Raw genomic sequence first — 56,581 nt, 5'->3', positions numbered from 1 at the left:
CAGTGCGGCAACGATCAATGTCAGCAGGGCAGGCAGGCGCAGAAACAGAAGGCCGAGCAGGCTGGCCAGCGCGATCTGGTGCAGAATGCCGAAGAAGATGAAGCTCTCCCGTGTGGCAAAATAGGTGACCAGCGAGATCGCAGCCGCAGCCACCGCCACCATGGCGAAGCGTTTCCAGAAGCCCGGCCAGCGGATGCGTTCGCCATGCGCGAGCACCAGCGAGACGCCGACCAGGAAAAGGAAGCTGGATGCGATGCAGCGCGCATAGAGCTTCCAGGGTCCATGCGCGGTCAGCCCCGGGCTCGCATAACCGAAGAATTCGAGGTCCCAGGTGAAGTGGTAGCTGGCCATCGCCAGAAGCGCGACACCGCGCAGGACATCGATCAGCGCAATGCGCCGGGAGGAGGAGTTTTGCTGTTCAAGGCTCATGCGGCAGGATTCGGAATTACGACTGTGCAATGCCTAGCATGGATACCTCCGGGGCGAGAATGGGCGGCAAGGCGGCCGCTCGTCTTCGAGGCCAACGGTTCACCGCTGCAACATTGACCGGATTGCAATGACCATCTAGCAATGAGCGCATGAAGGTCGAAATGATCGCCATCATGGTAGGAAGGCGCATGGGCAGGATGGTGTAACCATCCGGCGAAAGCACCCATGCGCGGCAAACAGGCTCCTGAAGGGGCCTTTTTTATTGCCTTAGGGTCCGGTCGGTCAGTCCGATCTGCCGAGTTCCAAAAACCAAGGATGTGATCATGACGAGAGATCGTCACCCTCGCCACTCGGCAACGGCCTGCGCAAAGACAGGCGCGGCAGATGACGCCTCGCAGTCCAGGTTTGTCATCCTTGTTCTGCTGTCAGCGCTGTCTGTGCTGCCCGTCAACGTCATTGCGCCGTCGTTGCCCAAAATCGCGAGCGAGTTTCAAGTCGACGTCAAACTCATCAGCCTTGCCGTCGCGGGCTATGCGATCGTGACCGCGCTGGTGGGGCTGGTCGCCGGCGGTATGTCGGACCGGTATGGCCGCAGGCCCGTTGCGCTTGTTTCGCTCTCGATCTTCATTCTTGCTTCGATAGGTTGTGCGGTTGCCCCCAACATTCTGGTGTTCCTCGTATTTCGCGCGATGCAAGCCTCCGTCGCCGCCTGTTTCTCGGTGGCACTTGTCGCAATCAAGGAAACATCGAGCGAGCGCGAGGGGACGAGCAGGATGGGTTATGCCGCAATGGCTTGGGCCTTGGCGCCGATGCTCGGTCCCACCTTTGGAGGGACATTGGATGAATTCTTCGGGTGGCGGACGATCTTCCTGGTTCTCGCGGCCTTCGGCGCGACTATCTTGTTTCTGTCGAAACGGGAGCTGAGGGAGACAGCCTCTCCGGTCGGAAAAGCCCGGCCGTTTCTTGGCTCATATGCGCAACTGCTGAGATCCATCAGGTTCTGGGCATATACGGCCGCAATGGCCTGGTCATCCGGGATACTTTACATCTTCCTGGCCGGTGCACCTCTGGTGGTGGGCGGATCGAGCGCAATGCTCGGCCTTTTCATGGGAATGGTCCCTGCCGGCTTTATCTGCGGCAGTTTTTTGAGCGGCCGCTACGGGGCGAGAGTGCCTCGTGCCACGTTGCTCGTCATCGCTCGCCTGCTGACCTGTGTCGGGCTTGCATTCGGCCTGGTCCTCTCTGTCATGGGTATGGCGCATCCGCTGGCGTTCTTTGGTCCTTGCATGTTCATCGGCATCGGCAACGGCTTGACCCTACCCGCTGCCAATATGGGTGCGATGGCTGTACGCGATGGCACGGCAGGCACCGCCGCAGGGCTGGCTGCGGCCATGTCAATCAGCGGCGGAGCGTTGATTGTTACGGTTGCCGGATGGTTTCTTGCCGAGACGGCAACGATTCATACCCTTTTGAGCATTCTGTTGGTCGCAGCGGGCAATGGTTTGATTGCGGCGATCCTTGTGGCTGTTGTCGATCCGCAATCTCGCCGAAGGGACTGATGGCGATCGTTTCAAGGGCGACAAAGGCACTGTCGTTGTACCAGCCTTGCAAACTCGTTGGCCGGCTTCGCATTCCGGCCCGAGCGCGTCGGTTTCCTGCTACCGATCCGGCTCTCGGCGACGCAAATTTCGTCTGCAAGTCGCGAATCCTGGGAATTCATGTCCACGCATGTCCGCCATCCGATCTGGCTACCGGCCGTCCCGCCGGCGGATGCGCGTACCTTTGCTTCGCTCTACGCCATCGAATCTGCCGCGCGTGCCACGGTCGCTTCGGTTATCCCGATCCAGGCCTATGAGATCCTGAAGAACGAGCAGACGGTCTCGATCCTCTATACGATCGTCTCGCTGCTCGGCCTCTCGGTCACGTTGTTCATGCCGATGCTAATCCATCGTTTTGCACGCAGATGGGTTTATACGGCCGGCGCGTTGTTGCTTGCGATCGGATCGCTGTTCTTCGTCACCCATTCGCTGCCGGGCCAGATCATCGGCATGCTCTGCCGCGTGATGGGTGCCAGCGCGTTGTCGATCACGCTCAACCTCTACATCATGGATCATATCCGCAAGACAGACCTCATGCAGGCAGAGTCGCTGCGCATGGCGTGGTCGATGATCGCCTGGACCAGCGGCCCGACGCTCGGCATCTTCCTGTACACGCGCTATGGCATTTATGCTGCGCACGGAGCGGTGGCTGTGTTCGCGCTCTGCCTGCTCGCTTTGTTCTGGTACTACCGTCTCGGCGACAATCCGATGATCGTGCCGGGAAAGAGCCGTCCCATCAATCCGTTTGCCAATATCGGACGCTTCGTCAGGCAGCCGAGATTGCGGCTCGCCTGGCTTATCGCCTTCGGCCGTTCCTGCTACTGGACGACGTTCTTCGTCTACGGTCCGCTGTTCATGGTCATCACCGACCAGGGTGAACTCGCCGGCGGCTTGCTGGTTTCGGCCGGCAACGCCCTCCTGTTCTCAGCCATTTTCTGGGGCAGGGCAGGCAGGCGTTACGGCGCGCGCAACGTGATGACGCTCGCCTTTGTCGGGATGGCGGTGTCACTGTGGCTTGCCGGCGCCATCGGCGAACTGATTCCGCTTGCCACCGCCGGCCTGCTCTTGGTCGGCGCCCTGTTCACCATCGCACTCGACGCCATCGGCTCCACCGCCTTCATGCGCTCGGTGCGCGCCTATGAGCGGCCGCAAATGGCAGCCGTCTACCGCACCTATCTCGATTTCTCGGAGCTGACCCCACCCCTGGTCTACTCGCTTGTGCTGGCCTTTTTCGGCCTGGGCTCGGTTTTTGCCACGCTTGGCTGCCTTGCAGCTGCCTGTGCCGTTGTTACCTGGCGGTATCTGCCGAAATCGATGTAGGGACGACAGCCGGGCGCCAATGACGCTGATGCGTCTGGCAATGGCGGAATTTGGTTTGCCGGGCGCTGCGATTCTTCCTATAGTCTCCACCGTCGTCGGTCCCTTCGGGACCAAGAGGGAATACGGTGGGGAGGGGGGAAAACCATCCGAAGCCGTGGCTGCCCCCGCAACTGTGAGCGGTAGTCCTCTCCAATGCCACTGAGGTTCGCCTCGGGAAGGTGGAGAAGGGCGCTGATCCGCAAGCCAGGAGACCTGCCGGCGACAGCAATGACGGCAATGCCCTCGGGTGGAGGGCGAAAGGACAGACAATGAATACTGCTTCCGTTTCCCTCGGCGCCTCGACCTCATCGCAGTCGCGCTTTCTGCAACTGGCAATGGCCGGCCTGCTCGGCATCTTCGTTATCGGCTTCACCGGCTTCTCCCACATCGAGGCCGTGCACAACGCCGCTCACGACGCACGCCACTCGATGGCATTCCCCTGCCACTAACCAGGGGGGAACCCACCATGTCTGTTTTTCGCAACGTCGTGTTCGTCGCGGCGATCGCGGGCCTGTTGGCCGGCATCGTCCTCGCCTGCCTGCAGGCTTACGCAACCGTACCGCTGATCCTGAAGGCGGAAGTTTATGAACAGGCCGCCGGCGGCCACGAACATGCGGCCGCACCTGCCGCACCCGCTGCCGATGCCGGCACCAGCGCGATGAGTTCCGCTGCGCCGGCTCCGGCCGCCGCTCCGGCTGAGGAAGTGGAAGGCTGGGCACCTGCCGACGGTGTCGAGCGGTTCTCGTTCAATGTGCTTTCCAATGTCGTCACCGGCATCGGTTTCGCGCTGATCCTCGTCGCCTTCTCGGAATTTGCAGGCGGCATCGGCAATTGGCGCCAGGGCGTGTTCTGGGGGCTTGCCGGTTTTGCGGTCTTCACATTGGCGCCCGGCCTTGGATTGCCGCCTGAACTGCCTGCAATGCCAGCGGCCGATCTGATCCCCAGGCAGATCTGGTGGATTTCCACGGTCGTCGCTACGGCCATCGGCCTTGCGCTGATCGCTTTCCGCCGGTCACTGCCGCTCACAGTGCTCGCCATCGCGCTGATCGTCGCGCCGCACATCGTCGGCGCGCCGCAGCCGGCAAGCTACGACACGCCGATTCCGGAAGGCCTGCATCACCAGTTCGTGGTCGCAGTGACGCTGACCAATCTGGTGTTCTGGGTCGTGCTGGGGGCGGTCGTGGGCGTTGTGCGCGGTCGTTTCACCGGGCAGGCTTCGAGCCTTCGCGACAGCTTTGCCTGATCGCCTGACCTTCATTATCGGCGGTGCGCGCTCCGGCAAGAGCGCGCATGCCGAAACGCTGATTACCGCGCTGCCGGCGCCGTGGACCTATATCGCGACCGCTCAGGCTTACGACGATGAAATGCGCGAACGCATCGCCCATCATCGCGCTCGTCGGGGCGAAGGTTGGGAAACGCTCGACGCGCCGCTCGACCTTGTCGGAACCCTGGAGCGCCTGCCTGCCGGGCGTCCGGTGCTGCTCGATTGCCTTACGCTATGGCTTACCAACCACATGCTGGCTGAGCATGACGTCGAGGCTGAGTGCGCGAGCCTGGCTGCCATGCTTTCGAAACCACGCGGCCCGTGGTTTGTGGTGTCCAACGAGGTCGGCCTTGGCATCGTGCCGGACAACGCGCTGGCGCGCCGCTTCCGTGACGCGGGCGGTCGTCTCAACCAGCAGGTCGCAGCGGTCGCCAACGAGGTGGTGCTGACTGTTGCGGGCCTGCCGCTCAAGGTTAAATGACATGATCGAGGACAAGGAAGCCGAGCGTCACCGGGCCAAAATGGCCAAGCGCAAGGCGGTGCAGGATGCCGAAGTAGCGCAAAAGACGATCGAGAAGGGCCTGCTGATCGTCAATACCGGCCCCGGCAAGGGCAAGACCACGGCAGCCTTCGGGCTGGCCCTGCGCATGCTGGGCTATGGCCGGCGGGTCGGCGTCGTTCAGTTCATCAAGGGCAAATGGCACACCGGCGAAAAGGACGCTTTCAAGGCCTTCGGCGATCAATTGGTATGGCATTCGATGGGTGAGGGCTTCACCTGGGAAACGCAGGATCTGAAGCGGGATGTTGCCGCGGCGCAGGCTGCCTGGGTGAAGGTGGAGGAATTGATGGCGGATCCCTCCATCAGCCTGCTGGTGCTGGACGAACTCAACATCGCGCTGCGCTACGACTATCTGGATGTCGATCGTGTCGTGGCTGCACTGAAGGGGCGGCGCGAGGACCTTCATGTCGTCGTCACCGGGCGCAACGCCAAGCCAGCACTGATCGAAGCTGCCGATCTCGTTACCGAGATGGGGGCGACCAAGCACCATTTTTCAGCCGGCGTGAAAGCGCAGCAGGGCATCGAGTTCTAATGCCGAGAGACCCCTACATTGACATCGTAGGGATCACACATTCAATCCATCACTACGAAAACTGATGGGCTCCCGTCTTTCGCGATAGCGCCGCTTGTCTCGCTAAGGCCGCACGTTGCCCAGACGTAAGGCCTAGGTCACTAATCAGGATATCTACAAGTTCCTTCGGTTCCGGTAGTGGATCAAAGATGCGCTTGTTTCCCCACGCGAGCATCTCACTAGGAGCAATTGCCTGAACCGCAAGTTCCAATTGAGAGAGCTTGGTCCAAAGTATAGGGGGGACCGATACATACGTTGCGCGGCAATAGCGCCTGACAAAAGCGGTCCGTAGTTGCTTTGCAATTACGGCATCGGAGCCGGCGTCACGCTTCTCTCGCCACATGCGTCCTGTATTGTATGCGTGGGAAAATTTGTGGCTCCGGCCCTCCGATCCGGTTACGTGTCGACTGTAGATGCGTCCGTAGAAGCCGTTCTTATCGCCCTTCGTGATACCAATGTATCGGATGTTTCCGATATGATCGCGTAGCGCATAGATGCCATGATCACGCGGAACTGTGTTCAGGAGCGACGGCTCTTGATTTATTAGCTTCTTCAGCACTTCCCTCGCATCCAATGCGTGTCTTCCCCTAAATTACATACTATTCGTCCGAGAATTTACTGCCTTCATGGATCGGAATCGGCCACATCTGGTCACATAGCCATCATCATCGACGCGATGACGCCAAACAGCGCGATGAGCAGCATGTCGGCGGTCCAGTAAAGCCTGAGCGCCTGGCGGATGTCAGCGCTGGTGACGGCGGTGCGGCCGCCTTCTCCCATATGACGGCCTTCCACCAGAACACCGCCGTAGGAGCGCGGACCGGCCAGCGCCAGGCCGAGGGCGCCGGCCATCGCGGCTTCCGGCCAGCCGGCATTGGGCGAACGGTGATGGCGAGCGTCGCGGCGCATGGCGCGCCATGCTCCGGCCGGGTCAGCGCCCTTGATGAAAAACGCGGCGGCGACGATCAGCAAACCGGTCAGGCGCGAGGCGGGTAGGTTGATGAGATCGTCGAAGCGTGCCGCTGCCCAGCCGAAAGCCTCATGCCGCTCGGTGCGGTGACCGATCATGGAATCAGCGGTGTTGGCGGCCTTGTAGGCAACGCCGCCAGCTAGGCCGCCGACGCCAAGCCAGAAGGCGGGAGCAACGATGCCATCGGAAAAATTCTCGGCAAGGCTCTCGATGGCGGCCCGCCCAACTGCAGCTTCGTCGAGCTTTTCCGGATCTCGGCCAACGATCATCGAGACCGCTCTTCGTCCGGCAACGAGACCGCCGCTGTCGAGCGCATCGGCGACCGCTTCGACATGGCTGGCGAGGCTTTTCTGTGACAGCAGCGAGCTTGCCAGCAGCGCGACGGCGACAATGCCGAATGGCAGGGCAAGCAGGGCAGATTCGGCGATCCGAGCGATCGTCGCCGGCACGACAATGAGGACCAGGAGCGCGAACAGGCCGGCCATGCGACGCGCCGCGTCGCCGTCGGCGGCGCTGTTGAGCCTACGATCGAGACAGGATATCAGGGCGCCAATCCACGTCACCGGATGGCCGATGGCGCGAAACAGCTGGTCCGGATAGCCGAGCCGAGCTTCGATCAGCAGCGACAGAAAGGCGGTCAGGGCGGACATGCAGCTTCCAGGCGAGGCAATTGCGGCAGTTGATCACGGCGGAAGCCTTGGCCGGGCGCGGGCGCTGTTTCCTGACGCACCGGAGCCGTTCGTCGATCTCTCGACCGGGATCAATCCGCACTCCTATCCGCTTTTCAATCCGCCCGCCACCGCCTTTACCCGGTTGCCCGAGGCGGCGCGGCTGTCCGAATTGCTGGTGGTTGCCGCGGCGGCTTATGGCGCGCCATCCGCTGCGCATATCGTTGCAGGCCCTGGCACGCAGATCCTGCTGCCGCGCGTTGCTGCGCTGTTGAAAGCAGGCCGCGCGCTGGTGCTGTCGCCGACTTATGCCGAGCACGCACGGGCGGCCACGATCGCTGGCCATGCCGTTGCCAAGACCTCGGATTTTGACGCGCTGGCCGAGGCGGACCTCGCTATTGTGGTCAACCCCAACAACCCGGACGGTCGTGTTGTTTCGCGCGAACGTTTGCTCAAGCTCGCCGATGCCATGAAAACCAAGGGTGGCCTGCTCGTGGTCGATGAGGCCTTCATGGATGTCGGCCCGCGTGAAGCAAGTCTTGCCACAGATACAGGGCGAGGCGGATTGGTGGTTCTACGCTCCTTCGGCAAGTTTTTCGGACTGGCCGGTGTGCGGCTCGGGTTCGCTCTGACGGACCAGGCAACGGCTGCACGACTGGACAGTCAACTTGGTCCCTGGGCTGTTGCCGGCCCGACACTGGAATACGGCATCCGCGCGCTTGGCGACGTCGTGTGGCAGGAGCAGATGCGGCGGCAATTGAACGATGACGCTGCCCGACTAGACGCGTTGTTCTTACGCCATGGCGTGCCGGTCGCCGGCGGAACGACGTTGTTCCGTTATCTCGATTTCGGCGATGCGCCGGCGCTGTTCAAGACGCTGGGCCAAGCGGGCATCCTGCTACGCCATTTCGCGGAGCGACCGCATACACTGCGTTCCGGATTGCCAGGTTCGGAAGATGAATGGCAACGGCTGGATGCAGCGCTTGGCCGTTGGGCCTCAAAGGGGGACGGCTTGCAACACAGGATACGCGCATGATCATCGTCTGCCCGCTTTCCAAGGTAGAAGTTACCGTTAACCGTGTAGGCGCTGAGCGGCTGTTATCGCTGTTGGCGGCTGGCACGGATATGGTGCGTCCGTCGGCAATCCTGCCTGAAAATCACCTGCATCTGGTCATGCACGACATCGCTGAGGCGCAGGAAGGTATGACACTGCCCGGCGAAGAGCATGTGCGCGCGCTGCTTGGTTTCGCGCAGAACTGGAATCGGGCGCGGCCGCTGGTAATCAACTGCTACGCCGGCATCAGCCGCTCGACAGCTTCGGCCTACATCATCGCGGCCGCTCTCGCCCCAAAGCGTGACGAGATGGAACTGGCCCGGACATTGCGCTGGCTCTCGCCTTCGGCGACGCCCAACCCGCGCCTCGTCGCCGTGGCCGACAACATCCTCGGCCGCGAGGGTCGGATGGTCGCGGCCATTGCTTCGATCGGCCGTGGGGCCGAGGCTTATGAAGGCGTGCCGTTCGAGCTTGAGATCGAGTAAGGGACGCTTTCCATCAAGAGTGGAAGCAGCTTACAGCACCCAATCGCTCAGCTTCGCCGCGCGCACGTCTTTCAGCAAGGTGATGAAACCATCGGCCTGGTGCTCGGCAGTCAGCCGGCCTTTTTCCGCGGTGGCAATCGAAGCGTCACCCACCACGCCGTGCGGGTTCAGGTCGCGGGCTATCCAGGCATAAGCGTGGGTGCCGGTCTGGCGCAGCAGCGAAAACGCCTTCTCAGCCTTGGCGACGTTGGAGACGAAGTTCTCCGCCTTTGCCATGTCGACCAGGTCAGGGCGGAAATGCAGCATCAGTGACGTCTCGACATCGCCGCCGTGGATGCCATGGCGATCTTCGAGGTCCGTATACATGCCGGCGGGGCGACCGAAGCGCTGCCAGCTCGTCTTCACCGCAAGCATGTTTTCGCGCACGCGCAACTCGCGCGTGACGATGCCCATGATCTCCTCATTGCCGCCATGCGAGTTGACGACGATGAGTTTCTTCACGCCAGCGCGTGCGATGGAGAGGCCAAGCTCTGTCCATGCATCGATCAGCGTTGCAGGCGGCAAGGTGAGTGTTCCCGGCGCATGCACGTGTTCATTGGACTTGCCGACTGCCTGAACGGGCAGGATGCGGATGTCGAAATCTGATGGCAGGCGCGCGATCACTGTTTCCAGCATACCGTTCATGATGCTTGTGTCGGTGGACACCGGCAGATGCGGGCCATGCTGCTCGATCGCCGCCACCGGCAGAACCGCGATCGTTGCTTCGGGGTTTATCGAAGCATATTCGGTGGTGCGGAAGTCACCCCACCACACGCGTCTTTTCGTCGTCACATCAGTCTCCGGATCGTGTGCATTCCATTCGGGCTTCATACTGCAGCACAAGTGTGTGGAGCGCTCAACCGGCAGCGATCACTTCCACCTCGACCTTGAATTCCGGCCGGGCGAAGCCGCCGACGATCATCAGCGTGGAGGCCGGCGCCGGGTCGCTGAAGGTGCGGTCGCGCACAGCCATGTATGGCTTGAGATAGGCACGGTCGGTGACATAGGCGTTGATGCGCACGACATCCTTCAAGCCGAGGCCGGCCTCGGCCAGGACCGCCGCGATGTTCCTAAAGCAGAGCTCGGCCTGTTCCTCGGCCCCTTCGGGGATGTGGTCCTCGGCGGTGATTGCGACCTGGCCAGCGCACAGGATAAGCCGTTTGCCGGCAGGAACCTCGACGCCGTGGCTGTACCGGGCAAAGGGTGGCTTGATCGATTTCGGCATCAGGTATCGGAACATCGCGGTCTCCATTCACGGCTGCGAAACTAGGCCGGCATGCAGTTACGATTCAAGCGCTGCATAAGCGATGACAGTATTACTTTCATCATGAACTATTCATGGACAGTTGCCCGGAAAGTGGGCACGATGATGCCTGAAGCTGCAGGGCAGGGAACACCCAACACAATGCTCTTCCGGAATTGCGCGGCGGGCGTTGTGGCACGGCCTTTGCTTTGTCGATCGGCATGACGCGGTGTTGCGTGCGAGCGAAGGGGAGAGAAAATCGATGAAGAAGATCCTGGTTACCGCCACCGTGGCGGCTGCGGCGCTGCTTGGTGGCTGGACATCTGCTGCGACAGCGAATGAAAAGGTGACGTTCGCCACCAACTGGCTCGCCCAGGCGGAGCATGGCGGTTACTATCAGGCCGTCGCCGACGGCTCCTACGCGGCCTGCGGTCTCGACGTCACCATCCAGCAAGGCGGCCCTCAGGGCAGCGGACGGCCGCTGCTGATGGCCGGCAAGATCGATTTCTACATGGGCGGCAACATGCTGCAGGCATTCGATGCGGTGCATCAGGGCATTCCGCTGCGCGTCGTCGCGGCCACTTTCCAGAAAGAGCCGCAGGTCATCATGGCGCATCCCGGCGAAGGCCTGGACAAATGGGAGGACCTGCCGAAGGCCGAGCAATACATCATCGGTGACGAGGGGGCGCAAAGCTTCTTCCTCTGGATGGTGTCGGAGTTCGGCTTCGATGCTGCCAAGCGCGTGCCTTACACCTTCAATCCGGCCGCCTTCATCGCCAACAAGAAGTCTATTCAACAGGGCTATGTCACTTCCGAGCCGCATGCCGTGGCCAAGGAGGGCGGTTTCCAGCCCAACCTTTTCCTGCTCGCAGACTATGGCTTCAACACCTACGCCACCACGATCGAGGCCATGCAGACGACGATCGACAAGCGGCCGGAAGTTGTTCAGTGCTTCGTCGATGGTTCGGCCAAGGGTTGGTACAATTACCTCTACGGTGACAACAAGGCTGCCAACGAAGCGATCAAGAAAGACAACCCCGACATTACAGACGAGCAGATCGCGTTCTCCATCGAGATGATGAAGAAGTACGGCATCGTCGATTCTGGCGACACCGAAAAGCTTGGCATCGGCGCCATGACCGACGAGCGCATGCAGAGCTTCTACGACAAGATGGTCAAGGCGAAGGTGCTGCCGGCCGGCATCGACATCAAGAAAGGCTACACGCTGCAGTTCGTGAACAAGGGCGTCGGTCTCGATCTGAAGAAGTGAGCGCAGTTCCGGCAAGTCGCGCGGCAAGCGCAGGTCCGTCCTTTTCTCGCGAGGAAAGCGGAAGAAACAGCTGCTTATCCGCGGAAAGGCATTGATGTTGCAGAAGGTCGCCGACAGGGATGATAGCTGGCAGCGCGGTGACGTGCCGCTGCTTTCCTTCAAAGGCGTGGGCAAGGTGTTCTCCAACGGCGTAATGGCCCTGGACGACGTCAATCTGGCCATTCGTGAGGGCGATTTCGTCAGCCTGCTTGGTCCTTCGGGCTGCGGCAAGTCGACTGCGCTCAGGCTGATTGCCAGGCTTTCCACGCCGACCTCCGGCCATCTTGAGTGGCGCAAGGCTCTGGGGGACGACTGTGTCGGCTTCGTTTTCCAGGAGCCGACACTGCTGCCCTGGGCAAGCGTGTTCGACAATGTCTGGCTGCCGCTGCGCCTGCGCGGCGTGTCGCGCCTGAAAGCCACGCCGGCGGTGATGGAGATGCTGGCGCGCGTGCATCTGGAAAACTTCGCCGATGCCGTGCCGAGGGAACTCTCCGGCGGCATGAAGATGCGTGTCTCCATCGCGCGCGCCATGGTCACCAAGCCGCGCGTTCTGCTGATGGACGAGCCGTTTGCGGCACTGGACGAGATCACGCGTTTCAAGCTCAACAACGACCTGCTGGAATTGTGGCAACAGGAGCGATTCACTGCCGTCTTCGTCACCCACAGCGTGTTCGAAAGCGTCTTCCTGTCCAGCCGCATCGTCGTGATGGCGGCCAAGCCAGGACGGGTGTTCCGTGACATGGTCGTCGATGCGCCTTATCCGCGTGACGAAGCATTCCGCACCTCATCAACCTATGCGGAGCTGTGCCGGCGGACGTCGGACGAGCTGAGCGCGGCCATGGACGCCAAGGCGGAGGCGCGACCATGACCGCGATCGAGAACCGGTCGGTCGTGCTCGATCCGGAAGAAGCGCGGCGTGTTCGCCAGCAGCGGCTGGAGAAGGTCGGCTCCTGGGTGCTGCCGCTTGCCATCATGGTGCTGGCGGTCTGGTTCTGGGACCGCATCTGCGTGTGGAACGACATCCCGAAATACATCCTGCCCAGACCAGGCGTGGTCTTGCAGACCCTTCAGGACGACGCGCCGCTGCTGTTTTCCTCGCTGCTCGTCACCCTCAAGATCACGTTCCTCAGCCTCGCGCTGGCGATTGTCGGCGGGGTCGGGCTGGCAGTGCTGTTTGCCCAATCGAAATGGGTGGAGATGTCGTTCTTCCCCTTCGCCGTCATCCTGCAGGTGACGCCGATCGTGGCGATCTTTCCGCTGATCAACATCTATGTCGACAACCAGACCGCCAAGCTTCTGCTGTGCGCCTGGATCGTCGCCTTCTTTCCGATCCTCTCCAATACGACGCTTGGGCTGAATTCCGTCGATCGCAACCTGCGTGACCTGTTTCGTCTGAACGGCGCCACACGCTGGCAGGAACTCTGGCACCTGCGCCTGCCGGCGGCCATGCCTTACTTCCTTGGCGGTCTGAAGATCGCCGGCGGCCTGTCGTTGATCGGTGCGGTTGTGGCGGAGTTCGTCGCTGGTACGTCCGGCCAGGCTTCTGGGCTCGCATCGCGCATCATCGAGGCGGGTTATCGTTTGAACGCGCCACGGCTGTTCGCGGCGCTTATCCTGATTTCTCTGACCGGCATCGTCATTTTTCTCGCGCTGTCCCTGCTGTCGCATCTTGTTCTGCGCCGCTGGCACGAAAGCGCGTTGAAGCAGGAGGCATGATGGCGGTGGTTTCATACAAGTGCCGAGGCTGCGCCCCGTTCACGCTCAGTGACCGGGTCGTGGCGGACGCGGAGGTGCATTGAGTACGCTGCCGATACCGTCGTCTGGAACCTACACACTTGGAAATGCCCGACTTCATGCTTCGCTGACCGCTGGTTTCGACGGTGCCGTCGACGCAGAAGGGTTTGTGAGTGCCGACATCACTGTTGATGGCGGGTACATCACCGCGATCACTCCACATCATCCGCAACGGGCGTCAACGCCGGAGGCAACCGATCTCAAGGGGCGCATCGTCCTGCCTTGTTTCGTCGACTGCCACACCCATCTCGACAAGGGCCATATCTGGCCGCGCAGCCCCAATCCGGATGGTTCGTTCGCCGGCGCGCTGGGTGCGACGCATGCCGACAGGAACGCACGCTGGAGCACGAACGATGTCTCCCAGCGCATGGATTTCGCATTGCGCACGGCCTTCGCACATGGAACCAAGGCCATCCGCACCCATCTCGACAGTGCAGCGCCACAGGATGCCATTTCCTGGCCGGTGTTCGAAGCCATGCGGGAGACGTGGCAGGGACGCATCGAATTACAGGCTGCTTGCCTCGTCGGCATCGAAGAGACGCGTGACGAGGCCTGGTTCGCAGGGCTGGCGCGTCGCGTCGCTGCGGCGAGAGGCATCCTGGGGGCCGTCACCTATATGGTTCCTGATCTCGATAAGCTGCTCGACCGGATGTTCGCGCTGGCGATCGAGCATGACCTCGATCTCGATTTTCATGCCGACGAGACCGATGCAATCGAGGCGATCTCGCTGAAGAAGATCGCCGAAGCGGCGCTTCGGCATCGTTTCGCGGGAAACATCCTGGTTGGCCACTGCTGTTCGCTCGCGCGCCAACCCGACAGCGATGTGCTGGATACGCTGGACAAGGTTGCGCGGGCCAAGATGGCCGTCGTGTCGCTGCCGATGTGCAATCTCTATCTGCAGGACCGCCGGCATGATCAGACCACGCCGCGCTGGCGCGGTGTGACGCTGCTGCATGAGATGAAGGCACGTGGGATTCCGGTCGCGGTAGCTTCCGACAACACGCGGGATCCGTTCTATGCCTATGGCGATCTCGACATGCTCGAGGTTTACCGCATGGCCACCCGCATTCTGCATCTCGACCATCCGGTCGGCGACTGGCCCCGTGCCGTCGCGCAGACACCTGCTAACGTGATGCGGCTCGACGACACGGGAGTGCTGCGGCCCGGTGGAGCAGCGGATTTCGTCGTCTTCAAGGGGCGGAACTGGACCGAGCTGTTGTCGCGCCCGGAAGCCGATCGCATTGTCATCCGCCATGGCAAAATGATCGACACCGGTTTGCCGGATTACGCCGAGCTCGATGAATTGATGGGGGGATGATGGATATCGCGGCGCTGAAGCGGGATCTCGAAGGGCTGAAGCTCGAGGACAACGAAAAGCTCGTCCAGCAGAAGAGCCGCGACTTCTACTGGTACAGCCCGGTGCTCAAGCGCCAGCTCGAACATGTCACCGGCGATCTGGTCGTCTCGCCGAAATCCGAAGCGGACGTGGTGCGCATACTCACCGCCTGTTTCGCGCATCGCGTGCCGGTGACGCCGCGTGGCACCGGCACCGGCAATTACGGGCAGGCGATGCCGCTTTCCGGCGGCGTGGTGCTCAACCTTGCCGACATGAATGAGATCGTCGCGATTTCGCCCGGCCGCGTGGTGTGTCAGCCCGGTGCCATCCTGGCCGATATCGATCGGGCGACGCGCGCGCATTCGGCGCAGGAACTGCGCCTGCATCCTTCGACCTACAACACCGCTTCCATCGGCGGTTTCATCGCTGGCGGGTCGGGTGGTGTCGGCTCGATCAATTTCGGCGGCCTGCGTGACTTCGGCAACATCATCCGCTTGCGCGTGGTGACCATGGAGGCCGAGCCGAGGGTGCTGGAACTGACCGGCGAGGATCTGCACAAGGTCACTCACGCCTATGGCACCAACGGCATCATCACCGAAGTCGAGATGCCGCTCACCGCCGCCTATGACTGGGTGGATGTGCTGGTCGGCTTCGACAGCTTCATGGGCGCCGCCCGTTATGGCAACGCGCTGGCCTGCCAGGACGGTTTGTTGACCAAGCTGATAACGCCGATCGCTGCCCCGGTGCCGCAACTCTACTTCAAGCGGCATCAGAAATTCCTGCGTGACGGACAAAGCATCTGCGCGGTCATGGTCGCCCCGCATTCACTTGATGCATTTCTTGCGTTCACGCGACGCGAGGGCGGTGAGATTGTCTTCAATGCCTCCACCCTGAGCGACGAAGAGAAGAAGGGCTTGCCGCCGGCCTTTGAACTGGCATGGAACCACACGACGCTGCGCGCGCTGCGTGTCGATCCGGCGATCACTTACCTGCAATCGCTCTATCCATTCCCCGATCATCTGGCCCTGGTCGAGAAGATCGACGCGATGTTTCCGGGCGAGGTGTTCTCGCATCTGGAGTTCGTGCGGCTGGACGGCAACATCACCTGCTTTGGCCTCAATTTGGTGCGCTTCACCACGGAGGAGCGGCTGGACGAGATCGTGCGGCTGTTCGAGGAGAATGGCTGCCCGATCTTCAATCCGCACCGCTACACGCTCGAAGAGGGTGGCATGAAGCAGACCGACGCCGTCCAGCTCGCTTTCAAGCGTGAAGCCGATCCGTCAGGCCTGCTCAATCCCGGCAAGATGATCGCCTGGGAGAATCCCGACTATGACTACCGCTCGGGAAGGACGTTCCTCTTCAAGGGCCTGGCAAAGGTGAGCTGAGTGCGGCGATGCGTGTCCTGGTCCTTTATGCGCATCCGGTCGAAACAAGCTTCAACGCTGCGCTGCACACACTGATCGTCGAACGTCTCAAGGCGAAAGGGCATGAGGTCGACGATTGTGACCTGTATGCCGAAGACTTCGACCCGCGACTGACCCGTGCCGAGCGCATGGCCTATCACGATGTGCCGGCCAATATCGAGCCGGTGCGAGGCTATGTCGAGCGATTGCGCAAGGCGGAAGGGCTGGTTCTGTGTTTTCCGGTATGGAATTACGGCTACCCCGCTATTCTGAAAGGGTTTTTTGACCGCGTCTTCCTGCCGGGCGTGTCGTTTCGGCTGGTTGAAGGCAAGGTGAAGCCTACACTCGGCAACATCCGCAAGGTCATTGCGGTGACCAGTTATGGTGGTTCCCGGCTGCGAGCCTTCCTGGTCGGAGACCCGCCGCGCAAGCTGATCGGGCGGCTGTTGCGCGCGTCCGTCAAGCCAACTGCTTCCGTTGCCTATCTGGCGCACTATTCGATGAATCTGTCGACGCCGCAGTCCCGGGATCGTTTCCTGGTCAAGGTGGCGCACAGGATGGATACATTCTGATGCGGGTGTTGCTCGTCTATTGCCATCCTGTACCGGAAAGCTTCTGCGCCGCGCTGCGCGATGCCGCGCTCGACGCCATCGCTGCCAAGGGATGCGAGGCACGGCTTGTCGATCTCTATGCCGAGAATTTCGACCCGGTGATGCGGGATGGCGAACGGCGCGAATACAATGAGCGTGCGCCGACGGATCCGGCGCTGGCCGAACACATCGCGCATCTGAAATGGGCCGAGGCGATCGTCTTTGTCTATCCGACCTGGTGGTACGGGTTGCCGGCGATGCTGAAGGGCTGGCTGGATCGTGTCTGGGCCAAGGACGTTGCCTTCGCTCTCGATCCCGGGGGGCGGATCACTCCGCTGATGGGACACATCCGCAAGATCGCCGTGGTGACGACCTGCGGTGCGCCGCGCTGGTGGTCGCACATCGTCGGCCATCCGGGACGAAAGACGATCCTTCGCGGCATTCGCGCCTTGTGCGCCAAACGCTGCAAGACCCTGTTTGTGGCGCATTATCTGATGGACGCTTCGACGCCACAAAGCCGCGAGGCTTTCCTGGGGCAGGTGCGGCACAGACTGAAGGCGTTTTGAGAATGCCGGCAGGCAGGTGAGGGGCGGCGTGAACCTCGCAAGGCAGGCTCTGCCCCTCATCCGGTCCTTCGGATCACCTTCTCCCCATAAACGGGCAGAAGGAAGATACTACATCCGCACCCTCTCGGCCTTCGGATCATACATCGGCTTCAGCGAGGCTTCGGCGGCGAAGCGTTCACCGGCGATCTCGATCTCGTAGCGGGAACCGAGGATATCGGCTTCGCTCTGTTCGCTTGCCGGCACATACCCCATGCCGATGGCGCCGCCGAGATGGTGGCCATAGTTGCCCGACGTGATCGTTCCGACGATCTTGCCGTCGCGTACGATCGCTTCGTTGTGGAACAGCAACGGCTCCGGATCGGTCAGGCGAAACTGGACCAGGCGGCGCTCCAGTCCGGCATCCTTCTTTGCCAGCACTGCATCGCGACCGATGAAGTCGCCCTTGGCAGTCCTCACTGCAAAGCCGAGACCGGCTTCCAGCACGTGGTCTTCGTCGGTGATGTCATGGCCGAAATGACGAAAGGCTTTTTCGATGCGGCAGGAATCCAGCGTGTGCAGGCCGCAGAGTTTCAGGCCGAGATCCTTGCCGGCGTCTTCGATGGTCTCGAAGACATGCGCGGTCTGGTCGGTCGGGACATAGAGCTCCCAGCCAAGTTCGCCGACATAGGTGACGCGATGGGCACGGGCGAGGCCCATGCCGATCTCGACTTCCTGAAACGTGCCGAATGGATTGTTTTCATTCGAGAAATCGTTCGGGCTGATTTTTTGAATCAACTCACGCGAGCGTGGCCCCATGAGGCAGAGCACGGATACGGACGAGGTGACATCGGTGATGACGACGAATTCGTCACGCACATGCTTACGCATCCAGGCGAGATCGCGCTGGAGAGTGGCACCCGGGACAACCGCGAAGAAGGCCGTCTCGGAAAGCCGCGAGACGGTCAGGTCGCTTTCGATGCCGCCGCGACGGTTGAGCATCTGCGTGTAGACGATCCTGCCCGGGGGGACATCGAGATCGTTGGCGCAGAGACGTTGCAGGAAGGCGAGTGCATCGCAACCCTCGATCCGGATCTTGCCAAACGAGGTCATGTCGAACAGGCCGACATTGTTGCGTACGGCCAGATGTTCGTCGCGCTGGTTGTCGAACCAGTTCTGGCGTTTCCAGGAGTAACGGTATTCCTGTTCCTGTCCGTCCCTGGCGAACCAGTTGGCACGCTCCCAGCCGGCGACTTCGCCGAACACCGCACCGCGCGCCTTCAGATGTTCATGGATGGGCGAACGGCGCACGCCACGGGATGTCACCATCTGGCGATAAGGGAAGTGATCTGCGTAAAGCAGGCCGAGGGTTTCGGAGACGCGCTCCTTCAGATAGGCGCGGTTCTTCTGGAATGGCTGGGCGCGGCGGATGTCGACCTCCCAGAGATCGAACGGCGCTTCGCCATCATTGATCCACTGTGCCAGCGCCATGCCGGCGCCGCCCGAGGAAACGATGCCGATCGAATTGTAGCCTGCCGCGACCCAATAGCCGCCGAGCTCCGGCGCTTCGCCGAGATAGTAGCGGTCGTCGGGCGTAAAGCTTTCCGGACCGTTGAAGAAGGTGTGGATGCCGGCTGTGCCCAGCATCGGCATGCGGTTCACGCCCATTTCGAGGATCGGCTCGAAATGCTCGAAATCTTCCGGCAACTGGTCGAAGCAGAAGTCCTCGCGGATGCCTTCCATACCCCAGGGCTTGGCCTTGGGTTCGAAGGCGCCGAGCATCATCTTGCCGGCATCTTCCTTGTAGTAGGCGCATTCGTCCGGCACGCGCAGCACCGGCAGGCGGGTCAGCCCGGCGATCGGCTCCGTGACCAGATAGAAGTGTTCGCAGGCATGCAGCGGGATGGTGACACCGTTCTGGGCGCCGAGCTCGCGCGCCCACATGCCGGCGCAGTTTATGACGACATCGGTCTCGATCGTTCCCCGATCTTCGCCCTGAGCCCAGGACACGCCGGATACACGCCCGTTTCTGGTATGAACCCTGGTGACCTTGACGTTTTCGACGATCCTGGCGCCGCGCTGGCGTGCGCCTTTCGCCAAAGCCATGGCGATGTTGGCGGGGTCGCACTGACCGTCGAGCGGCAGATGTACGGCGCCGACCACGTCCGAAACGTTGAGATGCGGATACATCTCCTTGACTTCGCGTGGAGAAATCTCACGCACGTCAACGTCAAACGCGCGGGCGAGCGACGCCTGCCTGTAGATCTCGTGCTTGCGTTCCTCGGTCAGGGCGACGGTGATGGAACCGACCTGACGCATGCCGGTGCCGACGTCGGTCTCTTCCTCGAGCTTGACGTAGAGGTCGGCGGAATACTTCGCCAGCCGCGTCATGTTCTGCGAGGCGCGCAACTGGCCGATCAGGCCGGCGGCATGCCAGGTGGTACCCGAGGTCAGCTGTTTTCGTTCCAGAAGCACGATGTCGGTCCAGCCGAGCTTGGCCAGATGATAGGCGACCGAGCAGCCGGACACGCCGCCGCCGATGATGACGGCGCGGGCTTTCTGGGGGAGAGGGGTCATGCGGCCTCACGTCGATATGTGGAGACGAAGCGGCGCAGCCTTTCGGCCGCTTCGAGCAGGATCGGTTCGGGCTGGCACAGGCTGATGCGGATATGGCCGGCCGCGGCCTCGCCGAAGGAGGAACCCGGCATGACACCGACATTCTCACGATCGAGGAAAGCCCAGGCGAATTTTTCATCGTCCGGTTCGACCGCGCTGATGTCGAGCATGGCGTACATGCCGCCTTCGGAGCCGCGGACGGTGACGTCGTTCATGCCGCGCACCGCGTCGAGAAAGAGCCTGCGACGTCCGGCATAGAGTGTCGCTATCTGCGCGACCCCGTAGTCATTGTTCAGCGCCTCGATGGCCGCGCGACTGACGAAATCGGTCAGGCCGTAGGTGGTGACGAGGTTGAGGCTGATCAGCAAGGTGACGAGTTCCTGAGGCCCGGTCAGCCAGCCCAGGCGCCATCCGGTCATGCCGTGGCTCTTCGACATCGAGTTGATGACCAGCGTGCGCTCGTTCATGCCAGGCAGGGCGCGGGGCGACAGATGTTCGCCGTCGCCAAGTGTCCAATAGACCTCGTCGCTCAGCAGCCACAGATCGTGGCGACGGCAGATATCGGCGATGCCCTCTAGCGACGTCCTAGAATAGACGGCGCCAGTCGGGTTGTTGGGCGTGTTGATCAGCATGGCCCGCGTGTTTGGCCGCAGGGCGGCTTCGATCGCCTTGGCGTCCGGCTGGAAGCCATCGCTGGCACGGGTCTCGACCACCGTGAAATCGGCGCCGGCAGCGCGGAATGTGCCGGGATAGGTGGCATAGTAGGGCGCCACGACGATGGCATGGTCGCCGGGATCGAGCACGCCTTGTACCGCAGCGTAAAGCGATGCCTGGCCGCCGGGGGTGGCGATTACCTCGTCCGGGCTCGTCTCCACGCCCGTGCACCGCGTCGATATCCGCGCCATGGCTTCGCGCAGTGCCGGGATACCCGGCAATTGCGTGTAGTGGTGATGGCCGGCTCGCAACGCGGCGATGCCGGCTTCCACCGTCTCGGCTGGCGTGTGGAAGTCATGGTCGCCGACCGAGAGCATGATGATGTCTTCGCCGGCTTCCAGACGCTGCCAGGCGGCGAAATGCACTTCCCAGCCGTCCTTACCTGAGGGCGTGATGCCGGAAATGCGGGACGAAGGTTTCGGCATGTCAGGCTCCTGCAATCGCAGAGGTCGTCGAACCGGATTTGGTAAGCACCAGCCTGCCACCCTCATCGAGCGAAGGTTTCAGCGAGCCATATCCGGCGATGGTCGGGTGCGGTGTTTCGAGGGCATGCTTGTGGGTGGCGGTGATGACGACAACTTTCGTCCCGGCTGCCTCCGCGGCCTGGATGCCCGCCGGCGCATCCTCGAAGACCAGGCACTCCTGCGGCTTCAATCCAAGCCTGTCAGCGGCAAGCAGGAAACAGTCGGGCGCTGGCTTGCCGTTGGTCACGTCTTCTCCGGTGACCATCAGTGGCGGTATCGGCAGGCCTGTGGCCTCCAGCCTGCGGATTGCCAGGCGGCGCGGTGACGAGGTGACGATCGCCCAGCGCTGCGGCGGCAGCGCATTGAGGAACGCGGCCGCCCCTGCAATTGCCTGGATGCCTTCGACATCCTCGAATTCTGCCTGGGTCAACGCTTCGACCTCGGCCATGACATCGACGCCCGGCAGGTTCAGGCGGCGTATCGTCTCCACTGCCCGCACACCGTGGATGGTCGGCAGGAACGTCTCGACATCAAGCCCATGTTTTTGCGCCCACGCCGCCCACACCCGCTCGGCGGCGGCGATCGAGCTCAGAATGGTGCCATCCATATCGAACAGGAAGGCGCCGAAGGCGTGGTCAGGGAAGGGGAGTGTCATTATGCACGCAGCCTTTGATTCTCGGGGTCCCATAAGGGTTTGTCGTCCTGGACCGTCGCCTTGTAGCGTTCGCCGAAAATCTCGACGTCGATTTCAGTGCCCGGCACGGCCAGATCGGCGCGCACCATGCCGAGTGCGATGGATTTGTCCACCCTGTAGCCCCAACCGCCCGAAGTGGTTTCGCCAACGATCGCACCGTCATGCCAAAGCGTGGACATGTAGGGGGCGTCGCTTTCGCCGGGCGTCTGAACGACCAGTGTCGCAAAACGTTTCTTCACTCCCTGCTGCTTCTCGTTGAGCAGCGCGGTCTTGCCCAGAAAATCAGGCTTGTCCCATTTCACGAAACGTTCGAGCCCGCCTTGCAGGATGGTGTAGTCCGTCGAGAGATCGCCCTTCCAGGCGCGGTAGCCCTTTTCCAGGCGCAGGCTGTCGAGAGCGAACATGCCGAATGGCTTGAGGCCATGTTTCTGCCCGGCAGCCCAGACAGCATCGAACACGGCAGCGGTGTCCTCAACCTTGGTGTGCAGCTCCCAGCCGAGTTCGCCGGCAAAGGAGACGCGCACCAGTTGCAGCCAGTGGCCTGCAATCTGGCAGGACTGATGCGAGAGCCAGGGTTGGCTCAGATCGGCGTCCGTCACATCGGACAGTATTGCGCGGGAATTCGGACCGGACAGGATCTGGCAGGAGAAGCTTTCCGTCATATCCTGCAGCGTGATTTCCGTGCCAGCCGGCAGGTGCTTCGCCAGCCATTCGAAGTCGTGCAACTGCGCTACCGCCGCCGTGATCAGGAAGAAGAAATCTTCGTCCAGCGCCATGATGGACATTTCCGTGACGATGCGGCCCTTGTCGTCGGCGAAGTAGCCGAGGCCGATGCGGCCGGGCTTCGGCACCACGCCGGTGATCAAGGTCGAAAGCCATGCGCGGGCGCCTGGACCCTTCAACCGGAAACGGCTGAAGCCAGGCAGATCGAGAATGCCGGCAATGTCGCGTACGGCCAGGCATTCCTCGCGGATGCGCGGTTCCCAAGGGCCTGAGCGGGCGAAGGTCTGTGTCGATTGTTCCGAAATATCGTCGCCCGGCTTTGCATACCAGGTTGCGCGTTCCCAGCCATTATAGGCGCCAAATTGCGCTCCCATGGCCTTCAGACGCCCATGCAGGGGAGAAAGCTTGCGGTCGCGCACCGCCGGCCAGGCGTGGCGGGGAAACTGGATGGCGTATTCGTGGCCATAGACTTCCATGCCTTTGGCGACGGCGTAGTCCTGCGCCGATCCGAACGCGGTGAAGCGCCGCGGGTCGCATGACCACATGTCCCATTCGGTTCGGCCTTCCGTGACCCATTCAGCCAGCACCTTGCCTGCACCACCGGCCTGAGCGATGCCGAAGGTGAAGACGCAGGCTTCGAAGGCATTGGGCACGCCGGGCATCGGCCCCAGCAGCGGATTGCCGTCAGGAGCATAGGGGATCGGGCCGTTGATGACCTTGGAAAGGCCGGCGGTGCCCAGAATCGGAACGCGCTCGATGGCGTCGTTCAGGTACCATTCCAGCCGCTCGAGATCGTCCGGGAAGAGCTGGAACGAGAAGTCGGCGGGCATGGGATCGCCCGGAGTGGCCCAGTGCGCATGGCAATTGCGCTCATAGGGGCCGAGATTCATGCCGTTCTTCTCCTGGCGCAGGTAGTAGGAAGAATCGACGTCGCGCAACAGCGGCAGTTTGTGACCTGCTTCCTTCGACCAGGCGGCGAGTTCAGGGATTTCGTCAAAGAGGATGTATTGATGGCTCATCACCATCATCGGAACTTCGCGGCCGAACATCCTGCCCACTTCGGCGGCACGATAGCCGGCGGCGTTGACGACATATTCGCAACGGATTTCGCCTTGCTCGGTCACCACCACCCATTCATTGCGCTCGCGGCGCACGCCGGTGACAGGACAGAAGCGGATGATCCTCGCACCTTTGTCGCGTGCGCCCTTGGCCAAGGCCTGGGTAAGCTGAGCCGGGTCGATGTCGCCGTCGTTCGGATCGTAAAGGGCGCCCTGAAGCTCATGCGTTTCGATGAAAGGGTAGCGGGCCTTGATCTCATCCGTGCCGATGACTTCGATCGCCATGCCCTGGTAGCGCCCCATTCCCCTGGCGCGCTGGAATTCCTGCATGCGCTCCTTGCTGTGCGCCAGCCGGATCGACCCCGTGACGTGATAGTTCATCGGGTAGTCGACTTCGGCAGCCAGTCCCCGGTACAGCTCGGTCGAATAGCGCTGCATGTTCATCAGCGACCAGGAGGATGAGAAGGTTGGCACATTGCCGGCCGCATGCCAGGTCGAGCCTGAGGTCAGTTCGTTCTTTTCAAGCAGGACACAGTCGGTCCAGCCAGCTTTGGCCAGATGATAGAGGGCAGATACTCCCACCGCGCCGCCGCCGATGATGACCACACGCGCCGTTGCAGGAATTCCGGCCATTCTGTCCTCCCGATTTCCAGAGTGGAAGCGATCTCAGGATCGGCATTCCGCTCCATCTTCCTGTTTTAGCGACGGATTTCGTCCTGAGGGCCGCGTTTCCCTTCGCGCCCTCAGGACTGTGCCGCTAGAGCATTGCCAGCGAAAACAGGATCGCCCTCAACGCTCTATCTCTGTGCTGGAGCATGATCTTTTCCGAAAACCGGTTCCCACTCTTCGGAATCATGCTCTAGTAGACCGGTGGCGAGACCACCCAGATCACGACCGCCGGCACCGGTCCCGGGTTCCTCCAGCGGAACGGCTTGCCGGCGAAGCGGAAGCTGTCGCCTTCGCCAAGCGTGTGCCAGACGCCGTCGATCTCGATCTCGAAAGTGCCTGATGTGACGTAGCCGGCCTCTTCGGTTGGCCTTGTCGCGACCTTCTTCAATTCCGCGCCCGGCGCGAATTCCGAACGCAGCATCTCGAAACTGCCGCCGAGATCCGGTGAAAGGAGCTCTTCCACCAGTCCCGATTCGCTGGTACCGAGCGACCGCCGCCGTCCGGCACGCACGACAAGGCCGCGTTCGTTTTCTTCCGGGACGTCATGGCTGAAGAAAAGGCTGAGCGGCACTTCGAACAAATCCGCCAATGCGCGCAGATCTCCGAGCGACGGTACTGAAAGTCCGCGTTCGACCTGGCTGACCCAGCCGACCGAACGGCCCAGCTTCAAGGCGATCTCAGCCAGGGTCAGGCCGCGTGTCTTGCGCAGCGCGCGAATGTCGGCGGCGAGAAAACGTTCGCCGGTCTGCGCGTCCGGTTGGGCAGCAGAGGATGTCACTTTTGATGCTCGTGAAAAAATCATTCAGAATTTCATGAGACGCCAACTGTATGAAAAGATCAAGCACGATCTTGGGCGAGTTTGAAAAATCTCCGGAATGGACGCTTTTCGTCTCCCGCCATGTTCGTCTGGGGATATCGACAGGCCTTGCCGCAAGACAAAATTGCTTGCGGTATTTTAGTGCTTCATGCAAAGGCACCCCGACCGCGCGTGGGGGACGCGCTTATTGAAATCCTGCGTTGAAGAGATTGCCATGCTGGCACTGGAAAGCAGAACCCCGAAGTCGGACGAAACGACCGTTGTGGACGAAGCGATCATTTCGCGTCGTTCCGTGCGCGCGTTCCTGTCCGATCCGGTTGACGATGCGACGATCCGCGACATCCTGTCCGTGGCGTCGCGCGCGCCATCGGGCACCAACATGCAGCCGTGGAAAGTGTATGTCGTCAAAGGCGAGGTGAAGCAGCAGCTGAGCGATGCGATCCTGAATTCCGGCATCCGCGCCGAGAAGGCCGAATGGGACGAATACCGCTATTATCCCGACCAGTTCTTCGAGCCCTATCTCACGCGCCGTCGCGCCAATGGTTTCGGCCTTTACGGCGCGCTGGGAATTGGCCGGCGTGAAGTCGACAAGATGCGCGCGCAGCACGACCGCAACTTCATTTTCTTCGATGCCCCGGTCGGCATGATCTTCACCATTGACCGGCGGCTGAACCAGGGCTCGTGGATCGACTACGGCATGTTCCTGGAGAACATCATGATCGCGGCGCGGGCGCGGGGACTGCACACCTGTCCGCAAGCCGCGTTCGCCCCGTATCACCGGCAGATCCGCCCTGTGCTCGGCATTTCCGAGGAAGAGATCGTGGTGTGCGGCATGGCGATCGGCCACGAAGACCTGTCAAAGCCGGAAAGCACCTTCCGCACCGACCGTGCGCCGCTGGAAGAGTGGGTGAGGTTTGTGGAGTGAGGCAGTAGGCAGTTGGCAGTCGTGATTGCCGACCGTCTCACTTGTCGAATGCACAAACCACGCGGCTACCCTCTACTGCCTACTCACTATTCGCTACTGCATTCCCACTCACATTCTGGCCGTCCTGCGGCGTCAGCCGGCGATAGGCGAGCAGGGCGCAGAGCGTGATCAGGGCTTCTATCACGAACAAAATCTGGAAGTCGGCAACCGAGGCGTGCCCGCCAGGACCGGCAAGAAACGACAGCACCGCTGCTGCGATGCCGACTCCGATTGCGACCCCCAATTGCCAGAGGATGTAATAGAGCGCGCTGAAACGGGCGAGCTGCTCAGGTTCGATATCGGCATAGGCAAGATTGCCTGTCGAGGCCCACTGTACCGAGCGGAAGACACCAAACAGGAAGATGTAACTCAGGACGATCCACACCGGCGTGGTTGCCTGGATAAGGGCAAAACCGGCGACAAGGGCGGCGACGATCGGCGTGTTGGTTACCAGTACGCGCCGGAAGCCGTAGCGCTTCAGCATGGCAGGCATCAGGAAGCGTGTCAGCAGGGAGCCCACCGCAGCCATGAAGGTCAGCGAACCGGCATGAACGGCGCTCATGCCAAAGCCGAGCTGGAACATCAGCGGCAAAATGAAGACGATGGAACTCAGGCCGATCGTGTCGAGGCCGCCGCCGGTCAGGAATGCGACGCGGAAGGTACGGATGCGCAAAAGCCTGAGGTCCAGGACAGGATTGCACGCCCGCAACAGATAGAAGACGGCGAAGCCGAGCAGGATGACAGCGATGCCGACCTGCGCGGCGATCAGGCTGCTTGCCATATCCTTGGCGGCGAGTGAATCCATGCCGAGCACCAGCAGCACCATGCCGACACCGACCAGGACGAAGCCGGGAAAGTCGAATGGCGTGCGGATCGATTTCCGGGCCGCGGGAAACAGGGCTGCTGCAAGCAGGAGTGCGGCCAGCGCCAGCGGTACGTTGATGAAGAAGATCCAGCGCCAGGAGATATAGGTGGTGAGCGCGCCGCCAACGAGCGGACCGACCAACGGTCCCGACTGGCCGGCGAGCGAGATATACATATTGATCTTCAGCGTGCGATTGCGCGGGAAACTCTGCAGCACGACGATCTGGCCAAGCGTGCCCATCAGCGCGCCGCCAAATCCCTGCAGCGCACGTGCGCCGACCAGTGTCCACATGTCGTTGGCGATGCCGCACAGTGCCGAGGCGACGCCGAAGACGACCAGCGCGAAACAATAGGCGTTGCGCAGGCCGAAACGATCGGCGGCCCAGCCGCCCAACGGCATCATGATGATGAGGCTGGCGACATAGGCGGTGACCAAGAGGCCGAGTTGGCTGGGTGGTCGTGCCAGTGTCTCGCCTATGCCGGGCAGGGCGGTGACGACCACATTCTGGTCGAGGCTGGTCATGAAGACGCCGCAGGCAACGGTGACCGGAATGAGCAGCGAAACGCTGTCCGGTGGATCGACGCGACCGGTTATGGTCGCGGAATTCTGAGCATCCATGGATAAACGAAGTCGGCTTAGCGGCCTTTTCGGTCAATCGGCGGCGGCCGAAACCGTCGATTCTTTCAGTGACTATCGAACCGACGCTGGTTTCTCTCTAGCGACAGGATGCGCTCTTCGTAAGGCCAGTTCCATGCAGGAGCGCTCAACTGTTCTGGCGCGCGGGCATATAGGCCATGCATTCAAGTTCGAGTTGCGCGCCCAGCGCCAGGCCATTCGTGCCGAAGGCAGAGCGAGCCGGCAGACGGTCCGGATCGAAATATTCAAGATAGACCCGGTTGAAATCACCCCATTTCGTCATGTCGGCCAGCATGACCGTGCATTTGAAAATGTCGGCAAAGCCAAGCCCGTTTTCTTTCAGCACCGTGCCGATGTTCTCCATCGTCTGTCGCGTTTCGGCTTCGATGCCACCGGCGACCAGTTCCAGCTTGCCCGGTATGTTGCCGAGCGCGCCCGACAGATAGAGGATGTCGCCGACGCGCACCGCCTGGCTGAAAGGCAATTTCGCAGCCTTGGCCGCCGGTGAGTTGATGAATTCCATGCGAGCCTCCTCGACGCGATCTCAGGCGACTTCGTATCCGACCTCTTCCGCCGCATGTCCGAGTGCTTTCCAGAAGGAGCGCGCGAAGGAGCGGAAGACGTAGATGTCGAAACGGTCGCCGCCTGTTCTCTGGATCTGCGCGAAGACGTCGTGATGCGTGGTTGAGCGCGCAGCGCCGACGGGGAAGGCGGCAAGGGCGAAGTCGATGGCGAAGAACTTCGCCAAAACCCATTCGGCCTCCGGTCCTTCGATGCGGATGGCCGTACGACCGTGCGAAAGATCCGTCACGGTGCCAATTGCCGGGGTGATCGCCTTGGCGAATGCTGCCACAAGACCCTCCGCCTCGTCGACGACGGTGAACTTGCCGGGCGCAAATCCGAAGGCTGCCTTTTCGCCTTGGACGACACCACTGCCAGCGCCGTCCGGCAAGGCAAGACGGGTAACCTTGTGGATGGCGGCAATCGCGCGCGCTTCCTGGCCCGGCCAGGCCGCGACCTGGATGATAGAACCCGGGCGCGTCTCGGACAGGATCACGCCGACACCGTCCTCGAAACGGCCGTGCGAACCGGAGCGATAGACGGGTTCGAGTGGCGACAGGCGCTCAACCATGCATGCGGCTCCCTTCCGGGTCGAAGAAGTGATGGCTGACGATCTCGACGGGACCGAAGCGCTTGCGCAATGGATCGGACACATAGGCGCGCGTGCCATGCCGGCCTTTGCCGCCCTGGACCAGCGCCAAAGCAATGTATTTGCCGAGCGCCGGCGCATAGCAGCAGGCTGTTATGTGGCCGATCGAACCGTGCGGATTTTCTTCGTCAAGCTCCTCGACGATGTGCGCGCCGCCGCTGAGCGGCCGGTTGTCGAGCGCGACGATGCCGACGAGTTGCAGGCGGTCGGCGGCAACAAGACCTTCGCGGTCCATCATCGCGGAACCGATGAAAGGCTTCTTCTTCGACAGCATCCAGTCGAGATGCAGGTCGCGCGCGGTGGTGCGGCCGTCGATCTCGGCGCCGGTGACATGGCCCTTTTCGATGCGCAACGTACCGAGCGCCTCCAGCCCATAGGGCACGAGGTCGAACGGCTTGCCGGCCTCGATCAGGGCTTCCCAAACATGCGTGCCGTAGCCAGCGCCACAGTAGACTTCGTAGGCCATTTCGCCGGAAAACGAGAGACGGCAGATCATCACCGGGACGCCGGAAATCTCGCCGTGGACGATGCCCATGAAGGGCAGGGCGACGTTGTCCACCGCAGTTCCGGTAACGCAGGTGGCGAGAATTTCGCGTGCCTTCGGTCCGCCGATCGCCGCCCCCGCCCATTCATCGGTGACCGAGGTGATGGTGACTTTCAGTTCCGGCCAGATCACATCGAGGAAATACTCCAGATGCTGCATCACCTTGCCGGCATTGGCCGTGGTGGTGGTCATCAGGAAGTCGTCCTGGCCGAGGCGCCATGTGGTGCCGTCGTCGAAGGCCAAGCCGTCTTCGCGCAGCATCAGCCCGTAACGCGCCTTGCCGACGGGAAGGCTCGAAAAGACGTTGGTGTAGACGCGGTCGAGCAATTCCGCGGCATCAGGACCTTGAACAGCGATCTTGCCAAGGGTCGAGACGTCGACGATGCCGGCTGTCTCGCGCACGGCCCTGGCTTCGCGCACATAGGCCTGCTCGATCGTTTCGCCCGCGTGCCCATAGATCATCGGACGGAACCAAAGGCCTGCGGAGTACATCGTGGCGCCCTGGGAAAGGTGCCAGTCGTGCATCGGCGTCAGCCGCTCCGGTCTGAGATCGCCATAGCGTTCCGCTGCAAGCGAGCCAATGGAAACGGCGGTGTAGGGCGGACGGAACCGGGTCGTGCCGACTTCCGGGATCGGCTTGCCGAGGGCTTCGGCCATGATGGCGAGACCTGGAACGTTCGAGCTCTTGCCCTGGTCGGTCGCCATGCCGAGCGTGGTGTAACGCTTCAGGTGCTCGACCGAGATGAAGCCTTCACGATGGGCCAGTCGTACATCATCCGCCGTGACGTCATGCTGGAAGTCGACGAAACTCTTGCCGTCGGCCTTGATCTCGAACACCGGCGCCGGTTCCGCATTGACCGGGCCAGGTTCGGTCACCGGCTGTTCGATGCCCGGTGCCTTGCTTCCTGATGCAGCAAGGCCGGCAGCGTGGCCTTCGACGATCGCTTCGCTCGTCGCGAGTTGCCCGGTGAAGCCACCGGCACCACGCCAGTTCTGCGTTGGTTGCGGCGGCAGGAATGCCTGCAGCCTGTCGTCCCATTCGGGTTTTGCACCTGCCTGGCTGGCCAGGTGCAGCACCGGCGACCATCCGCCGGAAACCAGCAGGCAATCGCTCTGGATGCCGCGCGGCTCGCCGCTCAATGTTCCGCTGGCACGATCCAGTCGCTGGATCCGGATGCCACTCAATGCCTTGCCGCCATCGGTTGCCGAGACCGCATGACCCGCAATCAGCTCCGCCCCGGCCAAAGCGGCGAGTGCCCGGGCCTGGTCGGAAATCTCGCTGCGGACATCGACGATCGTGGCAATGTTGGCGCCGGCCTTCTTGAGGCTCGCAGCGGCCTGGTACGCGGTGTCGTTGTTGGTGAAGAGCGTGACCTTTTCGCCTGGAATCACGCCGAACTGGTTGGCGTAGCGCTGCGCGGCGCTGGCCAGCATGACGCCGGGCCGATCGTTGCCCGGAAAGACCAGGGGCCGTTCCAAAGCGCCGGTCGCGAGCACGACCGAGCCGGCGCGGATGGTCCAATGGCGGTGGCGTGGTTCGCCGCGCGCGGCCGTTTCCTTGTGATCCGAGACGCGTTGCAGCGCGGCCAGCGTGTTGCCGTCGTAGTAGCCCCAAACCGCTGTGCGGGGCAGCAGGCGGACATTGCTGCGGCCCTTGAGGCCATTGATGATTTCACTTGCCCAGTCCGCGGCCCGCGAGCCGTCGATGGTTTCGCCGGACCAGTTGGCGGAGCCGCCGAAATGCGGGTCGAGTTCGGCCAGGATGACACGGGCGCCGCCATCGGCGGCGGCCTTGGCCGCCGTCAGCCCCGCGGGGCCCGAACCGACCACCAGCACGTCGCAGAAGGCATTCATGCGCTCGTAGCGGGACTCGTCTGCCACCGTGCCGGCACGACCGAGGCCGGCGGCGCGGCGGATGAAGTGTTCGCAGAACATCCAGAAACGGGTGCCCTTGAGCGGTCCGACGACCGGCCCCATGAACGTCTTGTAGTAGAAACCAGCGCCGATGATCTTGCTGGCGAGCTGGTTGACCGCACCGACATCCCAGTTGAGCGACGGAAACCGGTTCTGGCTCTCTGCCCGCAAGCCATCATAGATCTCGATGGCGGTTGCGGGGATGTTGGGTTCGCGCGCGGTGCCGCGCAGGATGGTGACAAGAGCGTTGGGCTCGTCGACCCCGGCGGTTAGAACGCCGCGCGGCCGGTGGTATTTGAACGAGCGCCCGAAAAGCGTGACGCCGCTGGCCAGCAAGGCAGAAGCCAGCGTGTCGCCGGGATGACCGGTGAAAGGCACACCGTCGAAGCTAAAGCGGATGGTCTTCAGCCGGTCGATCTGACCACCAATCTCATTGCGGCGCGGGCTCATGCCTTGGCTCCCGGCTTGCGCCGTTCCGTTGCGCGATGATGGATATCGCCACGCGCCGGCACCGCGCTCGAAACGGCGTGGGTTACCGTGTTGCGCCGGACGCGGACGTGGCTGCGACAGCCACCGGAATGCTGCCAGATCTCATTGAGGTCGCCGGCGGGGTTTTGCCGGTCGTAGACATATTCGTTCCAGGCCTGCAGATCCTGCGAGGCGGGGGCAGGGCGCTGGCGGTTGCCGTCGCCCTGATAGGTGAATTCGGACACGTCCCGCGGGCCGCAATAAGGGCAGGTGAGCAGCATGGTCAGTCCTAATGCAGGCGGGGCGTGGCGCCCTGGCCCTTCTCGTCGATGACAGCGCCGCGGTGGAAGCGGTCGAGGGTGAAGGCAGCGTTGAGGGGATGAGGCTCATCGCGCGCGATGGTGTGGGCAAAACAGAAGCCAGAGGCAGGGGTGGCCTTGAAGCCGCCATAGCACCAGCCGCAATTGAGATACATGCCGGGCAGAGGACCCGCGGTGATGATGGGGGAGCCGTCCATCGACATGTCGCAGACGCCAGCCCAGGAGCGCAGCATTCGTACGCTGGCAAGGCTCGGGAACAGCGCCAGCATTTCCGCCATCACCTCTTCCACGATCGGCAGGTTGCCGCGCTGGGCATAAGAATTGTAGCCGTCGAGATCGCCGCCATAGATCAGGCCGCCCTTGTCGGACTGCCCCATGTAGAAATGGCCCATGCCGAAGGTGACGACGGTATCGAGGAACGGCTTCAGCGATTCCGAGACGAAAGCTTGCAGCACGTGGCTTTCGATCGGAAGCCGGTCGATGCCGGCAAGCTGCATGACACGGCCGGTACTGCCGGCGGCCGCAAGAGCCACCTTCCTGGCGCGGATCTCGCCGCGTGTGGTGACAACGCCGGTGACGCGGTCGCCGTCCCGCAGGAAACCGGTGACCTCGCAGTTCTCCAGTATGTCGACGCCGCGACGGTCGGCACCGCGTGCATAACCCCAGGCGACAGCATCGTGACGGGCCGTGCCGGCACGCGGCTGCATCAGGCCGCCGAGAATGGGGAACCGCGCGTTGGCGGATATGTCGATTGCCGGCATCAGCCGCTTGATCTGTGCAAGCGACATCAGTTCGGCATCGACGCCCTGGTGGCGCATGGAATTGCCCCGGCGGGCGTAGTCGTCGAGCTGTGCGGGGGTGTGGGCAAGGTTGAGCACGCCGCGCTGCGAGAACATGACGTTGTAGTTGAGGTCGTGGGAGAGGTTCTCCCACAATTTCATCGAATTTTCGTAGAAGTGGGTGTTGGCCGGCAGCAGGTAGTTGGAGCGCACCGCCGTGGTGTTGCGGCCGACATTGCCCGAGCCGAGATAGCCCTTCTCGACCACCGCGACATTGGTGATGCCGTATTCCTTGGCGAGATAATAAGCAGTCGCAAGACCGTGGCCGCCGCCGCCAATGATGATGACGTCATAGGACGCCTTGGGATCGGGCTTGCGCCAGGCGGGCTTCCAATCCTTGTTGCCGGACAGCGCATTGCGCAGCAGCGAGAGAGCCGAATATTCCGCCATGCCAACTCCATTCCGAATCCGCATGCGGCTCGGATAGCCCATTTGAGCGGGAGACTATAGAGCCAGCCTTGCGGCCAAAGCCAGAATTGCGCCACCGCTTTTCGACAGACCGACCAACCCGTTCCGGTGCGAAGCGGCTTGCTCCGCCCCAATGCCGTCTCTATCAAGGGCGAGATTTCGCAGCCTTGAGGTTGCTTCGCGGGTTGCCGTTCTATGCTTTATCGATTTGTCCGTCTTTTGCTGATCCTGGTTCTCACGGCCGCGATGCCTGTGCTGGTGTTGGCGCAGACCGGAATTCCGCTGCTTGGCGAAACCGCCCAGCCGGCGACTCCCGCCGCGCAACCGGCCCAGCCGGTGGCCCCGCAACAGGCTGCGCCGAATGGGGCAACCCAGCCCGCAGCGCCGCCCGTACAGGCAGCGCCGCAGGCACCCCAGGCCGCGCCGGTGCAGGCACAGCCATCCGATGAGTTGATCGCGGAACAACAGAATGCCCTCAAGGCGCTCGTCGCGAAGACCGACACCTTCGCCAAGCAGATCGATGACAACCAGGAAGACGACGGTACGCTGGTCGATATTCGAAGCCAGCTGGAAGAGCTTTCCAGGCAGGCACTCGGCACGGCGACCGTCTTCCGGCCGCGGCTGACCGAAATCAATGCCCGTCTCGAACAACTCGGCCCCCCGCCTGCGCAAGGCCAGCCGGCCGAGCCGGACATCGTCGCCACGGAACGCAAGGCGCTGACGAACGAAAAGGCAGAGATCAACGCCGTCATCGCCGGAGCGCAGACGCTCTCGGTGCGTATCGCGACCATGGGCGACAAGATCTCCACCTTGCGCAGCGAACTCTTCCGCAAAACGCTGACCAAGCGTTATGCGCTGAACGACCTGCTCAGCACCAAGCTCGCCGTCGACGCGAATGCCGAATTTTCCAATCTGTCCGGTGCTGTAACGTCCTGGTTCTCGTTCGTCCTCAAGTTCAAATACCAGGCCGCTCTGGTCGCAACAATCATGGCCCTGGTGGCCGCATTGGTCCTGCATATCGTGGTGCGGCGCATCTTCGGCCGCATCTTCGAGCCAGACCCGACCGTCGAGGACCCAACCTACCTCAGCCGCCTGTCGGCCGCTTTCTGGTCAACCTTGCTGCCGACGCTGGGGCTCGGCGTCTTCCTGTCGCTGGCCTATTTCTTCTTCGACTATTACGGGGTGCTGCGAGGCGATATCGGCATCTTCCTGAGCTCGATCATGGGCGTCATCCTGATCGTGTTCTGCGTCCATCGCCTGACCAATGCCGCGCTCTCGCCCGGCATGCCGAAATGGCGGCTGATCCCGGTCGAGTCCGGCCCTGCGCGCTGGCTGGTGGTGCTGTCCACCGCCATGGCGATGGTGCTGGGCATCAACGGCTTCCTGTCGGTGGTGAACGAGCAGATGGGCTCGCCTTTGTCGCTCACCGTTGGACGCAGCTTTATCGCCACCATCATCGTCGGCCTGATCCTGATCATGATGGGCCTGGTGCGGCCATTCCGCACCAAGTCAGGTGAATGGCGGCCATGGCCGGCCTGGCTGCGGTTCCTTGCCTATACGCTTGGGATCATCACGATCGTCGCCGCTTTGCTGGGCTATATCGGTTTAGCCAATTTCCTTGCGGTCCAGATCGTCATTACCAGCACGCTCTTGATCACCGCGTATATCGGCTTCCTGTCCGCGCGTGCCATCGGCGCCGAGGGTGGTTTTGCTGAAACGTCGATAGGACGCTGGATTGCCAGCCGGACGAGCCTGGAGGAGGGCACGCTGGACCAGCTTGGGCTGGCAACGAGCATTGCCCTCAATCTGCTGATCGTCGTCGTCTTCCTGCCGATGCTGCTTTTGATGTGGGGGTTCCAGTTCGCCGACATCCAGGCCTGGGCCTTCAGGATCGCGCTGGGAGTCACGGTCGGATCCGTGACCATTTCCTTGTTCGGCATCCTGACCGGGCTCATCGTCTTCATCCTCGGCTATTTCCTGACGCGCTGGTTCCAGTCCTGGCTCGACGATTCCGTCATGGCGCGCGGCAAGGTCGATACGGGTGTGCGCAACTCGATCCGGCTGGTGGTCGGTTATGCCGGCTTTGCCCTGGCTGCGATCGTCGGTATCTCGTCGGCAGGCATCAATTTGTCGAACCTCGCGCTCATCGCCGGTGGTCTTTCCCTCGGTCTCGGTTTTGGCCTGCAGAATGTCGTCTCCAACTTCGTCTCCGGCCTGATCCTGCTTGCGGAGCGGCCGTTCAAGGTGGGGGACTGGATCGTTGCCGGCGACGTCAGCGGGACGGTGAAAAAGATCAGCGTGCGCGCCACCGAGATCGAAACCTTCCAGCGCCAGTCGGTGATCCTGCCGAACTCGAACCTCATCAACAGCGCGGTCGGGAACTGGACACATCGCAACAAGCTTGGCCGTGTCGAGATCAATGTCGGTGTCGCCTATGGCTCGGATGTCCGGCACGTGCACGAAGTCCTGACCGAGATCGCGCGGGGGCATCAACTGGTGCTGAAGAACCCGGAACCTTTCGTGCAATTCGCCAATTTCGGCCTGAATGCGCTGGAGTTCCAGGTCCGTATCTTCCTGGCCGATATCACCAATGGCGGTTCGGTGCAGAACGATATCCGTTTCGCCATCATGGATGCTTTCGAGCGGGAAGGTATCGAGATTCCCTCGGCGCCACGCCAGCAGATGCCGCACGCGGATAGGGCACCCTGGCCGACCGACGACGACAAGACCGAGGCGTTGCACGCGGAAGAGAAGGCGGCGAAGGAGGAGGCAGAACGCAACCAGCCGAAGGGTCGCCGCAAGCCGCGCCGGCCCGATCCGGGCTAGCTGTGTGGGTCGGCTACCCAATTGCGGCATGAATGAGGCATTCAGTTGCGGTTCAGCTTGATTGTCCTATAAGCTTGATTGCGAAGGGCGAAAATGCCTCGCGAACGCAACAGAGGCGGTGGAAACACCGGAATTGCAATGTGGAAGATCCTCATCGCCGCCGTCGCTCTCATAGCCGCGAGCGAGGTTGGCCATACAGCCAGCGCGGTCAACAAGGACAATGAAACGCGCACGCTGATTGTCACGGAAGGCGGCGGCAAGAGCGAATTGACGCTCGCGGGCGGCGAGACCATCGAGTTCTGCGCGAGCGGCTGCTTCGTGACCCTGCCGAACGGCGACCTGGAAGCGTTGACTGGCTCGGAGACTGTCGTGATCTCGGGTGGCAACGCGACCGTCAAGTAAGCGCAAGACGCCTGCTACCAAAGACAAGGCCGGACATTCGTCCGGCCTCCGCGATGATCGGCATATCTCATCACAGCTCTCCGAAAACAGATGCCAGGCTGACCTGATCGCGAAAAGGCGATCGGGCTGCCCAGGCATACGTCGCGCCGCTTTTTTGCAATGTCGCAAACAGGCTGCAATCGCATCGCGACGGCCTATAGTGTGCGCGCGAGCATCATCTCGGAGTGGCATGCAATGGCAGGGTTCCCGAAAAAGGCGAAGGTCGTCATCATCGGGTTGGGGGGCATCGTGGGCGCGTCGGTGGCGCACCATCTGATCGAGCGCGGCTGGGACGATATCGTCGGCATCGACAAGTCCGGAATCCCGACCGATGTCGGTTCGACCGCGCACGCATCCGACTTCTGCTACATGACCAGCCATGACTTCCTGTCTTGCTGGACTTCGCTCTATTCCCTCGAGTTCTACGACAAGATGGGGCACTACGCCCGTATCGGCGGTCTCGAAGTGGCGCGGGTCGGTGACGATACCCGCATGGACGAGATCAAGCGCAAAGTCGCTTCTGCCAAGGCTTTCGGCACGCGTGCGCGATTGATCGAGCCGTCCGAGATCAAGGCGAAATTCCCGCTCATCGAAGAGAGCCTGGTGCAGGGCGGTCTCTGGGATCCCGATGCCGGCCTCGTCATCCCGCGTTCGCAGACGGTGGCAGGCAAGCTGGTCGACCAGGGCGTGGCTGCCGGAAAGCTACAGGCTTTTGCCAATACGGCGGCGAAATCCCTTGTCATCGAGAATGGCCGCATCAAGGGCGTGGTGACCGATCGTGGAACGATCGAGGCCGACCATGTCGTGGTTTGCGCCGGTCTTTGGGGCAGGCTGATCGCCGAAATGGCCGGCGAGGACCTGCCGGTGATGCCGGTGGACCATCCGCTCACCTTCTTCGGCCCGTACAATGAATTCGCCGGTACCGGCAAGGAGATCGGCTGGCCGCTGCTGCGCGACCAGGGCAATTCCGCCTATATGCGCGATACCGGTGACCCGAAGACCACCGAAGGCGGGCAGATCGAATGGGGTTATTACGAAGAAAAGAATCCGCGCCTGTGCCACCCGCGCGATCTGCTCGAAAAGCACGAGGCGCGCCTGTCGCCGTCGCAGCGCGATCTGGAAATGGAACAGATCCTCGAACCGCTGGAGCGCGCGATCGAGCTGACGCCGATCCTTGGGGAAATCGGCTACAACGAAGGCCATTCCTTCAATGGCCTGCTTCAGGTTTCGGCCGCGGGCGGCGCGTCCTGCGGCGAAAGCCAGAAGGTGCGAGGCCTGTGGTACGCCGTCGCCGTCTGGGTCAAGGACGGTCCGGGCTACGGCAAACTGATCGCCGACTGGATGACCGACGGTCGTACCCATGTCGACCATGCGTCGATCGACTTCAGCCGGTTCTACAAGCACCAACTCGAAGAAGGCTTCATCGAGGGCCGTTGCGGCGAGGCCGCGCAGAAGATCTATACGCCGGCCGTTCATCCACGCGAGCCTTACGCGACGGGCCGTAACGTCAAGCATTCGCCTTTCTACGAGCGCGAGAAGGAGCTCGGCGGCCATTTCATGGAGCTCGGCGGCTGGGAGCGTGCGCATGGCTACGCGGCCAACGCGCATCTGCTCGAAAAATACGGCAACCGCGTACCGGTACGCGAGAACGAATGGGACAACCGCCATTTCTGGCGCGTGTCGAATGCCGAGCACCTCGCGATGAGCGAGGACTGCGGCATCGTCAACCTGTCGCATTTCTACATGTTCGACGTCGAGGGGCCGGATCATGTCGAGCTGATGGAGTGGCTGTGCGCGGCCAAGATCAGCGGCGACAACAACATCGGCAAGGGTATCTACACCCATTTCCTCGACGACGAAGGCATGGTGCGTGCCGACCTCACCGTCATCCGCATGGCCGACCGCTGCCGCGTCATCGATGGAGCCGATGCAGGCCCGCGCGATTTCCACTATGTGAAGCGGGTGGCCGAGGACAAAGGCTTCAATGTCACCGTCACCGACGTGTCCGAGAAATTCGTGACCATCGGCATATGGGGGCCGAACGCCCGGCCGACCCTGCAGAAGGTGGTCGAGAATCCGGCCGGACTTGCGCCGGAGAACTTCCCGTTTGCGGCGATCAAGCCGATCAGGATCGCTGGCAAGGATGTGACGGCGTTCCGTATCTCCTATGTCGGCGAGCAGGGCTGGGAGCTGCACATGCGCTACGAGGACGGGCTGGCCGTCTGGGATGCGCTGCGCGCCACCGGCGTCATGGCTTTTGGCGTCGAGACCTACGCCAATTCGCGCCGCATGGAAAAGAGCCTGCGTCTGCAGAACGCCGACCTGTTGACGGAATACAATCTGCTGGAAAGCGATCTTCAACGCCCGAAGGTCAAGGAAGCGGATTTCCGCGGCAAGGCCAGACACCTGGAGCACCGCGCGCGCGACCATCAGCCTGCGATGCTGTGCACGCTGGTGATGACCGACAACACCGATGCCAACGGTGTCGCCCGCTATCCGGTCGGCGCCATGCCGGTGATGGACCCGGCAACCGGCGAAACGCTGGTCGATGAACTCGGCCGGCGCTCGTTCACGACGTCGGTGGCCTATGGTCCGACGATCGGCAAGAACATCGCACTGGCCTATCTGCCGTGGGCCTTTGCCAAGCAGGGGCAAAAGCTGCAGGTGGAGTATTTCGCCGAAACCTACCCTGTTGAAGTGGTCGGCGTCGGCTATCAGCCGCTCTACGATCCCGAGAATCTGAAACCACGCAGTTGATGGGAGAGTGTTTCCGTTCTTGACGGACCGGAAGCACTCCGACTCTGTGTTTCACAGAGTTCCAGACGGAAAACCGCTACACACTTTTGCTGGAATTGCTTGAGCACACTGTCACAAACCTCGCGAATTTGTGAGGGATAAAGCCCGGCCACGGCCGGGCTGTGTCTTTGTGGCAAGCCGAATCTCGCTTACTCTTCGTTCATGTCGGCATCCGCAGCGAGTCTCCTTCTTGCCGGCGCCGTTTCGGCGCTGACATTTGGATTGATGCCAAATGCTGTGGCCGCCGAGCAGGTCGACGTCGAACTGGTGCTGGCGGTCGATGTCTCGCTTTCGATGTCGCCCGAAGAGCTCGAGATCCAGCGGCACGGCTATGCTGCAGCGCTCACCGACGAGGCCGTGCTGCGTGCCGTAGCCGATGGCATCCATGGCAAGGTCGCGATCACCTATGTCGAATGGGCTGGCACCAATTCGCAGGTCGTGGTGGTGCCGTGGACGCTGGTGGCAAACCGAGCCGATGCCGAGCGCGTTGTGGCGCAATTGACGGCGCGCCCACCCAACAGCGCCCGCCGCACCTCGATCTCGGCGGCGCTGGAGTTCGGCGCGGACCTGTTCGCCGAAAGCGGCTTCGAAGGCAGCAAGCGCGTCATCGATATCTCCGGCGACGGACCCAACAACCAGGGTGCGCCCGTGCCGTTGGTGCGCGATGCAGTGGTGAAACAGGGGATCGTCATCAACGGCCTGCCGCTCATGACCAATGGCGGCATGGAGACGTCCTACGATATCCGCGACCTCGATCACTATTACCGGGATTGCGTCATTGGCGGCCCCGGCGCCTTCATGATCCCGGTGAATGGCTGGGAGCAGTTCCCCGAGGCGGTCCGTCGCAAGCTGGTGCTGGAGCTGGCAGGGGCCGCTTCACCGTTGTGGGCTGTCGAGGAAGCCGAACACCCGCCGATCGTCCTGGCTCAGGCCGGCCCGACGATCGACTGCCTTGCCGGTGAGAAGAAATGGCGCGATCGTGGCCTGATGTTCGACAGCCGATGAGACGGCTCTCCCTGTCTTGCAGGGAGAGGGGATGGGTTCAGGCTGCCAACAACTGCTTGCGATCGACCCGTTCCTGCTGGGGCGAACGGGCATAGAGTTCACGGTAGCATTTCGAGAAGTGCGAAGCCGAGACGAAGCCGCATGCGACGGCAACTTCGACCACCGGCAGGGACGACTGGATCAGGAGATGGCGGGCGCGGTCCAGCCTGATCTCGAGATAATAGCGGGCAGGGGAGCGCCCCATCTCGGTCCGGAACAGCCGCTCGATCTGGCGTCGCGACAAGTCGACATGATCGGCGATCTCGATCAGCGACAGCGGTTCCGCAAGGTTGCCTTCCATCAATTCGATGATGGTCAGCACCTTCGAATTCTGCACGCCGAGACGCGCACGCAACGGCAGACGCTGACGGTCGGTCGGACTCCTGACCCGATCGGTGAGCACCTGCTCACAGACACGGTTGACGAGGTTCTCGTCGAAATCATCGCCGATCAGCTTCAGCATCATGTCGAGCGCTGCCGTGCCGCCGGCGCAGGTGTAGACGTTCTGGTCGACCTCGAAGAGATCGGCGAAGACATTCGCCTTCGGGAAAGCCTCCTGGAAACCAGGCAGGTTTTCCCAATGGATGGCGCAGCGCTTGTTGGACAGGAGGCCGGCAGCCGCCAGGACATAGGCGCCGGTACACAAGCCTCCCACGGCCACGCCACGGTTGTATTCCTCGCGCAGCCAGGCAAAGACCGACTTGTTGTGATATTTCTCGACGTCCATACCGGTGCAGATGATGGCCATCGACGGGCGCTCGGGCCCTGCCATCTTGCGGCGCTCCTCGTCGAGCGAGGTGTTTACCGCGCAGAGAACGCCATTGGAGGCCTGGACCGGCTTGCCGTCGGCGCTGGCAAGCCGCCAGCGATAGGCCTCGTAGCCCAGCATGCGGTTGGCGATGCGCAACGGCTCGAGCGCTGTCGCAAATGCGACCATGGTGAAATCCGGAACCAGGAAAAAGACCAGCGATCGTTTGATGGGATGCTTAACAGCGTTCACTAGTTTCTTCCTCCCCATGACGCGATCAGAATGTCGCGATCAGCACAGCGTCATCAGGAAACTTATTTTCTGTCAATCGTCTAGAACCGTTCTAAAAGATAAAATTTGCGACATGGGTCGCAAATTGGCTATCAAAAGCGCTTTGGGTCAGGGCGCGTGGTTTGGTGCCGTCGGGCGATGCCGCAAAAATGCCAGTCTTTCGAGGTTTATTGCCGATCGTGCCGTTGTGCCGTTGACGACTGCAACTACTCCAGTTGGACGCGCGACTTGACATTCTTGTGAATGGAACGAAGCGTTAACCGTGTTAACCGACATACTGCGTCTTTGATCCGCAGCCATCGCTGAAAAGCCCGTGTTCGCAAAACTCGCCAAACTCAGTTCCGCAATCCTGTTGGCCGCGCTCGCAGCCGGATGTGTGTCGTCCGCGCTCGATGTCGGGGCAAAGGGCATACAGCCGATTTCCTCCAGGCTGGTCGCGGAGATGAAGCGCAAGGGGACGACACCTTCGTCGCCGATCCTGGTCCGCATCTTCAAGGAAGAAAGCGAACTCGAGATCTGGAAACAGGGCAGCAACGGCAAATACGCCTTGCTCAAGACTTACCCGATGTGCCGCTGGTCAGGTCAGCTTGGACCCAAGAAAAGGATCGGCGACCGTCAGGCTCCGGAGGGCTTTTACCACGTCAGCGCGGACCGGTTGAATCCGAATTCGCAGTACTACCTCTCCTTCAATCTTGGTTATCCCAATCGACTGGAGTCGGCGCTTGGCTATTCGGGTGAGGCCTTGATGGTTCATGGCGCCTGCTCATCCTCAGGCTGTTATGCGCTGACCGACGAGGGCGTGTCCGAGATCTATGCGGTGGCGCGTGAAGCCCTGAAGGGCGGCCAGACGTCGTTCCAGGTGCAAGCCTTCCCATTCCGCATGACCGCGCAAAAGATGGCGCGCAATCGCAGCAATCCCAATTACGGCTTCTGGACGGACCTGAAGAAAGGCTATGACAGCTTCGAGGTGATGCGCCGTCAGCCGAAGGTCGCTTATTGCGACAATCGCTATGTCTTCGACACCGAATTTGCCGGCGGCGATCCGACCGATCCGCTGGCGGCCTGCCCGCCCGCCATATCAGGCAGCGATCCCCTGGTCGCTGCGCGGACCGAGCGTGACCTCTCCACGGCCGAGACGATGGCTTCGACCATGACCGGCGCCGCGGTCCATGCTTACGCGGACGGCGGCATGCATCCCACTTTCCGCAAGCTGCTCGCTGCCAGCGGCGACAAGGCCTTGTCGAAAAGGACGTCGCTGACCAAGGTTCCGATCAGCCGGCCGGAAGCCGCACTGGCGGATCCATACAGCGTCTCGGAATAAGCTTTTCGCATCGATCGCTTCAGGTTGCTGGACAAGCGTCGCCATTGAAAACGCCGCCCTGGCGAAACCAAAGCGGCGTTGAGATCGTGCAGGCGTCACGTCACTGCTGTGGAATGTCCAGAGCAATTCCAGGAAAGTTGCGCAGCAGTCTTCCGTCCGGAATTGCGTTCCCGTGAAAGACGGAAACGCCCGAAGCTCAGGCAATAAAGCCGAGGCGGGCAGCCGCAACAGCACCGGTCTGGCCAGGCATGGTGTTGGCCAGGCGCTGACGCTCGAGAGCGGTGGTCAGGTTGATTTCACGGCGGGCGAACAGGCGAGCGAAAAGCTTCATCGTCATCTCCAATCAGTTGCTTAGACGGGTCGCCTTCGCGTGATGGAGTGGGGCAGCTCGTTTGCTGCAGTGCATATAGGCCTGTCCAAGTGAAAACAAAATCGCAAAAGCGAAGTGTTTCGCACGGAAAAACGACATCGCTGTTGTCGGTATTTCCTTGGGAAATCGATATTGCTTAGCTTTTACAGTGTGTTAGCCCAATTAGCGGCAGCTATGCGGCTTGTTCATATGCGTCATGCAACCATTGCACGGCAGGTTAACGACGCGGATCCCCCATGAAAAAGCCCGCCGGGAGAACCGCGGCGGGCCTCAGATCAGGCAATGCGCTGTCATTTTGCGCCAGCCCAGCTTCCGACGCCGGGTGCAATCGCCTTTGAGCTGACATCCGGCCAGCCAATGTCCTTCTGCACTTCGGCAGGCAGGGAGTTGATGGCACGCTCGGTGAGGTAGCGGCTGCGCGCTGCTCCGAGCTCGGTCGCGATCCGACCGATGGTCGATAGAATGGTCATGTGCTTTCTCCTTCCACGGTTGGCTGGAAATTCTGCTTGCTCAAGGCCTGCCAATGCGACCGCCGCTCCAGCGATTGTCAGCAGTGTCCGGTGAGGCCTTCTCGATGGTGTTGACTATGAACTTTCCGTGATGTTCAATCAAACGAAATGGGATGATGCTTTGCATCAGAAAATTTGAAGGTGATGCCATGAATGCGCCGCTCAACCATCCGCTTCCCTTGCTTGATCTGGATGTGCTTCGCACCTTCGTGGCGATCGCCGAGACGGGCAGCTTCACCACGGCAGCCACTGCGGTGTTTCGCACGCCGTCCGCGGTTTCCATGCAGATCAAGAAACTCGAGGACGTGCTCGGCCGCTCGGTCTTCGCACGCGATGCGCGTTCCGTGGCATTGACCACCGATGGGGAAATGCTGCTCGGCTATGCGCGCAGGCTGCTCGCCATCAACCGCGAGGCGGTGTCCAAATTCATCGTGCCGGACATCATCGGTGTCGTGCGACTGGGCTCGCCGGATGATTACGGCGAACGCATCCTGCCGCATGTACTGAAGCGGTTCGCGAAGTCGCATCCTTCGATCGCCGTCGATGTCACCATCGACCAGTCGATCAACCTGCGCCGGCGCATGGATGACCGCGCGCTCGACATCACGCTGCTGACCAATTCCTATAAGACCAGCGCGATCGGCGCCGAGGTACTGCTGACCGAACCGATCGTCTGGGCCGGCGCCAAGGGCGGTTGCGCACATCTGCGCGAGCCGCTGCCGGTGTCGATCTGGGAGGAGGGCTGCGTGTGGCGTGCCGGCGCGCTGGAGGCACTGGGACGTGAAGGCCGCAATTACCGCGTCGCGTATATGAGTGCTCACACGGCCGGTCAGCGCGCGGCGATCCAGGCCGACCTCGCCGTGGCGCCACTGCCGAAATCCTTCCTCGGCAACGACATGGTCGAACTCGGGCCGAAGGACGGCATGCCGCATATCGGCAACTACAATCTGGCGATGATCGTGGCGCCCGATGCGAGCGCGCCGGTCAAGGCGGTGGCGGATCACATCCGCGCGACCTTCGACGTGTTCCGGGAAACCGGACGGTTCTGACTACCTCAGCTATTCCGCTGCGAGCGGCATCTCCACCCGGCGTTCCTGCCTGTTCAGGAACGCCACGATATGATCGCGGGCGCGACGCGCTTCCGGCATGTTGATCAGCGGCCAGACGTGGAACATGCCTTCCTCGTGAACAAGTTCGATTTCGACGCCCGCTGCGCGTGCCTTGTCGGCGAAGACCAGGTTGTCGGGCGTCAGCAGATCGCGTGAACCGGTGAGCAGCAGGGTCGGCGGCAGCACGGTAAGGTCGCCATAGAGGGGGCTGATGTGCCAGTCGGTGCGGTCCATGCCCGCGCTATAGAGGCGTACTGCCTCCAGTCCGCCGGGGATGCCGAGCCAGGGATCGCGCTGCTCGGCGTCGAACACTTCAGGATTGGCCAGGGACATGTCCAGTCCAGGCGAGATCAAAACATGACTGCCTGGTGCAGGCAGGCTTTCCTCAGCCATTATCATGGTCAACACCACGGCCATGTTGCCGCCGGCTGAATCGCCCATGAAGACAATGTCTTGTGCCTCGGTCTCCGCGAGCATGTCGCGGTAGACCGTACCCACCATGCCGAACATGTCGTGGAAATCATGCTCGGGTGCGATCGGGTAGATCGGCACGGTTATGCCAAAACCCAGGCGGTCGGCCATCTCCGCGATCAGTGCCCAGTGATAGGTGGTGATCTCAAAGACATAGGCGCCGCCATGCAGGTAAAGAATCCGCCTGGCGCTGCCGTTTTTCGGTGCGATGTCATAGACGGGAAAGCCGGCAACACTGCGCGTGGTGACGTCGAAACGTTGTGTCACGGCGAGCGGCGGCTGGTGGCATTGCTTCCTGCGTGCATGCTGGATCCAGCGATGCATGTTTTCAGGACTGGAAAACGCCTTCTTGCGTGTGTGTTTCAGAACAAATGAAACGAGATGGCTACGGATGCTGGCCATGGAACATGACGGACTGATGCTGCGCCGGCTGACCGGCTATGACTACCCCCAAAGCTGAAATTTTGGCCTGCGGGGGCGAAAGTCAAGGATGACGTCGCGTCACCGATTGTGCCAGCCGTTGATGGGCTGCCGATCCGCCATCACGCCGCGGGCATATTGTCCTGCTGCAGCACCACCACACGGGTGCCGCTCTGGACGCGGCGATGCAGGTCGATGATGTCCTGGTTGAGCAGGCGAATGCAACCTGACGAGATCGAGCGGCCGATCGACCAGTCCTCGTTGGTGCCGTGGATGCGGTAGAGCGTGTCGACACCGTTCTTGAACAGATAAAGCGCGCGGGCGCCGAGCGGGTTCGTCGGCCCAGGTTCCATGCCGGCGGCAAGCGGACCATAACGCTCCGGCTCGCGCGCGATCATGTCCTGCGTCGGCGTCCAGCGTGGCCATTCCCGCTTGTACTGGATCACGCCGCTGCCTTCGAAGGCGAGGCCGGCCTTGCCGACGCCGACGCCATAACGCAGCGCCCGTCCTTCGCCGAGGACCAGGTAGAGGAAGCGCTTCGGCGTATCGATGACGACGGTGCCCGACGGTTCAGGCCCCTGATAGGCGACTTCCTGGCGGTAATATTGCGGATCGATCTTGGTGAGGTCGGGCGCGGGGATGGGGAAAGCATCGTCGGCCACTGCCGCATACATGTCGCGGTAATATTGCGGGACCTCACGCTTGCCCGGCTTGATCGAGCCGACCTTCTGCGTCGTGGTGCAGCCGGCCGCGACGAACGGGATGGCGAGGACGAATAGACGGCGGCTGATCGAAACGGACATGGCAAACCTGAACTGTTGACGTCTTTTGAACCGGTCGTCGCAGAAAAGTCTGAACGCTTCCAATCACCCAAAATCACGCTTTGGTGAAAGCTGCGGATCGGTCGGGAGTTTTCAGCGCTTCGAACAAGCGTCGACACGGCGGTTGCCGACCATGTCCTTGCCGAAGGGGGCGAGAAAAAGGCACCTGAGGCCAAGTGCGGCCATATGACGGGGGCTTTGACAGTCGCTGTGTCGCGAGGGTCACACCCGAGCGTTTCCGTTTTTCACGGAACCGCACAAACGCTCTCAGTTTTGTTTTCGCCGCATTTTGTAACGCCAAGTGATCCCACTTGGCTACAAATGCTCCAGCGCCGCTAGTCGTGATGGCGCATGTCCAGATGCGCCGAGAGCGAGGGAAAATCGGCGGCAACGACATCCCAGTGGCTGGTCGCCCTGAGGTCGGTCACCTGGCCGACGCCATGTTCCTGGGGTCGGGCCACGAAGGCAGTTTTCAGTCCGCAGTCGCGCGCCGCGGACAGGTCGCTGTTGTGCGCGGCGACCATCATGACCTGCGCAGGCTCGAGCCTCAGCGCTTCGCAGGCGGCGAGATAGGCGCGCGGGTCGGGCTTGTAGGCATGCGCGATGCCGGCGCCGAGGATGCAGTCCCAGGGCAGGGCGCCATACCTGCCCAGCCGTGTCATCAGCGCGATCGAGCCGTTCGAGCATGGCGCGACGATCCGGCTGGCCTTCAGCCGGATCAGGCCGGGAACGACATCCGGCCACGGCGGCAATTTTTCCCAGGCGTGATTGAGCGCCACGCGATCGTCGTCGCCGAAATGCGCGGCAATGCCGAAATCTTCGAGTGTCCTGTTGAGGTTCTCGCGATGCAGCACATCGAGATCGGTATAGGGGCGTTGGCCGGACCGGATCTCCTGCATCGCCGGCTGGTAGAGTCCCCGCCAGGCATCCGCGAAGGCGATGCCGTCGATCTCCAGCCCTTTCCTGGCGCCGGCAGCCGCAGCTTCGCGGGCAACGCCCGTGCGCCAGTCGACGCAGGTGCCGAAGACATCGAAGATGAGGGCCTCAACCGCCATTATCCGCTCCTTATTTGCGATTCCTACGATGATCAGCGTTCGGAATTGCGTGATAACAAAGAGTTAGAGCGTTTCGTGAAAAGCGGAAACGCTCCGGGGACGGTAAGAAAACTATTCGCGATTGCGCCGGGCGGCTCGTTCCTCGCGGGAACGCCGGCGCGGTGTCGCATCCCCGGCCGCGCCGTCGTCGCTTGCCGTCTTGCGCGGCGGCAGTTTGACCTGTTCGGAAAGCTTGGGGAAGGGGTCGACCTTGTTCGGCAAGGCCATGGCATCGATGAACAGCTGCTGGAAATTCGGCTCCAGCGCGGTTTCGATCTTTTCGATCTTCGCCACCTGCTGTTCGATTTCGCGGCGGTGGTCGCGGTTGAGCAACGCCATCAGGGCGCCTGTGCCCGCGGCATTGCCGACGGCCTTCACCTCCGACAGGTCGCAATCGGGAATGAGCCCGAGCACCATGGCGTATTTGGGGTCGATGAAGGACCCGAAAGCGCCGGCAAAGCGGATGGTGTCGACCGTTTCGACCCCCTGCTTTTCCATCAGCAGCTTGACGCCGGCATAAAGGGCGGCCTTGGCGAGCTGGATCGCGCGGATGTCGTTCTGGGTGACCGTGATGCGCGGTTCGCCCTGGCGGCCTTCGCGCAGCAGATAGGAGAAGGTGCGGCCGTTCTGGATGATGCGCGGGCTCTTTGCCATCAGTGAGCCGTCGACGACGCCGTCTTCCGAAATGATGCCGGAGAGATACATCTCCGCCACCACCTCGATGATGGCCGAGCCGCAGATGCCGGTGACGCCGGTGGTCCAAGACGCTTCCTCGAAGCCTTCCTCATCGGACCATTTGTCGGTGCCGATGACCCGGTAGCGCGGCTCCAGCGTTTCGGGATCGATGCGCACGCGCTCGATGGCGCCGGGCGCGGCGCGCTGGCCGGACGAGATTTCCGCGCCTTCGAAAGCCGGGCCTGTCGGCGAGGATGCGGCAACGACGCGGTTGCGGTTGCCGAGCACGATCTCGGCATTGGTGCCGACATCGACCAACAGCATCATGCTGTCCTGCCGGTAGGGACCTTCGGACAGCGTTGCGCCGGCGGCATCGGCGCCGACATGGCCGGCGATGCAGGGCAATGTGTAGAAGCGCGCGCCACGGTTGACGTCGATGCCGATGTCGTTGGTCCAGCCTTGCACGGCACCGGAAACGGCGAGCGCGAAAGGCGCCTGGCCGAGTTCGGTCGGGTCGATGCCCAGGAACAGGTGGTGCATGATCGGGTTGGCGACAAAGACGCTGTCGAAGATGTCGTGGCGGTCGACGCCGCCTTCCTCGCAGACCTTGCCGATCAGCGTGTTGACCGCCTCGCGCACGGCCTTGGTCATGGCCTCGCGGCCATCGGGGTTCATCATCACATAGGAGACACGGCTCATCAGATCCTCGCCGAAGCGGATCTGCGGGTTCGAGGTGCCGGACGAGGCGACGACACGGCCGGACAAAAGCGAGACCAAGTGCATGGCGATCGTCGTCGAGCCGATGTCGCAGGCGATGCCGTAGGCTTCGTTCTTGAGGCCGGGATAAAGCGCGATCACCGTCGCGCGGGAGAATTCCATATCCTTGTGGATCGCCGCCGTGACCCCCCAGTTCTCCTTGCGCAGGATCTTCTGGACCTCGGGGATGAGATGCGGCGCAACGCGCAGGTCCTTCCAGCCCCAGTCGCTCTGCAGCACCGCCTTGAGGCGCTCCAGGTCGCCGGTCGGCTTGTGCATGTCGGGCTGTTCGACCTCGACATAGCACATCTGCACCGCCGAGTTGCGCTCGATGACACGGTCGGTGGCTGCCTTGCGCACCACCTGGGCGTTGATCACCGTATCCTGCGGCACGTCGATGACGAGATCGCCCTGTACGGTGGCCGAGCAGGACAGCCGCCTGCCTTCGGGCAGGCCGCGCACGCGTTCGTAGCGTTCTTCCTTGGGACCTTTCGGCGAGATGTGGTCGAGCGAGGAAACGATCTTGTGCTTGGCGAAATTGCCTTCCTGCACTTCGATCTGGCAGCGCCCGCAGGTGGCACGCCCGCCACACACCGATTCCACATAGACGCCGAGATGGCGTGCCGCATCGAGCACCGGCGTGCCGACCGGGAAGCGCCCGCGCTTGCCGGACGGCATGAACAGGACGAGGGGATCGGTGGAGTTGACAGGCGCGTTCATCGCTTCGACACCATCAATGTTAACGCCGCCTTGGCGAAAATCGGATAGAGGCAAGACCTGTCAAAAAGGCGCACCTGCCGATGAAGCCGGATTTTTCTCTGCTCGCCCTGCTGCCATCCGCCCTGTCGGCGGTCTCCACCGGCATGCTTGCGGTGCGCATCAGCAAGGGCAGCTGGACCCGGTATCCGCACTATCTTGCGGCGGCGATCATCGCTTCGACGGCGACCATCGTTTATCTGTTCCCATCCCGTCCCACGGACGCAGCCGGCGTTGCCTCGATGTTGCTCTGCGGCATCCTGGGCGGCTGTGCCGGCGTGTTCGTCTTCAACCTTGTGCTTGGCGGCAGCAAGGCCGAGGACTAGAGCGCTTTCTGCGGGAACGAGGGAACGCTCCGGCGCCTGGTCTTCAGGCAATTTCGGACGCAAAAACGCTGAGCATTTTTGCTGAAAGTGCTCCAGACACTGAACGCCGGTGGGCGATGCGATCAAGGTCACGGCTTACCCGACTGCTCTTCTTGCCTCGCGCCCGCCGCGACGACGTCCGCCAGCTGCAGCATCGCCAGGAGCATTGACGGCCACCGGCGCCGGAGCGGCATGTTCGCCGGGCTTGTAGTCCTTGTAGGTCTTGATCCAGGTCATGCAGTCCTTGTCGGTGCCATTGAGCACGTTGGCTGCGCGGACAGCTTCCATTTCCTGCGGGCGAACGGGGTTCATGATCGCCGAGGTCATGCCGGCGCCGATCACCATGGGGATGAAGCCGGCGTTGATGCCATGACGATGCGGCAGGCCGAAGGAGATGTTGGAGAGGCCGCAGGTGGTGTTGACCTTCAATTCTTCACGCAGGCGGCGCAGCAGCGCGAAGACCTGGCGTCCGGCATCACCGAGCGCACCGATCGGCATGACCAGCGGATCGACGACAACGTCTTCCGGCTTGATGCCGTAGTCCATGGCACGTTCGACGATCTTCTTGGCAACGGCGAAGCGCACGTCCGGATCCATCGAAATGCCGGTCTCGTCATTGGAGATGGCAACCACCGGCACATTGTACTTCTTCACCAGTGGCAGGATGGCTTCCAGCTTCTCTTCCTCTCCGGTGACCGAATTCACCAGAGGGCGGCCCTTGGCGACCCTGAGGCCAGCCTCGATCGCGGCGGTGACCGAGGAGTCGATCGAGAGCGGTAGGTCAACCAAACCCTGTACGATTTCCAGGGTCTGAACCAGAAGACCGGGCTCCGTCGCATTGGGGTCGACTGATGTCACGCCCGCGTTGACATCCAGCATGGTGGCGCCGCAGGCGGCCTGCTCCAGCGCGTCCTTGATGACGGTCTCGAAATTGCCGGCCTGCATCTCGGCGGCCAGCTTCTTGCGACCGGTCGGGTTGATGCGCTCGCCGATAACGCAGAAGGGCTGGTCGAAACCGATGACGATTTCGCGTGTCGCCGAAGCGACGATGGTGCGGGTCATTTCAAACTCCCTCCGGATATAAAGACTTCTTTATATCGTTTCTGATGTGGATCAAGCGAATGATGTCCGTCGCTTCAATGCGCGGTCTTCACCATGTCAACCTGGGTTTCTGTGACGTCGTCATGCAGGATGTGACCGAGGCGCGCAGCCACCATTGCGTCGTCGGCTCGAACCTCACGCTTCCAGGGTTGGCGTCCCTTGAGGACGCCGGATTCATCGACGATCTCGGCGACATATTCCTCCTGGCGATAGGCCATCACGTGGACACCCGAAACGCCTGGAATTTCCTTCACCTCATTGATGATATCGATGCAGAGGTTCTTGCCTTCCTTCTTCTGATCTTCAGCGCCTTCGAGGCGCTTGATCACGGTGTCGGGGATATGGATGCCCGGCACGTTGGAGCGGATCCATTTCGCTGTCTTGGCGGAGGCCAGCGGACCGACGCCGACCAGGACGAAGACCTTTTCGGTCAGGCCGAGATCGCTGGCCTTCTGCATGAAGGTTCTGAACATCGGCACGTCGAAGCAATACTGGCTCTGCACGAACTGCGCGCCGGCGGCGATCTTCTTGCCGAGATGGATCGGGCGGAAATCATAGGGAGGTGCAAATGGATTGATCGCGGCGCCGAGGAAGACCTGGGGCGGCGTCGTCAGCTTGCGGCCAGACAGGAACTTGCCGTTGTCGCGCATGATGCGGACGGTTTCGAGCAGCGACATGGAATCGAGATCGAATACCGGCTTGGCGCCGGGTTGATCGCCGGCCTGCACGCCATCGCCGGTGAGGCAGAGGATGTTTGCCACGCCCATCGCCGCGCCGCCAAGAACGTCGCCCTGGATGGCGATGCGGTTCTTGTCGCGGCAAGCGATCTGCATGACCGGGGCATAACCCATGCGGGTCAGCAACGCGCAGATGCCGACCGAGGACATATGACAGTTGGCGCCGGAGGCATCGACCGCGTTGATCGCGTCGACCCAGCCATCAAACACCTTGGCACGGTTGTAGACGTCTTCCGGATCAGCGCTGTCCGGCGGGTTGAGCTCGGTGGTCACCGCGAACTCGCCGCGGCGCAGCACACGTTCGAGGCGGCCGCGCGAGGAATGGCCGGGCAGGCGTTCCAGCGGCAGATGGATGCCCTCGGGATTTTCGTCACGCTGGGGCGGACGCGGGCTCATGCGGTTGCTCCGGTATCGGCTGTCTTGGCCGCGTCGCGCGCTGCTGCGGCCTGAGCGGTCACACGCAGCCAGGCCGAGGTTTCCCGCAGCGACTGGTCGACCGGTTTCTGCACATTGAGGATGGCATCGCCATTGACCATGTTGCGCGAACCCTCCCAGGCCTTGACCCAGACGCAGGGCATGTCGGGTTCGACCTCGCAATTGCCGTTGGCGCGTACGCCGCCGCAGGGGCCGTTGCGCAACTGCTTGGGGCAGTTCATCGGGCAGGACATGCCGGTGGAAGACAGGATGCACTGGCCGCACATGCGGCAATCGAACATCAAGCCCTTCACGCGCTTTTCGACGAATTTCACCGGCGCTTCGACGCGCCCGTAGCCGAAGCCCTTCCAGACCGGATGCAGCAGCAGGAACGCGTCTGCAAAGCGCCTGTAGAACCATTCCAGCAATTTCGAATGACGGATCGCCCAGAGCCGCACCGAATAGGACCTCTGCACGCGTCGCTGTGGCGACACGTCGGCAGGCTTGTAGTCGCTCTTTGGTGCGGCCTTGCGCACCAAGGTCGCTTGCGTCACGCCAGCGGATGATGCCGCTGCGGCGCTTGCGGAGCCGGTATTCGGTGTCGGCTGGGTGTCAGACATTTTCCTTGCCGCCTGCCTTTGCGAGAGCGACCAATCGCTCCCGGCTGTAATCCGCGTCGATGGCCGCCGCCGCCTTTTCCACTTCCGCCTCGAGATCGTCGCCGACCGGGATAGGGTCTGCCTTGCGCCATTCGGCCAGATAGGCGTCGGTTTCGGCCGCGCCCGAACGCATGGCGGCCATGTCGATCGCCTCGGTGAAGCGCAACGGAAGTTCGCGCTTGGCGTTCTGCCTGCCTTTTTTCACGATGACCTGGGCGGGAATGTCGCGCCAGTAAACGACGATCAGATCGGCCATTTTTCAGTCTTCCTTCAATGATGTGAGCATTGCCGGAAGCGGGAATACCCCGCTTCTCATCAGACGACGCGCGCGCCTTCAAAAACGACGCGCTCGAATGTCGCAAAACGATAGAGTGCCCGCCGGGTTCAACGCACCACGCGGCGGCTTCTAAACGTCGTGTTTGCCGAGATCGCTCACCAGCTTGCGGTGGAAACGCATATAGCCGCGTTCGGTTGAGCGCAGATGCTCGGCGATGATTTCATGGAACCGCGGCAGACGGTGGAACGGCACTGCCGGATAAGAGTGGTGCTCGGCATGGTAGGGCATGTTCCATGCAACGAAACGCACGATGCTGGTGGTGAAGGTGGTGCGCGTGTTTTCGAGCATGTTGGCGATATGCGGGCAGCGCGTGTGTTCGGCCAGGAGGTAGGCCCGCAGGAAGGGCTGGCCGATCAACACAGGCATGACCCAGACCCACAGCAGGGCAGTCGATTGTAGGGTGAGTGAACCGCCAAGCAGCAATGCATAGAAGGCGAGAAACCAACGCGCCTCGGCAATCACTTTGGCGCGGCCTTTCTCCGGTACGAAGGAATCGGCGTTGCGGCCAGAAGCGTTGATCACGACGACCTTGGCCATGCCGCTCCAGTAAGGCCAGCCGGACAGGTAGCGCAGATATTGGGCAATCGTCTCAGGCTTCGGACTCATCAGTTCCGGATCATTTTCCGGGTCGTGCGTGTAGCGATGATGAGCGAAATGAAAGTAGCGGAACCAGGCCGGCGGCAACAGGATGAGGAAGCCAGAACCGGTGGCGGCCAGGCGATTCAGGCGTTCGGTGCGAAAGGCCGTCTCATGGATCGTTTCGTGCAGCAGCGTGAACAGGAAGACGATGAGGATGCCGAGCGGCAGCATCAGCGCCGGCCAGAATGGCACCCTGGACAGGATCAGGGCAGCGAGCAACAGGATCGATCCGCCGTGAATCGCGAGCCGCAAGATCCCTGGAGTGTCCTGCTTTTCGGTCAATTCACGTCGATCGTCGGCCGAAAGGGACGCGATGATCTGCCGATGGTCGAGCTCAGCCATGCGGGAACCTTAATGCCGGCGTGCCGTAACGTAAACGGAAGGCGGCTGCTGGCCTACCAGATGCCGCGGCGTATCCCGGTCCACACATAAGACCAGACCGTTGGATGAAACCAGATCTGCGACGGCAGCCGAGGGTCGAAAGGCTCGATGCGGCCCGCCAGAATCCTCTCGATCACGTCGATGCAGGCGTCTCGCGAAATTGCCGCCTGGCGCAGCGGATAGGATGAAATGGTGTCGCCGCGGCCTGGATTGCCGCGCGTATGACGCAACACGGCGCCGGTATCGACACCGGCATCGACGAGGTGCACGGTGGTGCCGAAATTCTTGGCATCGTCGTTCACCAGCGCCCAGTAGGCGCCGTTCATGCCGCGGTATTTCGGATTGACGCCGGCATGATAGTTGATGACCGGGCAAGAGATGGAGGCGAGGGTCTCCCGGGTCATTACGCGACAGCCGGCAAGCAACACGACACCGGGTTTGATGGCGGCTATGGCCTCAATTGCCTGCGGCGCGTTGGCGGACGAGACGTGAACAATGTTCTGATCCGGACTTGGCTCGGTCTTGAGATTGTATTCAGCGATAATCTCTGCCGCGTGCGCTGCGCCGAAGCGTTTGCCAAGGCGCACCAGCACCATCGTACCCATCTGGCCGAAAACGGAGATCCATCCCTGCCGCCTGGCACGCCGCTTGAGCAACGACCATTTGGAAACCGGCGTTTCGAGGATGACGGTAACGTTGGCGAAACGCTCGGTTATGGCGTTGACGATGGCCCAGATATGGCCGCCGCCCTCTGTGACGACGACGATGGGTGCCGTGCCTGCAGCCTCGTTCATCCTTGGAAGTCCAGCCTTTTAGAACTTTGCCGGCTGCGCTCGCTGCACAGGTAGAAAGTTCAGTCCCCAGTCAATATTCTCGGCCGAGCCGGTTAATCCTTTATGTCAGCGCTCGCTCAAGGACCGCAACCGGTCAGCGCTTGAATTCGATGATGTCGAGTTTGGATTCATAGTAGGGCGCCGGGAATTCGATACGCCATGCGTCCGGGCCCGTGCGGAAGGCATAACCAACCTGATCGGTCTTCGGGCCAGCGCCATAACGTTGCACCTTTTCCCCCGCAACAAAGCCCGAGCCGAGATAGATGGAGCGTTTCTCGCCGTCGTCGTAGAAGCGACCCTTGGTACGCTGCGAGCCGCTGGTCTTTTCCAGCATCCAGCCCGAACCATCATCGGTGACGCGGCACTTGAACCAATCATAGATGACCAGCGGGCCAAAGTTGCCGCCGGCCTTGATGGTGCGGCATTGCCAGTTGCCAGTGAGGTCCTTGTCCGAAAAGGCGACGACCGGACGTGCAAGCACGGTATTGAGTTCTTCCACCTCACGGGCCAGACCCGCCTTGGCCTCGGCAAGTGCGGTCTTGCGTGTTTCCTCGTACTTGGCCAGCCGGGCTTTATCCGCAGCCGTGATCAATTTTTGCACCGCGCCGTCTGCCAGGGCATTTCCCGCAAACAGGACGGTGGCGGCCGCAAGTAGGAAGGCGCGCAGATGCATGTCGTGTCCCCTGTATCTCGACGACGGCGTTATAGCCCGTGCGAGCGACAGAAAACCAGTCCAGCGATCGGGGAATGTTTGCCGAACGAGCCGTTGCGCCGATATCAGTGTTCGGCGGCCGCAAGAAGCGCGGGGGCAAGATCGCCATAGCCGGTGAAACGGTATTCGTAGTCCAGGCCCAGATAGTCGGCGGCCCATTTCGCCTTTTCCTGCAACGCCTTGTCATCGGTCTGCGCCAGATAGACAATCTTGGTGTAATTGCCGAACACCATTTCCTTGAGTTCAGGATGTTTGTCGAGTTTCAGGGGCTCGATGACAAAAGCTTCGAACTGCCGGGTGATCAGGTCGGTCAGGTAGAAGGCGGTGAACTCGTCCTCGGTCAGTTTCGCGAATGCCTCGTTGCCGCTGAAGAAGGCATAGCAGTGCGGCCCGCCGATGCGGTCGATGCCTTCTTCCTCGCATATCTTGTCGAGTTCGCCCCGCGTGCCGCACTCGGCATAACCGATGAAGATGCGGCTGTAGCCCTCTGTCCGCGCCTTGGCGATCGCCTCGCGCATCGCGGGGGCGATCTTGTCGGGATAGACGTGCCAGATCGCCGGCAGGCAGATCAGGTCGACATGGTCGAGATGGTTGGCCTTGCAGACCGCGAGGACTTCGCGGGCGATCGCGCCGCATGCGATGACGCGTACACGCTCGGGCAGCGGAACGGTCGAAGGGATTTCGCCATTGGCCATGACCACCGCATCGGCGATGGCCGTGGGGTCGAGCTTTTCTCGTGTCGCCATGTGGATCACTCCGACATTGCTGTTTCGCATCGCTTGGAACCCTGTCCATCCCTTTGCGTTGATGATCGTTACA

Annotated in this window: 53 protein-coding genes and 1 riboswitch (1 of these 54 only partly in view); of the genes, 23 read left to right on the top strand and 30 right to left on the bottom strand. The window is 61.9% G+C overall.

Going from position 1 to position 56,581, the window contains the following annotated elements; all coding sequences use genetic code 11:
• Positions 1-429: the 5' portion of an acetyltransferase domain-containing protein gene (locus AC3WTO_RS10635; protein ID WP_492460669.1), read on the bottom strand. 564 nt of this gene lie to the left of the window's left edge; only the first 429 of its 993 coding nucleotides appear in the window; the start codon lies at positions 427-429; its stop codon lies beyond the left edge, outside the window.
• Positions 430-752: 323 nt separating this feature from the next.
• On the opposite strand from AC3WTO_RS10635, the gene AC3WTO_RS10630 reads away from it, so the two are divergent.
• The 6 genes from AC3WTO_RS10630 (at position 753) to cobO (ending at position 5,741) form a co-directional block, all read left to right on the top strand.
• Positions 753-1,988, top strand: a complete 1,236-nt coding sequence (locus tag AC3WTO_RS10630) for an MFS transporter (RefSeq protein WP_492460668.1) — start codon at positions 753-755, stop codon at positions 1,986-1,988.
• A 159-nt stretch (positions 1,989-2,147) separates the two neighbouring features.
• Positions 2,148-3,347: an MFS transporter gene (locus AC3WTO_RS10625; protein WP_492460667.1), complete on the top strand. Its 1,200-nt coding sequence runs from the start codon at positions 2,148-2,150 to the stop codon at positions 3,345-3,347.
• 79 nt (positions 3,348-3,426) lie between these two features.
• Positions 3,427-3,621: riboswitch (cobalamin riboswitch) on the top strand.
• A gap of 34 nt (positions 3,622-3,655) precedes the next feature.
• Entirely contained in the window at positions 3,656-3,835 is a 180-nt protein-coding gene (locus AC3WTO_RS10620; RefSeq protein WP_129414525.1) for a CbtB domain-containing protein, read from the top strand.
• Positions 3,836-3,852: 17 nt separating this feature from the next.
• A complete protein-coding gene (locus AC3WTO_RS10615) occupies positions 3,853-4,629 on the top strand; it encodes a CbtA family protein (RefSeq protein ID WP_492460666.1) in 777 nt (258 codons plus the stop codon).
• A complete protein-coding gene (gene cobU / locus AC3WTO_RS10610; protein WP_492460665.1) occupies positions 4,622-5,131 on the top strand; it encodes a bifunctional adenosylcobinamide kinase/adenosylcobinamide-phosphate guanylyltransferase in 510 nt (169 codons plus the stop codon). The genes AC3WTO_RS10615 and cobU overlap by 8 nt, the downstream gene beginning before the upstream one ends.
• A gap of 1 nt (position 5,132) precedes the next feature.
• Positions 5,133-5,741 carry a cob(I)yrinic acid a,c-diamide adenosyltransferase gene (gene cobO / locus AC3WTO_RS10605; RefSeq protein ID WP_492460664.1) on the top strand — a complete coding sequence of 203 codons (609 nt, stop codon included), beginning with the start codon at positions 5,133-5,135 and terminating at the stop codon, positions 5,739-5,741.
• A 690-nt stretch (positions 5,742-6,431) separates the two neighbouring features.
• Here cobO and cbiB read toward each other — a convergent pair.
• Positions 6,432-7,400, bottom strand: a complete 969-nt coding sequence (gene cbiB / locus AC3WTO_RS10600) for an adenosylcobinamide-phosphate synthase CbiB (RefSeq protein ID WP_492460663.1) — start codon at positions 7,398-7,400, stop codon at positions 6,432-6,434.
• Here cbiB and cobD point away from each other — a divergent pair.
• Together cobD and AC3WTO_RS10590 are read left to right on the top strand one after the other, a co-directional pair.
• Positions 7,399-8,454 carry a threonine-phosphate decarboxylase CobD gene (gene cobD, locus AC3WTO_RS10595; RefSeq protein WP_492460661.1) on the top strand — a complete coding sequence of 352 codons (1,056 nt, stop codon included), beginning with the start codon at positions 7,399-7,401 and terminating at the stop codon, positions 8,452-8,454. The genes cbiB and cobD overlap by 2 nt on opposite strands.
• Positions 8,451-8,957 carry a tyrosine phosphatase family protein gene (locus tag AC3WTO_RS10590; protein WP_492460660.1) on the top strand — a complete coding sequence of 169 codons (507 nt, stop codon included), beginning with the start codon at positions 8,451-8,453 and terminating at the stop codon, positions 8,955-8,957. The genes cobD and AC3WTO_RS10590 overlap by 4 nt, the downstream gene beginning before the upstream one ends.
• Positions 8,958-8,987: 30 nt before the next feature.
• On the opposite strand, the gene AC3WTO_RS10585 is transcribed toward AC3WTO_RS10590, so the two are convergent.
• Entirely contained in the window at positions 8,988-9,788 is an 801-nt protein-coding gene (locus AC3WTO_RS10585) for a creatininase family protein (RefSeq protein ID WP_492460659.1), read from the bottom strand.
• 64 nt (positions 9,789-9,852) lie between these two features.
• Positions 9,853-10,236, bottom strand: coding sequence for a RidA family protein (locus tag AC3WTO_RS10580; protein ID WP_492460658.1), 384 nt, complete (start codon positions 10,234-10,236; stop codon positions 9,853-9,855).
• 265 nt (positions 10,237-10,501) lie between these two features.
• On the opposite strand from AC3WTO_RS10580, the gene AC3WTO_RS10575 reads away from it, so the two are divergent.
• The 7 genes from AC3WTO_RS10575 to AC3WTO_RS10545 all read left to right on the top strand — a co-directional run bounded on the left by AC3WTO_RS10575 (position 10,502) and on the right by AC3WTO_RS10545 (position 17,237).
• Positions 10,502-11,509 (top strand): ABC transporter substrate-binding protein, encoded by a 1,008-nt coding sequence (locus tag AC3WTO_RS10575; RefSeq protein ID WP_492460657.1) that lies wholly within the window; start codon positions 10,502-10,504, stop codon positions 11,507-11,509.
• Between the two features lie 94 nt (positions 11,510-11,603).
• Positions 11,604-12,416 (top strand): ABC transporter ATP-binding protein, encoded by an 813-nt coding sequence (locus AC3WTO_RS10570; RefSeq protein WP_492460656.1) that lies wholly within the window; start codon positions 11,604-11,606, stop codon positions 12,414-12,416.
• Positions 12,413-13,264, top strand: coding sequence for an ABC transporter permease (locus AC3WTO_RS10565; RefSeq protein ID WP_492460655.1), 852 nt, complete (start codon positions 12,413-12,415; stop codon positions 13,262-13,264). Before AC3WTO_RS10570 ends, AC3WTO_RS10565 begins: the two co-directional genes overlap by 4 nt.
• A 79-nt stretch (positions 13,265-13,343) precedes the next feature.
• Positions 13,344-14,660 carry a cytosine deaminase gene (locus tag AC3WTO_RS10560; RefSeq protein WP_492460653.1) on the top strand — a complete coding sequence of 439 codons (1,317 nt, stop codon included), beginning with the start codon at positions 13,344-13,346 and terminating at the stop codon, positions 14,658-14,660.
• Positions 14,660-16,063: an FAD-binding oxidoreductase gene (locus AC3WTO_RS10555; protein WP_492460862.1), complete on the top strand. Its 1,404-nt coding sequence runs from the start codon at positions 14,660-14,662 to the stop codon at positions 16,061-16,063. Before AC3WTO_RS10560 ends, AC3WTO_RS10555 begins: the two co-directional genes overlap by 1 nt.
• 8 nt (positions 16,064-16,071) lie before the next feature.
• The gene (locus AC3WTO_RS10550; RefSeq protein ID WP_492460652.1) at positions 16,072-16,653 is read left to right on the top strand and encodes an NAD(P)H-dependent oxidoreductase; all 582 of its coding nucleotides are present in this window, start codon (positions 16,072-16,074) and stop codon (positions 16,651-16,653) included.
• On the top strand, positions 16,653-17,237 hold the full coding sequence (locus tag AC3WTO_RS10545) for an NAD(P)H-dependent oxidoreductase (RefSeq protein ID WP_492460651.1): 585 nt from the start codon (positions 16,653-16,655) through the stop codon (positions 17,235-17,237). The genes AC3WTO_RS10550 and AC3WTO_RS10545 overlap by 1 nt, the downstream gene beginning before the upstream one ends.
• 108 nt (positions 17,238-17,345) lie before the next feature.
• Here the strand turns inward: AC3WTO_RS10545 and AC3WTO_RS10540 are convergent, their stop codons facing one another.
• The 5 genes from AC3WTO_RS10540 to AC3WTO_RS10520 form a co-directional block, all read right to left on the bottom strand.
• Positions 17,346-19,790: a GcvT family protein gene (locus tag AC3WTO_RS10540; protein WP_492460650.1), complete on the bottom strand. Its 2,445-nt coding sequence runs from the start codon at positions 19,788-19,790 to the stop codon at positions 17,346-17,348.
• Positions 19,787-20,968 (bottom strand): pyridoxal phosphate-dependent aminotransferase, encoded by a 1,182-nt coding sequence (locus AC3WTO_RS10535; RefSeq protein WP_492460649.1) that lies wholly within the window; start codon positions 20,966-20,968, stop codon positions 19,787-19,789. Before AC3WTO_RS10535 ends, AC3WTO_RS10540 begins: the two co-directional genes overlap by 4 nt.
• A 1-nt stretch (position 20,969) precedes the next feature.
• Positions 20,970-21,662 (bottom strand): HAD-IA family hydrolase, encoded by a 693-nt coding sequence (locus tag AC3WTO_RS10530; RefSeq protein WP_492460648.1) that lies wholly within the window; start codon positions 21,660-21,662, stop codon positions 20,970-20,972.
• On the bottom strand, positions 21,662-24,115 hold the full coding sequence (locus AC3WTO_RS10525) for a GcvT family protein (RefSeq protein ID WP_492460647.1): 2,454 nt from the start codon (positions 24,113-24,115) through the stop codon (positions 21,662-21,664). Before AC3WTO_RS10525 ends, AC3WTO_RS10530 begins: the two co-directional genes overlap by 1 nt.
• A gap of 226 nt (positions 24,116-24,341) precedes the next feature.
• Complete coding sequence (locus tag AC3WTO_RS10520; protein ID WP_492460646.1) at positions 24,342-24,929, bottom strand: helix-turn-helix domain-containing protein; 588 nt, start codon at positions 24,927-24,929, stop codon at positions 24,342-24,344.
• 253 nt (positions 24,930-25,182) lie between these two features.
• Between AC3WTO_RS10520 and AC3WTO_RS10515 the strand changes: the two genes are divergently transcribed.
• The gene (locus AC3WTO_RS10515) at positions 25,183-25,893 is read left to right on the top strand and encodes a nitroreductase (RefSeq protein ID WP_492460645.1); all 711 of its coding nucleotides are present in this window, start codon (positions 25,183-25,185) and stop codon (positions 25,891-25,893) included.
• A 79-nt stretch (positions 25,894-25,972) separates the two neighbouring features.
• On the opposite strand, the gene AC3WTO_RS10510 is transcribed toward AC3WTO_RS10515, so the two are convergent.
• The 6 genes from AC3WTO_RS10510 to AC3WTO_RS10485 all read right to left on the bottom strand — a co-directional run bounded on the left by AC3WTO_RS10510 (position 25,973) and on the right by AC3WTO_RS10485 (position 33,118).
• The gene (locus AC3WTO_RS10510) at positions 25,973-27,415 is read right to left on the bottom strand and encodes an MFS transporter (RefSeq protein WP_492460644.1); all 1,443 of its coding nucleotides are present in this window, start codon (positions 27,413-27,415) and stop codon (positions 25,973-25,975) included.
• Between the two features lie 145 nt (positions 27,416-27,560).
• Positions 27,561-27,956, bottom strand: a complete 396-nt coding sequence (locus AC3WTO_RS10505; RefSeq protein ID WP_492460643.1) for a RidA family protein — start codon at positions 27,954-27,956, stop codon at positions 27,561-27,563.
• A gap of 21 nt (positions 27,957-27,977) precedes the next feature.
• Positions 27,978-28,565 (bottom strand): sarcosine oxidase subunit gamma family protein, encoded by a 588-nt coding sequence (soxG, locus tag AC3WTO_RS10500; RefSeq protein WP_492460642.1) that lies wholly within the window; start codon positions 28,563-28,565, stop codon positions 27,978-27,980.
• A complete protein-coding gene (locus AC3WTO_RS10495) occupies positions 28,558-31,551 on the bottom strand; it encodes a sarcosine oxidase subunit alpha family protein (protein WP_492460641.1) in 2,994 nt (997 codons plus the stop codon). The genes soxG and AC3WTO_RS10495 overlap by 8 nt, the downstream gene beginning before the upstream one ends.
• Positions 31,548-31,850, bottom strand: coding sequence for a sarcosine oxidase subunit delta family protein (locus AC3WTO_RS10490; protein ID WP_492460640.1), 303 nt, complete (start codon positions 31,848-31,850; stop codon positions 31,548-31,550). Before AC3WTO_RS10490 ends, AC3WTO_RS10495 begins: the two co-directional genes overlap by 4 nt.
• A gap of 8 nt (positions 31,851-31,858) precedes the next feature.
• Entirely contained in the window at positions 31,859-33,118 is a 1,260-nt protein-coding gene (locus AC3WTO_RS10485; RefSeq protein WP_492460639.1) for a sarcosine oxidase subunit beta family protein, read from the bottom strand.
• Positions 33,119-33,331: 213 nt separating this feature from the next.
• Here AC3WTO_RS10485 and AC3WTO_RS10480 point away from each other — a divergent pair, with 213 nt between their 5' ends.
• From AC3WTO_RS10480 to AC3WTO_RS10465, 4 genes are all read left to right on the top strand, one after another.
• On the top strand, positions 33,332-35,962 hold the full coding sequence (locus AC3WTO_RS10480) for a mechanosensitive ion channel domain-containing protein (protein WP_492460638.1): 2,631 nt from the start codon (positions 33,332-33,334) through the stop codon (positions 35,960-35,962).
• Between the two features lie 138 nt (positions 35,963-36,100).
• Positions 36,101-36,364: a hypothetical protein gene (locus AC3WTO_RS10475; protein WP_492460636.1), complete on the top strand. Its 264-nt coding sequence runs from the start codon at positions 36,101-36,103 to the stop codon at positions 36,362-36,364.
• 234 nt (positions 36,365-36,598) lie between these two features.
• Positions 36,599-39,160, top strand: a complete 2,562-nt coding sequence (locus AC3WTO_RS10470) for a GcvT family protein (RefSeq protein WP_492460635.1) — start codon at positions 36,599-36,601, stop codon at positions 39,158-39,160.
• A gap of 201 nt (positions 39,161-39,361) precedes the next feature.
• On the top strand, positions 39,362-40,204 hold the full coding sequence (locus tag AC3WTO_RS10465; protein WP_492460633.1) for a DUF1194 domain-containing protein: 843 nt from the start codon (positions 39,362-39,364) through the stop codon (positions 40,202-40,204).
• A 37-nt stretch (positions 40,205-40,241) separates the two neighbouring features.
• Here the strand turns inward: AC3WTO_RS10465 and AC3WTO_RS10460 are convergent, their stop codons facing one another.
• Positions 40,242-41,261 (bottom strand): GlxA family transcriptional regulator, encoded by a 1,020-nt coding sequence (locus AC3WTO_RS10460; RefSeq protein ID WP_492460632.1) that lies wholly within the window; start codon positions 41,259-41,261, stop codon positions 40,242-40,244.
• A 334-nt stretch (positions 41,262-41,595) separates the two neighbouring features.
• Between AC3WTO_RS10460 and AC3WTO_RS10455 the strand changes: the two genes are divergently transcribed.
• Positions 41,596-42,603 (top strand): hypothetical protein, encoded by a 1,008-nt coding sequence (locus AC3WTO_RS10455; protein WP_492460631.1) that lies wholly within the window; start codon positions 41,596-41,598, stop codon positions 42,601-42,603.
• A 196-nt stretch (positions 42,604-42,799) separates the two neighbouring features.
• Here AC3WTO_RS10455 and AC3WTO_RS10450 read toward each other — a convergent pair whose 3' ends face one another.
• The gene (locus AC3WTO_RS10450) at positions 42,800-42,934 is read right to left on the bottom strand and encodes a hypothetical protein (protein ID WP_492460629.1); all 135 of its coding nucleotides are present in this window, start codon (positions 42,932-42,934) and stop codon (positions 42,800-42,802) included.
• 329 nt (positions 42,935-43,263) lie between these two features.
• Positions 43,264-43,443 (bottom strand): hypothetical protein, encoded by a 180-nt coding sequence (locus AC3WTO_RS10445; protein WP_492460628.1) that lies wholly within the window; start codon positions 43,441-43,443, stop codon positions 43,264-43,266.
• A 188-nt stretch (positions 43,444-43,631) separates the two neighbouring features.
• Here AC3WTO_RS10445 and AC3WTO_RS10440 point away from each other — a divergent pair, with 188 nt between their 5' ends.
• On the top strand, positions 43,632-44,531 hold the full coding sequence (locus AC3WTO_RS10440) for a LysR substrate-binding domain-containing protein (RefSeq protein WP_492460627.1): 900 nt from the start codon (positions 43,632-43,634) through the stop codon (positions 44,529-44,531).
• Positions 44,532-44,540: 9 nt separating this feature from the next.
• Here AC3WTO_RS10440 and AC3WTO_RS10435 read toward each other — a convergent pair whose 3' ends face one another.
• The 4 genes from AC3WTO_RS10435 to AC3WTO_RS10420 all read right to left on the bottom strand — a co-directional run bounded on the left by AC3WTO_RS10435 (position 44,541) and on the right by AC3WTO_RS10420 (position 49,548).
• Complete coding sequence (locus AC3WTO_RS10435) at positions 44,541-45,464, bottom strand: alpha/beta hydrolase fold domain-containing protein (RefSeq protein ID WP_492460626.1); 924 nt, start codon at positions 45,462-45,464, stop codon at positions 44,541-44,543.
• A 140-nt stretch (positions 45,465-45,604) separates the two neighbouring features.
• Positions 45,605-46,285: a L,D-transpeptidase gene (locus tag AC3WTO_RS10430; RefSeq protein WP_492460625.1), complete on the bottom strand. Its 681-nt coding sequence runs from the start codon at positions 46,283-46,285 to the stop codon at positions 45,605-45,607.
• Positions 46,286-46,638: 353 nt separating this feature from the next.
• The gene (locus AC3WTO_RS10425) at positions 46,639-47,358 is read right to left on the bottom strand and encodes a haloacid dehalogenase type II (protein ID WP_492460624.1); all 720 of its coding nucleotides are present in this window, start codon (positions 47,356-47,358) and stop codon (positions 46,639-46,641) included.
• Positions 47,359-47,469: 111 nt separating this feature from the next.
• On the bottom strand, positions 47,470-49,548 hold the full coding sequence (locus AC3WTO_RS10420) for an ASKHA domain-containing protein (protein WP_492460623.1): 2,079 nt from the start codon (positions 49,546-49,548) through the stop codon (positions 47,470-47,472).
• 80 nt (positions 49,549-49,628) lie between these two features.
• Here AC3WTO_RS10420 and AC3WTO_RS10415 point away from each other — a divergent pair, with 80 nt between their 5' ends.
• Positions 49,629-49,910, top strand: a complete 282-nt coding sequence (locus AC3WTO_RS10415) for a hypothetical protein (RefSeq protein ID WP_492460622.1) — start codon at positions 49,629-49,631, stop codon at positions 49,908-49,910.
• Positions 49,911-50,045: 135 nt separating this feature from the next.
• On the opposite strand, the gene AC3WTO_RS10410 is transcribed toward AC3WTO_RS10415, so the two are convergent.
• The 8 genes from AC3WTO_RS10410 to AC3WTO_RS10375 form a co-directional block, all read right to left on the bottom strand.
• Positions 50,046-51,011, bottom strand: a complete 966-nt coding sequence (locus AC3WTO_RS10410) for a methyltetrahydrofolate cobalamin methyltransferase (RefSeq protein WP_492460621.1) — start codon at positions 51,009-51,011, stop codon at positions 50,046-50,048.
• 74 nt (positions 51,012-51,085) lie between these two features.
• Positions 51,086-52,183, bottom strand: coding sequence for a methylenetetrahydrofolate reductase (locus tag AC3WTO_RS10405; RefSeq protein ID WP_492460620.1), 1,098 nt, complete (start codon positions 52,181-52,183; stop codon positions 51,086-51,088).
• Positions 52,180-52,821 (bottom strand): methylenetetrahydrofolate reductase C-terminal domain-containing protein, encoded by a 642-nt coding sequence (locus AC3WTO_RS10400; protein ID WP_492460619.1) that lies wholly within the window; start codon positions 52,819-52,821, stop codon positions 52,180-52,182. The genes AC3WTO_RS10405 and AC3WTO_RS10400 overlap by 4 nt, the downstream gene beginning before the upstream one ends.
• The gene (locus AC3WTO_RS10395) at positions 52,814-53,116 is read right to left on the bottom strand and encodes a virulence factor (RefSeq protein ID WP_379069821.1); all 303 of its coding nucleotides are present in this window, start codon (positions 53,114-53,116) and stop codon (positions 52,814-52,816) included. The genes AC3WTO_RS10400 and AC3WTO_RS10395 overlap by 8 nt, the downstream gene beginning before the upstream one ends.
• Before the next feature lie 150 nt (positions 53,117-53,266).
• Positions 53,267-54,178 carry a fatty acid desaturase gene (locus tag AC3WTO_RS10390; protein ID WP_492460618.1) on the bottom strand — a complete coding sequence of 304 codons (912 nt, stop codon included), beginning with the start codon at positions 54,176-54,178 and terminating at the stop codon, positions 53,267-53,269.
• A 53-nt stretch (positions 54,179-54,231) separates the two neighbouring features.
• On the bottom strand, positions 54,232-55,011 hold the full coding sequence (locus tag AC3WTO_RS10385) for a formyl transferase (RefSeq protein ID WP_492460617.1): 780 nt from the start codon (positions 55,009-55,011) through the stop codon (positions 54,232-54,234).
• A gap of 133 nt (positions 55,012-55,144) precedes the next feature.
• Positions 55,145-55,723, bottom strand: coding sequence for a DUF4893 domain-containing protein (locus AC3WTO_RS10380; protein WP_492460616.1), 579 nt, complete (start codon positions 55,721-55,723; stop codon positions 55,145-55,147).
• Between the two features lie 104 nt (positions 55,724-55,827).
• Positions 55,828-56,457, bottom strand: coding sequence for a DUF1638 domain-containing protein (locus AC3WTO_RS10375; protein WP_492460860.1), 630 nt, complete (start codon positions 56,455-56,457; stop codon positions 55,828-55,830).
• Positions 56,458-56,581 lie beyond the last annotated feature (124 nt).

It is taken from the genome of Mesorhizobium sp. EU05-FHT14A09, from assembly GCF_058790995.1.
This window is presented reverse-complemented; position numbering and strand designations above follow the sequence as displayed.

Coding starts and splice junctions, on each gene's coding strand:
- AC3WTO_RS10630 (WP_492460668.1), top strand. CDS start 753: ATGACGAGAGATCGTCACCCTCGCCACTCGGCAACGGCCTGCGCAAAG.
- AC3WTO_RS10625 (WP_492460667.1), top strand. CDS start 2,148: ATGTCCACGCATGTCCGCCATCCGATCTGGCTACCGGCCGTCCCGCCG.
- AC3WTO_RS10620 (WP_129414525.1), top strand. CDS start 3,656: ATGAATACTGCTTCCGTTTCCCTCGGCGCCTCGACCTCATCGCAGTCG.
- AC3WTO_RS10615 (WP_492460666.1), top strand. CDS start 3,853: ATGTCTGTTTTTCGCAACGTCGTGTTCGTCGCGGCGATCGCGGGCCTG.
- cobO (WP_492460664.1), top strand. CDS start 5,133: ATGATCGAGGACAAGGAAGCCGAGCGTCACCGGGCCAAAATGGCCAAG.
- cobD (WP_492460661.1), top strand. CDS start 7,399: ATGCAGCTTCCAGGCGAGGCAATTGCGGCAGTTGATCACGGCGGAAGC.
- cbiB (WP_492460663.1), bottom strand. CDS start 7,400: ATGTCCGCCCTGACCGCCTTTCTGTCGCTGCTGATCGAAGCTCGGCTC.
- AC3WTO_RS10590 (WP_492460660.1), top strand. CDS start 8,451: ATGATCATCGTCTGCCCGCTTTCCAAGGTAGAAGTTACCGTTAACCGT.
- AC3WTO_RS10580 (WP_492460658.1), bottom strand. CDS start 10,236: ATGTTCCGATACCTGATGCCGAAATCGATCAAGCCACCCTTTGCCCGG.
- AC3WTO_RS10575 (WP_492460657.1), top strand. CDS start 10,502: ATGAAGAAGATCCTGGTTACCGCCACCGTGGCGGCTGCGGCGCTGCTT.
- AC3WTO_RS10570 (WP_492460656.1), top strand. CDS start 11,604: ATGTTGCAGAAGGTCGCCGACAGGGATGATAGCTGGCAGCGCGGTGAC.
- AC3WTO_RS10565 (WP_492460655.1), top strand. CDS start 12,413: ATGACCGCGATCGAGAACCGGTCGGTCGTGCTCGATCCGGAAGAAGCG.
- AC3WTO_RS10555 (WP_492460862.1), top strand. CDS start 14,660: ATGGATATCGCGGCGCTGAAGCGGGATCTCGAAGGGCTGAAGCTCGAG.
- AC3WTO_RS10550 (WP_492460652.1), top strand. CDS start 16,072: ATGCGTGTCCTGGTCCTTTATGCGCATCCGGTCGAAACAAGCTTCAAC.
- AC3WTO_RS10545 (WP_492460651.1), top strand. CDS start 16,653: ATGCGGGTGTTGCTCGTCTATTGCCATCCTGTACCGGAAAGCTTCTGC.
- AC3WTO_RS10540 (WP_492460650.1), bottom strand. CDS start 19,790: ATGACCCCTCTCCCCCAGAAAGCCCGCGCCGTCATCATCGGCGGCGGC.
- AC3WTO_RS10535 (WP_492460649.1), bottom strand. CDS start 20,968: ATGCCGAAACCTTCGTCCCGCATTTCCGGCATCACGCCCTCAGGTAAG.
- AC3WTO_RS10530 (WP_492460648.1), bottom strand. CDS start 21,662: ATGACACTCCCCTTCCCTGACCACGCCTTCGGCGCCTTCCTGTTCGAT.
- AC3WTO_RS10525 (WP_492460647.1), bottom strand. CDS start 24,115: ATGGCCGGAATTCCTGCAACGGCGCGTGTGGTCATCATCGGCGGCGGC.
- AC3WTO_RS10515 (WP_492460645.1), top strand. CDS start 25,183: ATGCTGGCACTGGAAAGCAGAACCCCGAAGTCGGACGAAACGACCGTT.
- AC3WTO_RS10510 (WP_492460644.1), bottom strand. CDS start 27,415: ATGGATGCTCAGAATTCCGCGACCATAACCGGTCGCGTCGATCCACCG.
- AC3WTO_RS10505 (WP_492460643.1), bottom strand. CDS start 27,956: ATGGAATTCATCAACTCACCGGCGGCCAAGGCTGCGAAATTGCCTTTC.
- soxG (WP_492460642.1), bottom strand. CDS start 28,565: ATGGTTGAGCGCCTGTCGCCACTCGAACCCGTCTATCGCTCCGGTTCG.
- AC3WTO_RS10495 (WP_492460641.1), bottom strand. CDS start 31,551: ATGAGCCCGCGCCGCAATGAGATTGGTGGTCAGATCGACCGGCTGAAG.
- AC3WTO_RS10490 (WP_492460640.1), bottom strand. CDS start 31,850: ATGCTGCTCACCTGCCCTTATTGCGGCCCGCGGGACGTGTCCGAATTC.
- AC3WTO_RS10485 (WP_492460639.1), bottom strand. CDS start 33,118: ATGGCGGAATATTCGGCTCTCTCGCTGCTGCGCAATGCGCTGTCCGGC.
- AC3WTO_RS10480 (WP_492460638.1), top strand. CDS start 33,332: ATGCTTTATCGATTTGTCCGTCTTTTGCTGATCCTGGTTCTCACGGCC.
- AC3WTO_RS10475 (WP_492460636.1), top strand. CDS start 36,101: ATGTGGAAGATCCTCATCGCCGCCGTCGCTCTCATAGCCGCGAGCGAG.
- AC3WTO_RS10470 (WP_492460635.1), top strand. CDS start 36,599: ATGGCAGGGTTCCCGAAAAAGGCGAAGGTCGTCATCATCGGGTTGGGG.
- AC3WTO_RS10465 (WP_492460633.1), top strand. CDS start 39,362: ATGTCGGCATCCGCAGCGAGTCTCCTTCTTGCCGGCGCCGTTTCGGCG.
- AC3WTO_RS10460 (WP_492460632.1), bottom strand. CDS start 41,261: ATGGGGAGGAAGAAACTAGTGAACGCTGTTAAGCATCCCATCAAACGA.
- AC3WTO_RS10450 (WP_492460629.1), bottom strand. CDS start 42,934: ATGAAGCTTTTCGCTCGCCTGTTCGCCCGCCGTGAAATCAACCTGACC.
- AC3WTO_RS10445 (WP_492460628.1), bottom strand. CDS start 43,443: ATGACCATTCTATCGACCATCGGTCGGATCGCGACCGAGCTCGGAGCA.
- AC3WTO_RS10440 (WP_492460627.1), top strand. CDS start 43,632: ATGAATGCGCCGCTCAACCATCCGCTTCCCTTGCTTGATCTGGATGTG.
- AC3WTO_RS10435 (WP_492460626.1), bottom strand. CDS start 45,464: ATGGCCAGCATCCGTAGCCATCTCGTTTCATTTGTTCTGAAACACACA.
- AC3WTO_RS10430 (WP_492460625.1), bottom strand. CDS start 46,285: ATGTCCGTTTCGATCAGCCGCCGTCTATTCGTCCTCGCCATCCCGTTC.
- AC3WTO_RS10425 (WP_492460624.1), bottom strand. CDS start 47,358: ATGGCGGTTGAGGCCCTCATCTTCGATGTCTTCGGCACCTGCGTCGAC.
- AC3WTO_RS10420 (WP_492460623.1), bottom strand. CDS start 49,548: ATGAACGCGCCTGTCAACTCCACCGATCCCCTCGTCCTGTTCATGCCG.
- AC3WTO_RS10415 (WP_492460622.1), top strand. CDS start 49,629: ATGAAGCCGGATTTTTCTCTGCTCGCCCTGCTGCCATCCGCCCTGTCG.
- AC3WTO_RS10410 (WP_492460621.1), bottom strand. CDS start 51,011: ATGACCCGCACCATCGTCGCTTCGGCGACACGCGAAATCGTCATCGGT.
- AC3WTO_RS10405 (WP_492460620.1), bottom strand. CDS start 52,183: ATGAGCCCGCGTCCGCCCCAGCGTGACGAAAATCCCGAGGGCATCCAT.
- AC3WTO_RS10400 (WP_492460619.1), bottom strand. CDS start 52,821: ATGTCTGACACCCAGCCGACACCGAATACCGGCTCCGCAAGCGCCGCA.
- AC3WTO_RS10395 (WP_379069821.1), bottom strand. CDS start 53,116: ATGGCCGATCTGATCGTCGTTTACTGGCGCGACATTCCCGCCCAGGTC.
- AC3WTO_RS10390 (WP_492460618.1), bottom strand. CDS start 54,178: ATGGCTGAGCTCGACCATCGGCAGATCATCGCGTCCCTTTCGGCCGAC.
- AC3WTO_RS10385 (WP_492460617.1), bottom strand. CDS start 55,011: ATGAACGAGGCTGCAGGCACGGCACCCATCGTCGTCGTCACAGAGGGC.
- AC3WTO_RS10380 (WP_492460616.1), bottom strand. CDS start 55,723: ATGCATCTGCGCGCCTTCCTACTTGCGGCCGCCACCGTCCTGTTTGCG.
- AC3WTO_RS10375 (WP_492460860.1), bottom strand. CDS start 56,457: ATGGCCAATGGCGAAATCCCTTCGACCGTTCCGCTGCCCGAGCGTGTA.